General features: G+C 56.2%; 60 protein-coding genes (2 of these 60 only partly in view). 11 read left to right on the top strand and 49 right to left on the bottom strand.

What is annotated here, in order from left to right; all coding sequences use genetic code 11:
* The 14 genes from H6973_09620 to H6973_09685 all read right to left on the bottom strand — a co-directional run.
* Positions 1 to 109: the 5' end (the start) of a TIGR00645 family protein gene (locus H6973_09620; protein ID MCP5125872.1), read on the bottom strand. 422 nt of this gene lie to the left of the window's left edge; 109 of the gene's 531 nt are visible here — the first part of the coding sequence; its start codon is at positions 107 to 109; its stop codon lies beyond the left edge, outside the window.
* Positions 110 to 272: 163 nt separating this feature from the next.
* Positions 273 to 1,247, bottom strand: a complete 975-nt coding sequence (locus H6973_09625) for an adenylate/guanylate cyclase domain-containing protein (protein MCP5125873.1) — start codon at positions 1,245 to 1,247, stop codon at positions 273 to 275.
* A gap of 32 nt (positions 1,248 to 1,279) precedes the next feature.
* Positions 1,280 to 2,092 carry a hypothetical protein gene (locus H6973_09630; protein ID MCP5125874.1) on the bottom strand — a complete coding sequence of 271 codons (813 nt, stop codon included), beginning with the start codon at positions 2,090 to 2,092 and terminating at the stop codon, positions 1,280 to 1,282.
* Positions 2,053 to 2,880: an NAD(+) diphosphatase gene (gene nudC, locus H6973_09635; protein MCP5125875.1), complete on the bottom strand. Its 828-nt coding sequence runs from the start codon at positions 2,878 to 2,880 to the stop codon at positions 2,053 to 2,055. Before nudC ends, H6973_09630 begins: the two co-directional genes overlap by 40 nt.
* Before the next feature lie 164 nt (positions 2,881 to 3,044).
* Positions 3,045 to 4,256 carry a type II secretion system inner membrane protein GspF gene (gene gspF / locus H6973_09640; GenBank protein ID MCP5125876.1) on the bottom strand — a complete coding sequence of 404 codons (1,212 nt, stop codon included), beginning with the start codon at positions 4,254 to 4,256 and terminating at the stop codon, positions 3,045 to 3,047.
* Positions 4,257 to 4,435: 179 nt separating this feature from the next.
* Complete coding sequence (locus H6973_09645) at positions 4,436 to 4,924, bottom strand: chromate resistance protein (protein ID MCP5125877.1); 489 nt, start codon at positions 4,922 to 4,924, stop codon at positions 4,436 to 4,438.
* Positions 4,903 to 5,622: an ABC transporter ATP-binding protein gene (locus H6973_09650; GenBank protein MCP5125878.1), complete on the bottom strand. Its 720-nt coding sequence runs from the start codon at positions 5,620 to 5,622 to the stop codon at positions 4,903 to 4,905. Before H6973_09650 ends, H6973_09645 begins: the two co-directional genes overlap by 22 nt.
* Positions 5,619 to 7,214, bottom strand: a complete 1,596-nt coding sequence (locus H6973_09655; GenBank protein ID MCP5125879.1) for an iron ABC transporter permease — start codon at positions 7,212 to 7,214, stop codon at positions 5,619 to 5,621. Before H6973_09655 ends, H6973_09650 begins: the two co-directional genes overlap by 4 nt.
* 3 nt (positions 7,215 to 7,217) lie before the next feature.
* Complete coding sequence (locus H6973_09660) at positions 7,218 to 8,210, bottom strand: extracellular solute-binding protein (GenBank protein MCP5125880.1); 993 nt, start codon at positions 8,208 to 8,210, stop codon at positions 7,218 to 7,220.
* A gap of 28 nt (positions 8,211 to 8,238) precedes the next feature.
* The gene (locus H6973_09665) at positions 8,239 to 9,366 is read right to left on the bottom strand and encodes a hypothetical protein (protein MCP5125881.1); all 1,128 of its coding nucleotides are present in this window, start codon (positions 9,364 to 9,366) and stop codon (positions 8,239 to 8,241) included.
* Complete coding sequence (locus H6973_09670) at positions 9,363 to 10,292, bottom strand: PD40 domain-containing protein (protein MCP5125882.1); 930 nt, start codon at positions 10,290 to 10,292, stop codon at positions 9,363 to 9,365. Before H6973_09670 ends, H6973_09665 begins: the two co-directional genes overlap by 4 nt.
* A 129-nt stretch (positions 10,293 to 10,421) precedes the next feature.
* Positions 10,422 to 10,637: a type II toxin-antitoxin system HicB family antitoxin gene (locus H6973_09675; protein ID MCP5125883.1), complete on the bottom strand. Its 216-nt coding sequence runs from the start codon at positions 10,635 to 10,637 to the stop codon at positions 10,422 to 10,424.
* A gap of 268 nt (positions 10,638 to 10,905) precedes the next feature.
* Positions 10,906 to 11,151, bottom strand: a complete 246-nt coding sequence (locus tag H6973_09680) for a DUF4926 domain-containing protein (protein ID MCP5125884.1) — start codon at positions 11,149 to 11,151, stop codon at positions 10,906 to 10,908.
* A 4-nt stretch (positions 11,152 to 11,155) separates the two neighbouring features.
* Positions 11,156 to 11,488 (bottom strand): hypothetical protein, encoded by a 333-nt coding sequence (locus tag H6973_09685; GenBank protein ID MCP5125885.1) that lies wholly within the window; start codon positions 11,486 to 11,488, stop codon positions 11,156 to 11,158.
* Between the two features lie 185 nt (positions 11,489 to 11,673).
* Here H6973_09685 and H6973_09690 point away from each other — a divergent pair, with 185 nt between their 5' ends.
* From H6973_09690 to H6973_09700, 3 genes are all read left to right on the top strand, one after another.
* Entirely contained in the window at positions 11,674 to 11,856 is a 183-nt protein-coding gene (locus H6973_09690) for a type II toxin-antitoxin system HicA family toxin (protein MCP5125886.1), read from the top strand.
* 16 nt (positions 11,857 to 11,872) lie between these two features.
* A complete protein-coding gene (locus H6973_09695) occupies positions 11,873 to 12,268 on the top strand; it encodes a type II toxin-antitoxin system HicB family antitoxin (GenBank protein MCP5125887.1) in 396 nt (131 codons plus the stop codon).
* Between the two features lie 241 nt (positions 12,269 to 12,509).
* Positions 12,510 to 13,343: an IS110 family transposase gene (locus H6973_09700; GenBank protein MCP5125888.1), complete on the top strand. Its 834-nt coding sequence runs from the start codon at positions 12,510 to 12,512 to the stop codon at positions 13,341 to 13,343.
* 22 nt (positions 13,344 to 13,365) lie between these two features.
* On the opposite strand, the gene H6973_09705 is transcribed toward H6973_09700, so the two are convergent.
* From H6973_09705 to H6973_09800, 20 genes are all read right to left on the bottom strand, one after another.
* Complete coding sequence (locus tag H6973_09705; GenBank protein ID MCP5125889.1) at positions 13,366 to 13,650, bottom strand: hypothetical protein; 285 nt, start codon at positions 13,648 to 13,650, stop codon at positions 13,366 to 13,368.
* Positions 13,637 to 13,933, bottom strand: a complete 297-nt coding sequence (locus H6973_09710; GenBank protein MCP5125890.1) for a BrnT family toxin — start codon at positions 13,931 to 13,933, stop codon at positions 13,637 to 13,639. Before H6973_09710 ends, H6973_09705 begins: the two co-directional genes overlap by 14 nt.
* Positions 13,934 to 14,087: 154 nt before the next feature.
* The gene (locus H6973_09715) at positions 14,088 to 14,288 is read right to left on the bottom strand and encodes a hypothetical protein (protein MCP5125891.1); all 201 of its coding nucleotides are present in this window, start codon (positions 14,286 to 14,288) and stop codon (positions 14,088 to 14,090) included.
* A 1-nt stretch (position 14,289) separates the two neighbouring features.
* Positions 14,290 to 14,532 carry a BrnT family toxin gene (locus H6973_09720; protein ID MCP5125892.1) on the bottom strand — a complete coding sequence of 81 codons (243 nt, stop codon included), beginning with the start codon at positions 14,530 to 14,532 and terminating at the stop codon, positions 14,290 to 14,292.
* 209 nt (positions 14,533 to 14,741) lie between these two features.
* A complete protein-coding gene (locus H6973_09725) occupies positions 14,742 to 15,023 on the bottom strand; it encodes a DUF2442 domain-containing protein (GenBank protein MCP5125893.1) in 282 nt (93 codons plus the stop codon).
* A 54-nt stretch (positions 15,024 to 15,077) separates the two neighbouring features.
* Positions 15,078 to 15,416 carry a DUF4160 domain-containing protein gene (locus H6973_09730; protein MCP5125894.1) on the bottom strand — a complete coding sequence of 113 codons (339 nt, stop codon included), beginning with the start codon at positions 15,414 to 15,416 and terminating at the stop codon, positions 15,078 to 15,080.
* Positions 15,417 to 15,633: 217 nt separating this feature from the next.
* Positions 15,634 to 16,044 carry a hypothetical protein gene (locus H6973_09735; protein ID MCP5125895.1) on the bottom strand — a complete coding sequence of 137 codons (411 nt, stop codon included), beginning with the start codon at positions 16,042 to 16,044 and terminating at the stop codon, positions 15,634 to 15,636.
* Between the two features lie 396 nt (positions 16,045 to 16,440).
* On the bottom strand, positions 16,441 to 16,668 hold the full coding sequence (locus H6973_09740) for a DUF4160 domain-containing protein (protein ID MCP5125896.1): 228 nt from the start codon (positions 16,666 to 16,668) through the stop codon (positions 16,441 to 16,443).
* A 112-nt stretch (positions 16,669 to 16,780) separates the two neighbouring features.
* Positions 16,781 to 17,029 (bottom strand): DUF4926 domain-containing protein, encoded by a 249-nt coding sequence (locus H6973_09745; protein MCP5125897.1) that lies wholly within the window; start codon positions 17,027 to 17,029, stop codon positions 16,781 to 16,783.
* Positions 17,030 to 17,039: 10 nt separating this feature from the next.
* Positions 17,040 to 17,372 (bottom strand): hypothetical protein, encoded by a 333-nt coding sequence (locus H6973_09750; GenBank protein ID MCP5125898.1) that lies wholly within the window; start codon positions 17,370 to 17,372, stop codon positions 17,040 to 17,042.
* A 186-nt stretch (positions 17,373 to 17,558) separates the two neighbouring features.
* The gene (locus tag H6973_09755; protein MCP5125899.1) at positions 17,559 to 18,089 is read right to left on the bottom strand and encodes a hypothetical protein; all 531 of its coding nucleotides are present in this window, start codon (positions 18,087 to 18,089) and stop codon (positions 17,559 to 17,561) included.
* A gap of 7 nt (positions 18,090 to 18,096) precedes the next feature.
* The gene (locus H6973_09760; protein MCP5125900.1) at positions 18,097 to 22,203 is read right to left on the bottom strand and encodes an RHS repeat protein; all 4,107 of its coding nucleotides are present in this window, start codon (positions 22,201 to 22,203) and stop codon (positions 18,097 to 18,099) included.
* Positions 22,200 to 22,604, bottom strand: a complete 405-nt coding sequence (locus H6973_09765) for a hypothetical protein (GenBank protein ID MCP5125901.1) — start codon at positions 22,602 to 22,604, stop codon at positions 22,200 to 22,202. Before H6973_09765 ends, H6973_09760 begins: the two co-directional genes overlap by 4 nt.
* A complete protein-coding gene (locus H6973_09770; protein MCP5125902.1) occupies positions 22,604 to 26,926 on the bottom strand; it encodes a DUF4214 domain-containing protein in 4,323 nt (1,440 codons plus the stop codon). The genes H6973_09765 and H6973_09770 overlap by 1 nt, the downstream gene beginning before the upstream one ends.
* 239 nt (positions 26,927 to 27,165) lie before the next feature.
* Positions 27,166 to 28,959: an AAA family ATPase gene (locus H6973_09775; protein ID MCP5125903.1), complete on the bottom strand. Its 1,794-nt coding sequence runs from the start codon at positions 28,957 to 28,959 to the stop codon at positions 27,166 to 27,168.
* 186 nt (positions 28,960 to 29,145) lie between these two features.
* A complete protein-coding gene (gene gspE / locus H6973_09780) occupies positions 29,146 to 30,669 on the bottom strand; it encodes a type II secretion system ATPase GspE (protein ID MCP5125904.1) in 1,524 nt (507 codons plus the stop codon).
* Positions 30,670 to 30,671: 2 nt separating this feature from the next.
* A complete protein-coding gene (gene gspD / locus H6973_09785) occupies positions 30,672 to 32,807 on the bottom strand; it encodes a type II secretion system secretin GspD (GenBank protein MCP5125905.1) in 2,136 nt (711 codons plus the stop codon).
* A gap of 65 nt (positions 32,808 to 32,872) precedes the next feature.
* A complete protein-coding gene (gene gspC / locus H6973_09790; protein MCP5125906.1) occupies positions 32,873 to 33,856 on the bottom strand; it encodes a type II secretion system protein GspC in 984 nt (327 codons plus the stop codon).
* Between the two features lie 77 nt (positions 33,857 to 33,933).
* A complete protein-coding gene (locus H6973_09795) occupies positions 33,934 to 34,476 on the bottom strand; it encodes a thioesterase family protein (GenBank protein ID MCP5125907.1) in 543 nt (180 codons plus the stop codon).
* 54 nt (positions 34,477 to 34,530) lie between these two features.
* Positions 34,531 to 34,791 carry a hypothetical protein gene (locus H6973_09800; GenBank protein ID MCP5125908.1) on the bottom strand — a complete coding sequence of 87 codons (261 nt, stop codon included), beginning with the start codon at positions 34,789 to 34,791 and terminating at the stop codon, positions 34,531 to 34,533.
* A gap of 40 nt (positions 34,792 to 34,831) precedes the next feature.
* On the opposite strand from H6973_09800, the gene H6973_09805 reads away from it, so the two are divergent.
* Positions 34,832 to 35,656, top strand: coding sequence for a sulfurtransferase (locus tag H6973_09805; protein ID MCP5125909.1), 825 nt, complete (start codon positions 34,832 to 34,834; stop codon positions 35,654 to 35,656).
* Between the two features lie 7 nt (positions 35,657 to 35,663).
* Here H6973_09805 and orn read toward each other — a convergent pair whose 3' ends face one another.
* The 4 genes from orn to H6973_09825 form a co-directional block, all read right to left on the bottom strand.
* Complete coding sequence (gene orn / locus H6973_09810) at positions 35,664 to 36,218, bottom strand: oligoribonuclease (GenBank protein MCP5125910.1); 555 nt, start codon at positions 36,216 to 36,218, stop codon at positions 35,664 to 35,666.
* A gap of 51 nt (positions 36,219 to 36,269) precedes the next feature.
* The gene (locus H6973_09815) at positions 36,270 to 37,010 is read right to left on the bottom strand and encodes a carbohydrate ABC transporter permease (protein MCP5125911.1); all 741 of its coding nucleotides are present in this window, start codon (positions 37,008 to 37,010) and stop codon (positions 36,270 to 36,272) included.
* An 86-nt stretch (positions 37,011 to 37,096) separates the two neighbouring features.
* The gene (locus H6973_09820) at positions 37,097 to 37,987 is read right to left on the bottom strand and encodes a sugar ABC transporter permease (protein MCP5125912.1); all 891 of its coding nucleotides are present in this window, start codon (positions 37,985 to 37,987) and stop codon (positions 37,097 to 37,099) included.
* The gene (locus tag H6973_09825; protein MCP5125913.1) at positions 37,984 to 39,141 is read right to left on the bottom strand and encodes a sugar ABC transporter substrate-binding protein; all 1,158 of its coding nucleotides are present in this window, start codon (positions 39,139 to 39,141) and stop codon (positions 37,984 to 37,986) included. The genes H6973_09820 and H6973_09825 overlap by 4 nt, the downstream gene beginning before the upstream one ends.
* Positions 39,142 to 39,866: 725 nt before the next feature.
* Between H6973_09825 and H6973_09830 the strand changes: the two genes are divergently transcribed.
* Both H6973_09830 and H6973_09835 read left to right on the top strand, forming a co-directional pair.
* Positions 39,867 to 40,379, top strand: coding sequence for a DUF2887 domain-containing protein (locus tag H6973_09830; protein MCP5125914.1), 513 nt, complete (start codon positions 39,867 to 39,869; stop codon positions 40,377 to 40,379).
* Positions 40,380 to 40,424: 45 nt separating this feature from the next.
* Positions 40,425 to 40,790 carry a DUF4351 domain-containing protein gene (locus tag H6973_09835; GenBank protein MCP5125915.1) on the top strand — a complete coding sequence of 122 codons (366 nt, stop codon included), beginning with the start codon at positions 40,425 to 40,427 and terminating at the stop codon, positions 40,788 to 40,790.
* Positions 40,791 to 40,859: 69 nt separating this feature from the next.
* Here the strand turns inward: H6973_09835 and recB are convergent, their stop codons facing one another.
* Both recB and psd read right to left on the bottom strand, forming a co-directional pair.
* Positions 40,860 to 44,444, bottom strand: a complete 3,585-nt coding sequence (gene recB, locus H6973_09840) for an exodeoxyribonuclease V subunit beta (protein ID MCP5125916.1) — start codon at positions 44,442 to 44,444, stop codon at positions 40,860 to 40,862.
* A gap of 142 nt (positions 44,445 to 44,586) precedes the next feature.
* Entirely contained in the window at positions 44,587 to 45,483 is an 897-nt protein-coding gene (gene psd, locus H6973_09845) for a phosphatidylserine decarboxylase (GenBank protein MCP5125917.1), read from the bottom strand.
* Between the two features lie 141 nt (positions 45,484 to 45,624).
* On the opposite strand from psd, the gene prmB reads away from it, so the two are divergent.
* Positions 45,625 to 46,530, top strand: coding sequence for a 50S ribosomal protein L3 N(5)-glutamine methyltransferase (gene prmB, locus H6973_09850; protein MCP5125918.1), 906 nt, complete (start codon positions 45,625 to 45,627; stop codon positions 46,528 to 46,530).
* A gap of 18 nt (positions 46,531 to 46,548) precedes the next feature.
* The gene (gene hemN, locus H6973_09855; protein ID MCP5125919.1) at positions 46,549 to 47,931 is read left to right on the top strand and encodes an oxygen-independent coproporphyrinogen III oxidase; all 1,383 of its coding nucleotides are present in this window, start codon (positions 46,549 to 46,551) and stop codon (positions 47,929 to 47,931) included.
* 14 nt (positions 47,932 to 47,945) lie between these two features.
* On the opposite strand, the gene alr is transcribed toward hemN, so the two are convergent.
* The 7 genes from alr to rpsF form a co-directional block, all read right to left on the bottom strand.
* Positions 47,946 to 49,022 (bottom strand): alanine racemase, encoded by a 1,077-nt coding sequence (gene alr / locus H6973_09860; GenBank protein ID MCP5125920.1) that lies wholly within the window; start codon positions 49,020 to 49,022, stop codon positions 47,946 to 47,948.
* Entirely contained in the window at positions 48,919 to 50,412 is a 1,494-nt protein-coding gene (dnaB, locus tag H6973_09865) for a replicative DNA helicase (protein MCP5125921.1), read from the bottom strand. The genes alr and dnaB overlap by 104 nt, the downstream gene beginning before the upstream one ends.
* 185 nt (positions 50,413 to 50,597) lie before the next feature.
* Positions 50,598 to 51,047 carry a 50S ribosomal protein L9 gene (rplI, locus tag H6973_09870; GenBank protein MCP5125922.1) on the bottom strand — a complete coding sequence of 150 codons (450 nt, stop codon included), beginning with the start codon at positions 51,045 to 51,047 and terminating at the stop codon, positions 50,598 to 50,600.
* A 59-nt stretch (positions 51,048 to 51,106) separates the two neighbouring features.
* Positions 51,107 to 52,024 carry a hypothetical protein gene (locus tag H6973_09875; protein MCP5125923.1) on the bottom strand — a complete coding sequence of 306 codons (918 nt, stop codon included), beginning with the start codon at positions 52,022 to 52,024 and terminating at the stop codon, positions 51,107 to 51,109.
* Between the two features lie 33 nt (positions 52,025 to 52,057).
* Positions 52,058 to 52,282: a 30S ribosomal protein S18 gene (locus H6973_09880; protein ID MCP5125924.1), complete on the bottom strand. Its 225-nt coding sequence runs from the start codon at positions 52,280 to 52,282 to the stop codon at positions 52,058 to 52,060.
* Positions 52,283 to 52,286: 4 nt separating this feature from the next.
* Positions 52,287 to 52,628: a primosomal replication protein N gene (gene priB / locus H6973_09885; GenBank protein ID MCP5125925.1), complete on the bottom strand. Its 342-nt coding sequence runs from the start codon at positions 52,626 to 52,628 to the stop codon at positions 52,287 to 52,289.
* 33 nt (positions 52,629 to 52,661) lie between these two features.
* Positions 52,662 to 53,126 (bottom strand): 30S ribosomal protein S6, encoded by a 465-nt coding sequence (gene rpsF / locus H6973_09890; protein MCP5125926.1) that lies wholly within the window; start codon positions 53,124 to 53,126, stop codon positions 52,662 to 52,664.
* Positions 53,127 to 53,373: 247 nt separating this feature from the next.
* Here rpsF and cysE point away from each other — a divergent pair, with 247 nt between their 5' ends.
* From cysE to H6973_09905, 3 genes are read left to right on the top strand one after another with little or no spacing between them, the layout of a single operon-like run.
* Positions 53,374 to 54,210 carry a serine O-acetyltransferase gene (gene cysE, locus H6973_09895; GenBank protein ID MCP5125927.1) on the top strand — a complete coding sequence of 279 codons (837 nt, stop codon included), beginning with the start codon at positions 53,374 to 53,376 and terminating at the stop codon, positions 54,208 to 54,210.
* A gap of 9 nt (positions 54,211 to 54,219) precedes the next feature.
* Complete coding sequence (locus tag H6973_09900) at positions 54,220 to 54,639, top strand: iron-sulfur cluster assembly scaffold protein (protein ID MCP5125928.1); 420 nt, start codon at positions 54,220 to 54,222, stop codon at positions 54,637 to 54,639.
* A 30-nt stretch (positions 54,640 to 54,669) separates the two neighbouring features.
* Entirely contained in the window at positions 54,670 to 54,993 is a 324-nt protein-coding gene (locus tag H6973_09905) for an iron-sulfur cluster assembly accessory protein (GenBank protein ID MCP5125929.1), read from the top strand.
* Here H6973_09905 and H6973_09910 read toward each other — a convergent pair.
* Positions 54,983 to 56,143: a putative C-S lyase gene (locus H6973_09910; GenBank protein MCP5125930.1), complete on the bottom strand. Its 1,161-nt coding sequence runs from the start codon at positions 56,141 to 56,143 to the stop codon at positions 54,983 to 54,985. The genes H6973_09905 and H6973_09910 overlap by 11 nt on opposite strands.
* A gap of 227 nt (positions 56,144 to 56,370) precedes the next feature.
* A protein-coding gene (locus H6973_09915; GenBank protein MCP5125931.1) for a hypothetical protein crosses the window boundary here: on the bottom strand, positions 56,371 to 56,584 show its end. Its footprint extends 395 nt past the window's final position; only the last 214 of its 609 coding nucleotides appear in the window; its start codon lies off the right edge, out of view — the gene reads right to left on this strand; it ends in the stop codon at positions 56,371 to 56,373.

Consider the following 56,584-nt stretch of genomic DNA (forward strand, 5'->3'; position numbering starts at 1 on the left):
CTTTGACCGTGAACAGGACCAGTACGGCGATTAGCGCCAGATAGAGCGGCGCCAGCAGCCAGCGACTGAGCAGGATGGTGCGTTCGAGAAGCATTTCAACGAGTTTCATAATCGATAGTCATGTTTGAATGTTGGATGTGCTGAATACATTGTTCCTGCGATGGAGGTTCAGGCACCAGGTTTCAGGTTTCAGGAACGGAAACAGAAAGTTGCTCCTGAATTTGTCTGGTTTTCATGCAGAGAGGCTAAAAAAATCGGCTTGGGAGAGGCATTCAAGCGGCATATCTGCATTCATAGTGGATAATATCGGGATTCTGTTCAAAAGCGGCCTGTCCCAGGCAAATTATCCCTCGGTCGTGCAGGGTTATTTCTTCGCGCTGCACGAAAAACCGCGATCCATTTTCCAGCATCAGATATGTTCCATTCGTGCTGTGGTCCGCTAGGATAAATTTGCCCTGCCGGAACTCAATAGCCGCATGACTGCGGGAGACCTGCTCCCGATCGACGACTAGCCTGTTCTTCGGGCCGCGTCCGATAGTAAAGGCTTCGCTGGAAGGTGCCAACTCTTGATTATGTCCCTGATAATTGAGGACTAAACGCGCATTGAGCAGGTTGCGCAGCGCCTTTTGAGACTCTTCGCTGGACATCTGAGTCAGTGCGGACATCTGGGTCAGACTGGTGGATTCATACCAGATGACCTCGACGATTTCCATTTCATCCTGCTTGCCTCGCACCCAGGAACGGCCAAGACTCCGGGTCATTTGCTGAAGTTCAGGCGACAGACAGTCCACCGTCTCCCGAGTCGTAATGATTTGATCGGCCTTGGCCAGCGCCACCATTCGCGCCGCAACATTAACCGCATCGCCGAATACATCATTCTTCTCGACCAGCACCAGGCCATGGTGCAGGCCAATCCGAATCGCTATATTCAAATCCGCCAATACTGGATCATTCTTGATCCCTTGTTGCATACCACTTGCAGCCTGCACACCCGAGGCCGCGACGGGAAAGCGGCTCATGATTTCATCGCCTATCGTTTTGATCACCGCACCCTGATGAGCAATGGTCTGTTCCGCCAGCAGGTCGAGCACCCGGCTCTCGATCTGCCGGGCGCGCACATCGCCATATTTTTCAAACAGGCGAGTGCTCCCGCTAATATCGGCAAACAGGATGGTCGTCGGTTCCTGATGGCTTGATCCCGATGGGGCGCCTAGCATGGACGCCAGGTTGCTCAGCTTAAATTTCATCTCCCTGATCCCCGAGGGCGAAATAACCGGATTCAGTAATAACCACGCATGCGCAGGTCCATAATAAGCCGTTCAATATTTTCGCGCGCCGTTCGTTCATAGCGTTTCTGGAAGAAAGCGGTGAAAAAGAAGGTCGGACGTTCCCGCAACGCCTGTAAAAACCGGACATGGCCCGGATAATACTCGTCATCACTCATATCAGCGCATTCGGCGCGAATCCGGCGCCCGTCACTTTCAAACTGGTCCCAGGGTAGTCCGAAACTGGATAAATCGATATCAACGATGAATTGTTCATCGCGCTGGCTTGGCGGTTCACGGTGAGTCGTGATCATGATTAAATCATGAATATGCTGCTGTAAAATAGCGTTCGTACATCCACTGGCATTTGAGCATTTCTGGAATAATTCGGCGCTGCGCTGCTCATTATCTTTCGCCCCAGGTTCATAAATAGCATCATGGAACCAGATCGCCATCTCCACAGCGCCGGGGTCATCCATCAAGGTCGCTGCTCGATCAAACTCGCGCAAACAGTGCCGGATATGCTCCAGGGTATGGTAGTGACGATGCGACTGGTTGTAGAAATCGATCAGCCGGTCATGAATCGCTTCTGCAACCGCCGGTTTATCCGCATTGACACGGCGCATCCAGAGCGCCGCAAAACGTATTTTCAATTCATTCTGCTTATCAAACCGAGTAGTGGAACCGCAGGGTAAGTTAGATTGTTGAAACATCCCTCGCCTCCCGGGGCAGTCTTCGCGTAACGGCTCTCGCCCTTGCTTACTGCTTGGCTGGCGCCAAAACAAAATTAATGGTGATCGGCCAGGTAATCCTGGATCAACCGCCAAGCCATGCTCATGGGGCTGGGTAAGCCTGGCATCTGATTGGGGACAAACCAGCGGGCCTCCAGGATTTCCCGGCCATCAACCTGTAACTGACCGCTGGCATAATCAGCGGTAAAGGCGATCATTAACGAATGTGGAAATGGCCAGGACTGGCTGGCAAAATAGCGTAAGTTACAAACTTGAATACCGACTTCTTCAGCGACCTCGCGATGGATAGTCTGCTCCAGAGTCTCGCCGGCCTCCACAAATCCGGCCAGCACACTATACATTCCAGGCGCAAAGCGCGGCGCCCGCGCCAGCAAAATTTTGTCATTGTATGTCACTCGCACCATAACAACAGGCGAGAGTCGCGGATAAGCAGCGAGTTGACATGCATGGCAGTAGCGGGCGCGTTCCTCGGCGCGGCGCTCGGTAGGCGTTCCGCACTGGCCGCAGAATTGGTGGTTGCGATCCCATTCAATCAGCTGCAAAGCATGTCCCGCTACCCCGAGCAGGGTTTCGTCCAATCGCGTCCATAAACCGCGCAAGTTCTCAAACGCCCATCCCGGCGGTGGTTCGGCGTTTACCGCTTCGGCAGCGTGACAGGGGCGACCCTGCAAGGTTCCCAGATACAATCGCCGCGTGGGCGGCCATTTGGCAAAGGGCCAAACCGAAGCCAACGGCAGCTCCAGTCCCTGGTCGGCGGAACGCGCCAGCAATTGGCCATGAGCAAATATAAACCACCAAGCCGGTTGTTCGATGTCCGCAGGCGGCAGAATGGCAGGCTGAAAGTTGTCCGGCAAGATCAACATGAGTCAGTCTTTCTGTTCAGGTGAGTTGGATATTCAAACAACGCCCATTATGCTCCGAACAGCTATGGGAAACCACGGCGTGCTATTAACTTATTAATCATAAAAATAAAATTATACTGAATCCATACCTCAACGCCAACATCCCAAGTATTTATTCATGCGCTTCAACGCACAAGTTGATTGAGGTCGAAGATCGGCAATAGAATTGCTAATACGATCACCAGCACCACCCCGCCCATTACCAGAATCAGCACCGGTTCAAAAATCCCTAACAGAGCGGCGATTAAGGTCTCGGTCTCGCGTTCCTGCTGCACCGCCGCCCGCTCCAGCATATTCTCGAGCCGGCCGCTGGCCTCGCCGCTAGCAATCAACTGCACGGTCATGGGCGGAAAATAGCCGCTGTTGCTGATCGCCTTTTGCAAACTGGCCCCTTCCTTCACTCGCGCCGCCGCCTGCTCAACCGCTTCCCGCATCGGTAAATTACTTAACACCTGCGCCGAGATGCGCATCGCTTCCAGCACTGGTACGCCACTGGCCATGAGAATACTGAAGGTGCGGGCGAAGCGGGCGGTATTGGCGCCGCGGGTCAACCGTGCAATCAAGGGTAATTTCAGCAGGGCTTGATGAACCCGTCGTTTGAAACCGATCCGGCGCAGGGCGTAAATCCAACTCACTGCGCCTCCTGCCAGTATTCCCAACACTAGCCAGCCGTATTCGCGCAGGAAATCGCTGAGGGCGATCAATCCCCGGGTCAGCGCCGGCAGCTGCTGGTTAAGACTGCTGAAAACCTGCACAACCTGTGGCACCACGTAGGTCAACAAACCGGCTACGATCAGGACCGCAACCCCGGTTAACAACAACGGATAGAACAACGCCAGTCCGACCTTTTGGCGCATCTGCTGGCGAGCCTCGGTGTAATCAGCCAGCCGTTCGAACACGACGTCTAGATGACCGGATTGCTCCCCAGCGGCGACCGTTGCCCGGTACAGTTCCGGGAACACTTGGGGAAAATCGCCTAGCGCAGTAGCTAAAGCATGTCCTTCCAGCACCCGGGCGCGCACCGCGAGCAACAGGCCGTTCAACCGCGCCCGCTCAGCCTGCCGCGCCACTGCGCCCAAGGCTTCCTCCAGGGGCAGGCCGGAGCCGACCAGAGTCGCCAGTTGCCGCGTAATCAGCGCCAGATCAGTGGGACTGATGCGGGGTTGAAATAACCGCAGACGCCCCGCGCGCTCCTGACTGGCGACTTCTTCAACCCCCAAGGGGTTGAGATTGCGCTCACGCAATAGCTGGCGCGCCATGCGCGGGGTATCGGCCTCGATCAGGCCCTTGCGCTGGCGACCTTTCTGATCAAGCGCGGCGTATTGGAAAGCAGGCATAAAAACGGGAATCCAGTGGGAATTGAAAAATGTCTTTGTGAAATCGGTATAAATTTAAAAAAATAAAAATTCGGCTCACGGGATACTACTACGAATATAAAAAAACTATGTCTGGAACACTACCGGGAAATTACGTTTCCCTTTCGATAAGTTGACAATACCTTTTTGCAACACAACTGCTAAAACCGTGTATCGAAATACGATACACACGTTTGAATTATTCTTTCATGATCATTTAAATTTAAATCTTTCCTAAGCTGGTTTATTTCATTCATAACTTCTATAGTTTTCGAAAGCGCTTTTTTCTCCCAAATATTAATCTCGATATCATGAACGATGTTTCCAATATCAATGGCTTTTTTATCCGTGATCTTATAGTGCTCCAGGAAAGTTTCAAAGGTAGATTTATTATGATATCGTCGGAACTCGGAATCAGGGGTATCAAACGACACACCTTCAGTCAATAATTCCCCTTTCGGGTAAAAACGGATTTTCGCATTTGGCGCGACGAAACGTTGGATCAACCAAATGGAAGCGCATTTATCTGCTTCGAAATTTTCCCATGTGGTAAAAAGCGCTATTTCCTCTGATCTACTCGTACTTGCTATAAGAACAGAACATACTAAAACGACTTTAAAAAAGAGCTTCAAAACGCTTCGACGCACCATGCTAAAAGCTCCTCCGTCGAAAATTGACCAAAAAAATTCCTATCAGCCACGCGCACTATATTTCCTCGATGCATTAAAGTGATATGATCAGCAAGTTTTAACGCCTCCTCTAGATGATGCGTCACATAACATATCGACAGAGATGATTTTTGCTGGGTCTTCATGAGTAACTCCATCATGCTTTGTTTCAGCATGGGATCCAAGCTGCCAAACGGCTCATCCATCAGAAGATAAGCAGGTTCAGCCGCGATGGCTCTAGCCAGAGCGAGCCGTTGTTTTTCTCCACCTGATAGATGTTGTGGAAAACGGTTCTTGTTCTCCAACAAGGATACGGTATACAGCGCTTCATCAACTTTTTGGCGAATCTCCACACGATTGATCTTTTTTCCTTTCAAACCAAAAGCGACATTCTCATATGCCGTCATGTGTGGCCATAGCGCCAAATCTTGGAAAATCATTCCAATTTGCCGTTGATTAGGCAAAACCATCCGATGGTTGGAGCTTACAGTTCGACCCTTGATCCGAATCTCCCCAGAAGTAGGTTGCTCAAAACCCGCTATCAGTCTTAGCAACGTAGTCTTGCCACAGCCTGAAGGGCCTAAGACAACTTCAATAGCATTCGATGGCACGATCATATTGATATGATCCAGTGCTTTTTTAACACCGTAATCCTTGGAAAGATGCTTGATTTCAATCATGTCATTTTCTTGTCAAGCCAAGCAGAAAAACCCAAGAGACTTAGGGAGAACAGCCATTGTAGCACCAGCAAAATCAAGCATAATGCGGCGACGGTCGCTTCAGCGCCATAGTGCATATAGTTGTAGATTTTGATAGGGATCGTCGCCATCCCTGGCGGAAGGACCAGGAGCGTGACGCCTAGTTCGCCCATAGCCAAGACAAAAGAAATAAAAAAACCTGTCAATAGCCCATGGCGAACGAGCGGTAAAATGATTTGCATGATGACCCGATAAGGTCTTGCGCTCATCAGCCACCCCATTTCTTCCAGACTTGGATGGACTTGTTGTAAACTGGCATAGACGGCGCGAAGAGTGAAAGGCACAAAATGAGCTAGATAGGCTAGAAGAATAATTAGGCCACTGCTGTACAGCCAAGTGGTCTCTGGTCTATTCCAAATCTTGATAAGACCCAGTCCTAGCATCATGGGAGGCACAGCAAAAGGTATCTGCGTTAAATATTCCAACCCCACTCTAATTTTTTTTGAGCTTCTCATCATTGCATGGGCAATGAAAAACGCCAAAATCGTCATTGCGCCGGCGCTGACTATCGCCATGAGATAACTGAAGCCGATTTGCTTCCAGGATGTGCTCAGGCTTTGCTGATAGGTTGTCAGTGGGCCGGCCATGTTTAACAGAGCGCCTACCGGCATTAGGACCGATAGACTCATGATCGACAGGCAAACGATTAATGACGGTATCTGTGTTTTCCCTAATCGATAATAATACGCACCACTGAAACCATCCGCGAGGTTGATGTAAGATCGTCCGCGCATGATCCAGACTTGCAGTGTCATCAAAACCATCGTGACGAATAACAAAGGCAGCCCTAGAATGATTGCGGCTCGATGATCGTAAAAAGCACTGAGCTGGATGAAGATTTCAATGGAATAAACTCTAACGCGCAGAATATCCGGTACTCCGAAGTCAATGATTGCAAACACAAAGACGAACAGGGTTCCGGCGATGATATGGGGTAACAGTAGAGGCAAGGTAATAGAGACCAAGGTGCGCCAAGTTCCCTGTTGCAAAAGTGCGGCTTCCTCATAACGGCGCTCCATGCTCTTGAAGCCACTGATGGTTAAGAGGGTGATGAAGGGAGAGTAAGCCAGGCCGAGCACAAAGGAGGCGCCCGGCAGGCCATAAGCGCTGAAGGGGGCTGTTTGCCATCCCAGCACGTTCATGAAGAAGGCGTTGATGACGTTTTCAGGCGCCAGTAAATGACTCCAAACGATGGCTTGTATGTAGGGTGGAATCAGTAGCGGACTCAGATAGGCCAAGCTGAAAAGGGATCGTCCCCAGAGATCGGTTTTCTGGATGAAAAAGGCCAGGGGAACGCCCAAGATCAGCGCGATGCCGCTGGCGCCTCCCGCCAGGAGCAAGCTGTTTTGGAGCAACTGCCATTGCCTTTGCGTCAACAGCAGTTCGCGAAACGGGTTCAGATCCCAGTGGCCATCAACCCTTGTCGCTTCCCAAACCAGTTGACCCAGCGGTAGTAAAACCGCCAGCGCAAAAATCAGCCATGCCAGCCCGGTCACCCAGCGTGGCAGCCGCATGGTTTAGCGGATAAACAAGCTGCGACTGAAACGAGCAGCGCGTTCGAGTTGATCAGCAATCGCCTCGTAATCGACTGACATTGCGTGAATGCGTCTATAAGACGGTACATGAGCCGGTGTTTTTACGTCGGCGCGCACAGGGATTTGCATGGAATCGGCGAACGCCAGTTGGCTTTCCACGTCGCGCGACAATAAATAATCGATCAATTGCTGACCTTCCTTGGGGTGGGGGGCGCCTTCGATCAGCGCTACCGTATTAGGAATCAGCAGCGTACCGATGCCCTCTTGATCGGGAAACGCCATGTCAACGGGTTGGCCAGCTTGGAGAGCGACATAAGCATCGTCGGTATCGGTGAAACCGATGGGGACTTCGCCGCGTACGACGACGTCGCGGGATACTGAATTACCATCGACGATCAGGACATCATTGTCCTTCAAAGCGCGTAAATACTCTTCGGTTTTTTCCGGTCCAAGCGTTGCGTAGAGCGCCGCGACCTGCGTGGCCGTCGTACCGAAGAGCGGATAGGCCAAGGCGACCTTGCCTTTCCATTGTGGCTGAGTCAAGGCAAAGATGGATTGAGGAACCTCTTCTAGTTTGAGGAGCTTGGTGTTGTAGATCAGGACGCGCGCGCGCGCGGCGAAACCGGTCCAATAACCGTCTCGATCTTTGAACTGCGCGGGAATATCGACAGCGGCGGGCGATGAATAGGGCGCTAACACGCCTTTGTCTTTGAGTATCAGGGTGCGGCCTACTTCGGAGTTCCAGAAGACATCGGCTTGAGGGTGATCCTTTTCGGCGATCAACCGGTTGACCAGTCCCGTGGTTTTCGAGGCTTCGACATCGTAAACGGCTTTCACTTGGATACCGGTTCGTTGTTCGAAGGCTTGCAGGATCGGTTCGGAAAACACCTGGTCGAGTGAGGTGTAGATCACCACTTCCGCCGCACCAGCCCAGTGGCTCAGGAGGAAGAGCCATAAACCAAAAGCCTGTTTCATTAGTGAATTCCTGAATTTTTTGTTGAAATCAAGGGGTGGTGGGTTGAACGACCTGCACTTTCCGGCTGGCGACGCCGACCTGTCCCTTGAAGCTGGAAATATTGACGGTGAGTACATGCTCGCCCGGCGGTATCTGTTGCAATTCCCAGCGCCAGTTGAGAGGCAGATAGCCGCGCTCGGCTTCGGCGAAAAAAACCTGGTCGACAAAAAAGATGATCTCGAACTGATCGTTCAGCAGTCGATCCCGGTCCGTCGGGTCTACGTCAACGCGCACGGCAACTGCCTCCTGTATCGCTGGAACAGCGTCCTCTACGGTTTCGCCGAGTTCAGGAAAACTCATGCGGACTTGGGGCGCTCGCGCCCAAGCCGGAGGAACGAGGTTCTCTGGGCGGAGTTGCACGTTGGGGTCCTGTTGGCGGGGGCGGTCAGGTTTTTGCGGGTGGTCTTTGGCGCGGCCCAGCTTGTAATCCCGATAGCTTTCCTGCGTGTTGCCGTAGGCAATGACGGTAAGTTCCGGCAAAGCGACTGTGGTGATGAGCGCGGCAAAGTCTTTCTGTGCATGAAGCTTGATGAGGTGGTCCACGTCATATCCGTCCCAGGATTCGGTGATCGTTCCGGCGGTGCGCGGTTTCCAATCCACCAGCGTTTTCAACAGCGGGCCGTTATGGATGCCCAGCCGCATCAGCACGCGCGACGCGGCGGGTAATCGGTAAAGCACCGTACCATCGTTGTTGAACTGGGCGTTGGTGATGTCGCCGACCGCGCCACCGGAGAAGGTGGTTGGATCGTAAATCGCGCCGGAAGCGGTTTCCAGGGTGAAGGTGTAGGCTTCGTCGGGTACGGGTTGTTGCTGTTCGTCGCGGCCATCCCAGAGAAGTTCGTGCGATCCAGCGGGCTGCTCGACGGCGTCCAGCAGGGTGTGCGCCAAGCCGCCATCCGGGTCGTACACGCGAACCGTTATTTTGTCGGGTTGGGCCAGTTGGTAGGTGAGCTTGACGGGTTGCCCGCGCGTGGGATCAAAGGCGGTGGCGTCCAAGGCAACAGCGCTGAACGTCGGCGCTTCAGTGGAGGCCCAAAGCGGGATGATGATGCTAAGCCATGCGATCAGGCTTACGCCAGATAGCCGAAGAAGCCTTTTGAGGAGCGTTGTATTCATCGCCAGTCTGCATCTCTGAGTTCTTTGTTGCTGCCAGGGCCGAAGGGTTGGTAACGGCGGGGATTGGAGCCGTCAGCATCGATCATCCACAGTTGATGCCGTCCGTCTTCCAGGTGGGTATAGAGGATCGTTTGCCCATCAGGCGACCACGTTGGCCACATTTTACCGTTTGGCCCTGAAGTCAAAAGTTGGGGATGGGCGCCTTCTGCATCGGTGATCCAAATCTCGAATTGACCACTGCGATTGGAGGCAAACGCCAGGGACTGGCCGTTCGGCGACCAGGCCGGGTGGAGGTCTTGCGCATCGCTGAGCAACAGTTGCCGCGCTTTGCCGGTACTCAAGTCCATACGCCACAGGCTTTGCGTGACCTGGACGCCGCCCCGGCGCAAGCCGACGGTGCCTGAAACGGTATAGGCCAGATAGCGACGGTTGGGACTGAGATCGGGGTAATCCAGGCTGCCGGTCTGGGTGATCAGTGGAGTGACGATTTGGCGCGCTGGGTCAATGAGGTAGAGTTCTGAGTCTTCGCCGTTGGCGTCGGTGCGGTAGTGGGCGTAGGCGATCTGGCCGGTGTTGTCCCACCAGGTAGGGCGAGCGCCGTCACCGGCGGGGAGTGGGAGTTTGGCGCAATCCTGATCGGTTTGCACAGGGCAGGTATACAGGCCAGCGCTTTGTATTTCGAAGACGATGGTTTGGTTATCGGGGCTGAGGCTGGGGGCGCTGGCGTCGCCTTGAATGGGTTTAGGGATTGGTCGCGGTGGGGCATCCGGCGTGTCTTGGTAGTAAACCGTCCAAGTCTGATCTTGATCCAGGGCGACAAACGCGATGCCAGCTTGGGCGGGGGACGCAACAACCAAGAGTGTTGCCGCAGCGAATAACCAAGCTAGGCGAATCTTGGCGCGGGGGTTTTCTAGGTTTTGGGGCATCGTTTACGTTGCTTTTTGTTCTGATCGGTGATTGGGTTCATCACAACAAAAAGTGGAAGTACCGCAAGGCGATTAAATCGGCTCATTCATCCGGTTAGACAGGTTACGTTCGGCTAATCATCCTTGTTTCTACATGCTAGCCCAATCTGGTTCAGGAACATCCAGCTTCTCCATTGAAAAGCCAGGTTCGAAAGGGATATCGGTTTCCAGCATTTCCTTGGCTCCAATTTTTAGTGACGCAAGCAACGCCTCACGAGTTTTTTCCTGAGCGTTAACGCCTGGCACGTCGACCAGCCAGCCAATCCACCAGCCTTCCGTTTGTTTGATCACCGCTCTAAATTGCATTGTTCACCTCACAAAAGGAATCCCCAGATCTTTGCAGATCTTTCGAGCCAATTCATCGACAATTTCAGTATGTCGGGGTACCTGCGTTTTATTGCGCCCTAACTGATAAATACTATGACCACTACCCTCACGAAGCAGAAACGCCCCATGAGCGTTCAAGTGTTTGATCAGTTGATTTCTTTTCATAATTCAGGTTATTAGAGCATCGAACGGGCGGCGGGTTACGCTGCGCTAGCCCGCCCTACGTACTATGCACTCTGAATGATGATCAGGCCATCGCGTATTCTGGCACATCCCGTAACCGCATCAACCGACTGGCTGGGACGGGGAGCAGGGCATAAGTTCGCCCATCAGGATCGGCAAACTCGACTTCAAAAGCGTTTTCGTCGTAGGTCATCACGATGGTGCCGATCTGACCGCGACGGAGCAGTAACGGCTGATCGGTTTCAAAGTGCTTGGCCGGTAAATCTTCAAGCAAAGCAACGACATCATGCAGATGAAGTTTTTTATTCATAAAATTAAACGATATAACAAGTCATTAACCGGGGAAAGTCCTCGCCGTGGCGGATGATCCAGGCTGACAACACGGTTGCCGCGCCTTTTGTCGTAGCGAGTGGGAATCGAAGAACATAGATCATTCCAAAGCCATTGTCGCCTTTTGACTCGACGCAGTCGGAGGAGGCTGCCGCATCGAGCAGGGCGTTTCGAAGGATTTGCGCATTGGCTTCGGTGATGCCAAGAACCGATGCAAACACATGGGCCTTATGCTGGCCTTCGCGATGCAGTGGATTCAGCACGTAGTCTTCGAGTTTGACGCCAAGATCGGCTCGTTCGCCGTTGGGAAGCTTCATGCCCGTCATTTTGCCTTATTTACCGCCCGATCAAAAGGCAAATCGTAGGTCAGGTAAAAGCGCAGCGTTATCCGACCGGTTCATGGGGTTGAAGGGCGCATCTCGGGCACGTCCATGCTCGACCTACCTGGCTGCTCAGGGGTAATGGCATTGATGATGCCTTGACAGTGGTTATAATAACCATCATGAAAAGTGCGGACCTCATCAATGAACTGGAAAAAGCCGGCTGGACGTTGCGAGCAGTCAAAGGTTCACATCACATCTACATTCATCCGACGCGCGGCGGACACCTCAGTGTGCCGCACCCGAAAAAGGACTTGGGTGCTGGATTCACGCGCAAGTTGCGCAAACAGGCTGGTTTGATTTGAAAGGCAGGAACGGGTTATGAAATTTATCATCGCTATCGAACCGGGTGACGATACGCACGCTTTTGGCGTGGTCGTCCCCGATTTGCCGGGTTGCTTTTCGGCAGGCGATACGCTGGACGAGGCGGTTGATCAGGCTAGGGAAGCCATCGATTTTCACTGCCAGGCTTTGATCGAGGATGGCGGGACCATCCCGACGGCGCATAACTTGACCGAGCATCAAGCGGATCCCGAGTTCGCCGGCTGGATTTGGGCCGTCGTCGAAGTGCCGGTCGAGCGGTATTTCGGTCCGGCCGAAAAAATCAACATCACATTGCCTCGCTTGCTGCTGGCCAGGATCGACGACCATGTCCGCGCTCGGGGCGAAACCCGCTCCGGCTTTTTGGCGGAAGCGGCGCGAGCGGCAATGCGCTAGATTTAGCTCATTGTAGGGCGGGTTAGGGCGTCCGCCCGTAACCCGCCATTGGGTGGGACGGCCAAGCGGGTTACGCCACGCTAACCCGCCCTTGTATTGTGTTTTGCGGGGGATCGTTCATGTTGGGACGGTCCCCCGGAAGACCGGATGCCGTACCCGCCCTGGAGCGATCGATCTCGCGCAGTAGATGATGCACCGGTCTTCACTCTAGGATGCCGGCTTTGCCGAACTCCAGGCGTGGTTGGTTCCTCACGACAAGACCACCCTGCATGTTTGCATGGAAGCCACGGGTATTGATTGGGAAGCCGTGGCCGAAACGCTGACCGATACCGGCTACCCGGTGAGCGTGGGCAATCCGGCCCGGATCAAGGCCTGTGGTGCCGCCCGGCAGGTGCGCACTAAAACGGACGCCGTGGACGCTCGACTGATCGCCGATTTCTGTGCCCGCCAACACCCACCCGCCTGGACCCCACCGCCCCTGGCCCCGCGCGAACTGCGGGCCTTGGTCGCTCGCCGCGAGGCGTTGGTCGTCATGCGCACCCAAGAACAAAACCGGCTGCCAGCGGCCCACCCCAGCGTGCGCCCGGGCATCGAGGCCATGATCGCGCATCTGGATCAGGCCATCGCCGAGGTCGAGGCCGCCATCCGCCGACGGATCGACGATGATCCGACGATCCAGCACCCGCGTGACCTGCTCGACTCCATCCCCGGCTTGGGGGACAAAACCATCCCGGTTCTCCTGTCGTTCTACGGCGGGCCAGAGCGGTTCGACCACGCCCGCCAAGCCGCCGCCTTCGCCGGCCTCGACCCGCGCCAGCACGAATCGGGGAGCAGCGTGCGCGGCAAACCCCGCCTCTCGAAAATGGGACACGCTGGCCTGCGCAAGGCGCTGTACGTGCCCGCACTGGTCACCTTGCACAAGACCGCTTGGGGTCGGGCCTTCCGGGATCGCCTCGCCGCCGTCGGCAAGGCCCCCATGGTCATCATCGGCGCCATGATGCGCAAACTCGTTCATGTCGCCTTCGGCGTCCTCAAATCAGGACAACCCTTCAATCCAGCTCTTCATGGTGCTTGACCGCGATAACAGTATCTACGGGTTATCCGGTTGATAAATCGGCTAACGCTTTGGTGAGCGTTTCCTCGGATACACCCTGCGCCTTCAGGTTTTCCAACAGGCGGGTCATGGGGGCATCTTCCAGGCGGGCCAGATCGGTGCGCAACCCTTGGCCGATATAAGCGCGGATCAAAGGCTGGTAGCCGGAATAACCCAAGAGAGGCGCAACGCGCTTGAGATCGTCGATCACGTCTTCTGGCATACGCAGGGTAACGGTCGTCATCGGACGATCTTTACGTAGTCGTTGTTTCAGATCAGCCATTTTCATAGAGCCGGTGCTCCTCACGGGTTGCTCTGCGAGCGGAAATCAAGCGGATGCACTCGTCTTCAAACAGCAGATGAACGACGAATAGAAGACGTCCGGTGTCATCGCAACCGATCAGTGCGTCGCGAGTCTCGTCTTGTCGACTGGCGTCAATGATTTTCAGGAACGGATCGAAGAAGGCTTCCGCCGCTTGCTCGAAGGACACGCCATGCTTACGCGGGTTGTTTCGCGCCTTGTCACGGTTGGCGACAAAACGAATACCGTGCCGCATGAATTCAATGTCCATGCAAAAAGCTTAACGAAGCATATTGACGTTATCAATACGCTCTTAAGGATCGGTAAAGGAAGAAGCGTAGGTCGGGCAAAAGCGCCGCGTTGCCCGACAGGTTCATGGAGTTGGCAGGCGCATGTCGGGCACGCCTGGTGCCTGACATGCCAGGCTACCGAGCCACAACCTCGATCAATTCAATGTCTTTTTTAAGCATGTCATTAACCATCTCATCGAGCGGTAATCCTTTCGCCGCCGCTCGCGCTTCAAGATAGGCCAGCACATCGGCGCGCAGAGTGACGGCAACCGCCCTCCGTCCTGCAAAGCGATTGGGTTGCGCTTGCGAATAATCGAAGTCGTACTCCGGCAACAGATCATCTGGCGTTTCGTTCATAGTCTCGTTGCTCTTTCGGTGTCGCTACGCGGGCGCTGATGATGCGTAGGCGATCTTCGCCAATTTCAGTAAAAACGACCAAACACAACCGACGATCTCGCAAATATCCAATGATGATTTCGCGCGACTCATCTTCCGAGTGCCAAGTATCCGGGAAAATTTTGGCCAACGGATCGTCGAAAACGGCAATGGGTACGCATCGCGTACTGGCTATCCAAAGCAAAGTAGGTCGGGCAAAAGCGGAGCGTTGCCCGACAGATTCATGGAGTTGACAGGTGCATGTCGGGCACGTCCTGTGCCCGACCTACCTGGCTTGATTGATTCTCGTTCGGGATACATACCCCGCAGCTTGCTGCGTAGTATCGTCTTTTAATACCCCGCAGCTTGCTGCGGGGTCGTTTATTCTCTACTTGTCTTCATCAGCGGTTATCATCAGGCAGCGGCTTCCTGATGAGAGTGATGTTCCAGTTGATTCCAGTACAAGTCGATGATTGGAAAGCAAAGATCATAGTCACCCCAAACCAGGTCACCGTATTCGATACGAAAAGTGGAAAACTGGGCTGGATCGAGATAGCTCCGAAGATCAGGATGGTGGGCATGGGTCAAAAAGGGTTTGAAATCGACCGTCTGTTCCATGCCATCATCGAATAGGAGGCGCAGGCGGTAATCACTGACCGATTCAGCGGCAACGATGTTAATGGAGGGCTGGCTCATGGGAGTCTCCCGGTAATGCGTTCTGGTTTAATGGACTTGTGCAGGACAAAGAAATCAATCCACTTTTGAACGATGTCGTTGGCTCGTGCGCTCACCAGTTCCTGAAAATCCAGCATTTCGGTTGAAATTGAGTCCTAATTCTTGGATGGAGGCTCTTCTGGTCAAAATGCCAGATTCAATTTTATCCGAAACGCTGGAATACTTCATTTCACGAACCTCCAACAGCGCTCGTCCGGCGACTGCCGAGTAACGAATCTCGGTGACTATGCCATTCACGACAATGATCTCCGCTTTGGATTCGCGCCCCTGACACTTTCCATGAACATGGACCGGCTCGTGTTCATTGGCGTAGAACATTACAATGAGACCAAAGTACTCGTACAGTTTGGGCATGAAGAAGATTGATTGGAGAAAAATGTCGTTTCCAACGTGGGGTGCGCACCACGTATTGGCTAGCCACGCCCGTAACTCAGAATCATAACGACATGCAACGCCGATAGCGGCAACCGTAGGGTACGCAATGCGTACCTACCTGGCTCATTGTAGGGCGGGTTAGGGCGTTAGCCCGTAACCCGCCTCGCCTTGTGGGAGGTCCCACGGAAGCGGCGGGTTACGCTGCGCTAACCTGCCCTACGCGCTTCAAATCGACCCGGCTGACCTTGATCAGGCGATGACCCACCATATCAACCGCCGCCTGCGCCTGTTCTAAAGGAATGTAACCGACCAACGGTTCGTAAGCGCCATCTTCGGGTTGCATATCAATGAATAATACCTCGGTTAAAATCGGACGGAAGCGCGCCATACGCAACAACACTGGACCACAGATTAGCCCTTGAATGACGCTTTGGTTGGCTGTTTCGACTTCAACAGTGTCGAGTTCAGTGAGCCTTCCAAGCCGATCACGCCAAGCATTCGGCAATGTCAGGTAGGCGGCGCCTGTATCGACCAAGGCGTCGCAATGAATGGTGTGGCTAGGATCCAGCGCATTTTCAAGAGTCGTTTCAACGACGATTCGGCCCATACTGACAACTCCCCCGCAAGATATTGTCAGGAAGTGTACCATGAGGCGGTAGGGCTGGTTAGGGCGTTAGCCCGTAACCCGCCTTGGGGGAAGTGCGACGGAATCGGCGGGTTACGCTTCGCTAACCCGCCCTACGTGCTACGTGCTACATGCTAATCCGTCGTATCGAGGTAACCCGCCGTACCGTGGTACGGGCTGATAATTTTTCCCGTTTTGTCATGAGTACCGATGGCAAGATGAGGGTTAACTATATGATGACTCGCCATTTCAGCGGTGTCGGATGATGGAAAAGGTGGGCGATGCTCACTCTATCTGGCTCGTTGTAGCTCATTGTAGGGCGGGTTAGGGCGTCAGCCCGTAACCCGCCTTTAGGGGAAGTTCCACAGAATCGGCGGGTTACGCTGCGCTAACCCGCCCTACGCGCTGAAAATACTTCATTTCACGAACCTCCAACAGCGCTCGTCCAGCGGCTGCCGAGTAGCGAATCTCGGTGACTATGCCATTCACGGCAATAATCTCCGCTTTGGATTCGCGTCCCTGACACTTTCCATGCACATGGACCGGCTCATGTTCATTAGCGTAGAACATCACAATGAGACCAAAGTACTCGTACAGTTTGGGCATGAAGAAGATTGATTGCAGAAGAATGACGTTTCCAGCGTAGGGTACGCACCGCGTACCAGCCAACGGCCACATCCGAATAAGGTACGCCATGCGAACCCTACCGGGTTATGGGTCATGCGAGTTCCACCATTGGCTGGGCGGATGGCGGTGCAGGCTCAAAGTGCAACACTATCAGTTGATCCGCACGTAATCCGATGGATTCGTAGGTGCGCCCTTCACGGTCACAGAATTCAACCTCGAAGGCTTGTCCGTTGGCTAGGAGGTCGACCACGGTGCCCACTTGGCCGCGATGCAGGCCATATTCTGGGATGCTGGCGGTCAGCGCGACCACGTCCAGCAGTTGAATGACATCGCTCATCATCGTGCTCCTTTCAACGTGGATAACAGGTGGTGAGACGGGGGATGGTTGACCCGTGCTCGATGATCCATCCGCTTCGCAAGATAGTCCGGCGATCACGCCAATCGAATACGAAATCGATTTGATAGCGTTGTCCATAGGCATCGCATCGTCTGACGATTGCGTCGTGGGACTTGACCACTTGCAGCAAGGCGTCGCGCAGCGGTTCGGCATCCACGTCCGTCATGCCGAGCGCCGCCGCGAATAACCGCGCCTTGTGTTTACCTTCAGGATGCAGTGGGTTCATGCAGTAGTCACGCAGCTTGCGAATATCAATCATCGCGTTCTCTGCATAAGGGATGCGCATAAGAACCCTTGCGAATACAAAATGGTTAGTACGACTTCAGGGTATTTGCGCGTAATCAGCAGATTACGCTCCGTTAACCCGCCCTACAGGCTACCATGCTGTTCACCCGTAGGGTACGCATCGCGCACCGGCCAATGGCCGCGCCCTGGAATAAGGTACGCCATGCGTACCCTACCTGGCTGCTGGCTAAACCCCCATCAGTACATCCCAAAACGAAATATTCCGTTCGCTATAATCTTTTTTGAATTCCATCTTTACTGGAATTGGCAAGCCGATCAATCTACATTGATTTTCAAACGAATAAAAGAACTCTAGCTGATGATCTGCGTACTCAATATCTAAATTTTTGTAGCTTATGCTAGCAATAAAAGTACCATCTGACTTCTGTCGAAAAGAAGCATGACCAGTTTTAGGAACAGGGACAAACTTATCCGCCTCTAAGTTATTCAGTGTGATCGAATTTAGACTAAGCGTACAACCTATTATATTTTCTGCATCCTCAATGGAAAACCATATTAACATTTCATAAGGCGCATGATTAACACTAGTATTTTTATTTAAATTATCCATAGTTCCGCGCAATTTTGCATGGATCACACCGGCATCAAAGCGAAACTCGGGTGATGTAAATGCGAAATCTTTATGATTTTTCATGCCACACCCTGAATGTACTAATATTGTACTGATTAAAAAAATCAGTACTCTGAGTTTCATCATTACAATCTCACTTTGTTAGATGATCATATGTGGTAGTAAATCTTTGTGGATTAAACATATCAAAAGGTGATGTACCAAATATGTAGTATGGTATAACGTCAGTTATCGCATGTGGAACACCACCCAAAAATCTTGGCCCAAAGTAATTGTATGTTCCTGCATTAGCTGGATCAGTCACCAAATTATTGTTACAGTCAAAAACAGCTTCGCTGCGTCCATCTGGTGAGACAAACTTTCGGTTGCTCTCATTACCAGGACCCATTCTATGATAAATGGATTCGTCAGGTGTTAATTCTGTCCAGTCATTTACATCATGGATATCCTTAACAGGTTCATTCCAATAATTCCTTGTCCAATTGACTATCGCAGTAGCACTGCCCACAAAAATTATTCCAACACATACACCGCCACAGACAATAAGTCCCTGTGAGTCCGTGTATATTAGCGGGTTGCCGCCCACATAGGTGTAGGTATTAATGCCCCCAACCAATCCAATCGGATCACTCTGCACATACCGTCCTAGCGCCGGATCGTAGTCGCGGAAATAGTTGTAATGCCGCTCGGTCTCGGCGTCGAAATACTGTCCCGGAAAGCGCAGATTAAAGGCAAAGAAAACGCCATCGCCATCCGGATTCTCGTTCGGCATCGCTTCGCCGAACGGGTCACTCGTCCAGCGCCAGATCACAGTTTGGTTCTGATCGCTGACCAGCCGTGGAGTGCCTAGATGATCGGTATGGACGTAGTAAAGAGTGCTCTCGCGAACGGTGGCGACGGGCATCATGTTGAAATAGACAATCTCCTCAATCGCTGCCCCAGTCGCGCCATCGTAGACGCCCAGCAGTTGACCATCGCGCCCATAGACAAAGTGGTGGGTCTGTCCTCCCGTGGTCTTAGCGACCCGCTGACCCTCGGCGTTGTAAAAGTAACGGGCGACCGTGGTTCCACCTTGTCGAACTTCGGCGAGACGATTAGCCTGGTTATACAGGTACGTATACCGGCCATCCTGGATCAGGTTGCCAGCGGCATCGTAGCTGAACGTATCGGCTTCAACGCCCGTGGTGCTTTGAAGGCGGTGGCTGTCAATGGCGTAGGCATAGGACGTTAGAGCGACATCGACCGTCTTGGACAGCCGGTTGCCGACTGGATCGTAGCTAAACGCTATATCGCCGTAGGAACTCTCGGCGTCAGTCAGGCGATCAAGGGCGTCATAGCCGAAACGCTGGGTGCGTGAGCCTTCAAGGACATCAGTCCAGTCGGTGATATTGTTCGCGGCATCATAGAGGTAGCCCACATCCTGAAGAGCGCCGACGGTGATGCCGGTTGGACGATAATCGGTATCAAAGGTTTTGGCGTGGCTGAGTCCTGAACCGTCAGTCCAGGTCGTGGCCGGACCCAACGGCAGGTAAGCGATGCTGCTCGCCACCGATTGACCACGGGCTGTGATGTCCTGCACCCGGCCTTGGCTATCGTAGCCGTAAGCAACATTCAGTCCGCCCGGATAGGTCAAGGCGGTTGGACGGTCAGCGCCATCATAGCCGTAGCTTAGGGTGTAAGTGCGGCCCTGAATGTTGCGCGTTTCAGCCAGGAGATTGCCCCGCGTATCGTAGGTAAAGCGGGTTGAACCGCTCTCATCGTCGTAGCCGGTCAGTCGGCCAACGCCATTGCTGCCTTGATCGTAGAGATAGGCGCGATTCTCGCCAGAGGTAGGGAACGTGGTTGCCGTGCGCCGGTCGAGGGCGTCGTAGACATGGGTGGCGGTGACGCCGCGACTGTCGGTGCGCTGGATCAGGTTGCCGTTGGCGTCATAGACCGCATCGGCAGCGCCAGTGTCAGGACTATCAACCTGATCCTGGCGGTTGAGCGCGTCATAACGATAGCCGGTGACGAGACCCTTGGGATCGGTCAGGGCGGCTAGATTGCCAACGCGATCATAGGCGTATTGGGTGACGCCATTGGCGGCGTCGGTGAGTTGAGCAGTGCGGTCCAAAGGATCGTAAGCACGGCTGGTAATCCGGCCGAGTGGATCCGTGACCGTACTGAGATTGCCGCTGGCGTCGTAGCTCAGACGAGTGGTCTGGCCCATACCCGCGACGTGCTGGATCAGTTGCGAGAGCGCGTCATAGGCGCGGGTCTCGGTGTAGAAAACCTGATCCGCCCCATTCTTGCGCTGCGTGGCCGTCCGGTTGCCTCGCCTATCATAAGCATAGGTCTCCTGATCACCATTGTCGTACACGTTAGCGGTGAGGCGATCAACGGCATCGAAGGTCCGGGCCATCCGGACGCCCGTAGGATCAACGACCGCGGTCTGATTGCCCGCAGCGTCGTATTCATAGCGATATTGCGCGCTGCCCGGACGGGTTTCAGTGAGGCGCTGGTCGGCGTTATCGTAGGCATACGTGGTGGTGTTGCCCGCCACGGTGCGCAGCGACGTCAGATTGTCGTTGCGGTCGTAGGCGCGTTGCTCGACTTGGCCCAACGCATTGGTCATGCTCGTCAGACGATTTCGATTGTCATAACTGTATGTAGTAGTTTCGCCACGCGGATTGGTAACAGCCGTGACATTGTTATTGGGATCGTAGGTAATCGTTGTCACGCCGCCTGCTGCATCAATCGCCTTGGTGCGGCGATTCAGTGCGTCATACTCGAAGCGCGTGGTGCGCCCCTCGGCATCGGTGATAGCCGTCAGATTGCCGACCGCATCGTAAGTCATTTGGGCGGCATTACCGGCGGCGTCGGTGACCCGGATCAGATTGCCAGCGGCATCGAAGTCGTAACGGGTCGTGTTGTTGCGCGGATCGGTAGCCGACGTGAGCCGGCCCTGGGCATCGTAGGTCAGTACCGCCTGGTTGCCGTTGGCGTCAATGATCTTGGTCAAATTGCCGTTCGCATCGTGCTCGAAGCGCGTGACATGACCCTCGGCATCGGTCTCGCTGGCAACCTGGTTGAAGGTCGGCTCGAAGGTATAGGCCATCACCTGCCCCAGCGCATCGGTCTGCTGGGTCAGGTTGCCGTTAGCATCATAGGCATAGGTCGTCGTGTGGCCATTGCCATCGATACGACTCAGGCGGTTGTAATTAGCATCCCACGTCGAATGGGTTATACGTCCGAGGGGGTCCTGAATCTCGATCGGCTGCCCGGTGCTATTGAAGGTGTAGAGCGTTTGCAAGCTACGCGGATTCGTCACCCGCGTCTGGGTATCGCTGAGATAGTTGAACCGATAGGTGGCCCCATCCGCGAGCACTTCTGTGAGAACGCGATCCTGGTCATCGTAAGTCAAGGTGATCGCCGTATTGCCACGGGCATCGACGACAGTACTGAGATTGTCGTTATCGTCATAGGTGTAGCGCGTCTCACCACCCACGGGGTCTACAACCCGGCTCACACGGCCCTGGTCATCGTAAAAATACTGGAAGCGGCGACCGAGCGGATCGGCAACGCTGGCAATGCGCCCATCCGCGCCTTTGGTGAAGGTCAGCGTGCGGCCACTGGCGGCCGTAGCAGTGGCGATAACGCCCTGAGCGTCATAGGTCAGGGTCAGCGCGTTGGCGTTCCGGTCCTGAATGCGCGTCAGGCGACCCGAAGAATCAAAGGAACGGACCGCGCCATCCTTATCGCGCAATTGGGCGCTGCTGTCGGCAGCGACGGTCAGCGTTTGAAAAGTACCGGCGGCGCTGGCCCAACTCCCATCCAGTTGTTGCACGAATCGCTTACGCTTGCCATCGCCCTGGACGACGATGGCGGTGTTCGTTGCTCCATCGTTAGCCAAGACCAACCGCTCGGTCAGGTTGCTATGCCACCCGAAACCGAAAGGACCATTGGACAAATCCTGCGAATGGTAAGACCGTATCAATGCCAGTTGCGGCCCGAATCCAGGGAGGATGAAATCGACGCTGCTCTCGATTTTGTCGCCCGCGCCAATATCGACCGGGTGAGGCGTGTTACAGCGATTGTCCTCATAGGGACACTGCGGTTTATCGGTAGGCTGGTTTGGTTTGAAAGTATCATGCCCCTGATCCCAGGGGAAATGAAACGCCCACACGGGTTCCCAACTTTGTAGAAAAACACACAAAAGCGCGCCCAGTAGCGCCGTCCAAAAACCCTTCATTTTATTCATGGCTGCTGCCCCCTTGCAGTCCCTGTGCTGGCGTCCATCCGCTGAATGGAGGATTTGATGTCCGAACTCAGTTGCTCAATTTTGGCATTGATCTCGGGATTCGCCGCCAGGTAATCGTGAAGGGCTTGCTGATGCCGGCTTGCGAATGCGAGATACTCTTCTTCGGTCACCCCATACTGCTTCATCAGCGGCGCTAAATCTTCCGCCCCAGGCGGCTTGATTTGGCTATTGGTCGCTCTCGTTACTTGTCGCGCCCAAACATCCCTGACGATTTGCAGACGGCCCAAGGTCAGCGCCAGGTAGGTCTGGAGCGTCAGTTCTTCCGCATGCGCCTGTTGTTGCATAGGCGGCAGCCACGCGCTGGCCAAGATGGCTAAAATCGCAATGATCGAGCGTTTCATTAGTAAAAGACCTTCATCAGGGCATAACGGGTCATTGAGGCGCTGCCTGTGGAATCAACCGCGCTCAACGCCAATCGATAGTCTCCAGCGTCGGCAAGCAAACCGTTTTCGGCTCGACCATCCCAAACGATGGTCTTGCCTGCGCCTGGCGCGACGTTGAGTTGCTGGATGCGGCGCAGCACCTTTCCCGTGGTAAGGTTGGTTACCGTAAGCTCAACATCGGCGGTCTTGTCGAGGTCGTATGTCAAGGTTGCTGTTGCTGGATGGCCTGACGTCGAAGGATCGAAGAAATTCGGATCGACCCGAACATTGGAGACCACCGGAGCCGCCTTGAGAAACAGTCCATTGTCCGGCAAGGTGTAACCAAAAATTCCGAACAAGAACGAATCTCCAGGAGGGGGTACGGCAAAAGAACCATCCGGGTTGAGGCCGTCCCAATAAATCGTGTGCGCGCCCGCCCCAAGCGGCGTCTGCTCCAGGAGCGTAATAACGCGCGTATCCGTATTATACAAACCGACAAACGCCAATATCTCCGAGGCTCCTCTACTCTCTGGAATCGTAAAGGTGATCCTGAGTGGATCGTTCTCAAAGGGTCTGAATGTATTCGGAAAGGAGTTCCGAGAGGGGTTATAGCGAACGCCACCCGTAGTATCGGTCAAGTCGAACGCCCGCGTTCCACCGCCGAAATCATATTCCAAAACCGCGTAATACGGGCCTTCGGGCAGCAGATTACCGGCACCATCGCGACCATCCCAAGTATCCGTATAACTCCCCGCTGTTCTGAGGCCCTCCGCCAATTGACGCACGACAACGCCATCGCGATTTTTCAACAACAGGCGAACCGGGAGCGTCACGTTAAGCGTGGTATGGATCGCAACCGATTCGCCAAGAGATGGCTCGAAGGTGTCATCCGGGATCGACAACCCAACATTGACGCCGACCACGATCTCAATGTTATCGATGCCTATTTTCCCGTCATTATCGGTCGCCCGTAACGTAGCGCCAAAAACACCAGCTTGATCATAAGTAAGGCTTGTGGAGGGTGACGTCGCCGAGGTGAAGTCGTAAACCCCATTGCCGTCAAAATCCCACTCCCACCTGACGATAGCGCCGTCGTCGGTGGCTGCGCCATTCAGCGCAACCGTCAATGGTCCATCGCCACTCGTCGGCGAAGCGCTGGCCAACACGCTGGGGGATCCCGGTTCCCCCGGTCGAATGACCGTCATTGTTGTGCGGGCCAAGCCGGTCAAACCTTCGTTGTCCGTTACCCGGCACAAAGCCGTAAATTGACCCACCTGACTGTAAATTTGCCTGGCGCTGCCGGTGGTGGGGGAACTGAAATCAAATGTGCCGTCACCGTCGAAGTCCCACTCATATAAAACGATGGCTCCATCTGAATCATTACCCGAGCAAGTGAAATTCACCGTTAATGGAATCGGGCCATTGGAAGGACTCGCGTTGGCCATTGCGGTCGGCGGACTGTTATCGACCTGGAGGGTGCAGGTATCCGTTGCGGTGTCGCCCAGATTATTCGTGACCTGCAATACCGGACTAAAAGCGCCGGCCTCGGTAAAAGTCCGCGTATAGTCGTTTGGCACCGCATCGCTGGTGTCGAACGTCCCGTCTCCCTCAAAATCCCATCGGTACCTCACGATACTACCGCCAGAGAATACTCCTTGACTGCGAAACCGGACTGTCAGTGGCGAGGGGCCACCGGTAGGCGCGCAGTCCGCAATCGCCTGAAAGATTGGGCCTCCTGAATTCACCGTGACGGTGACTTCGTCTGTCGCTGTTAACGCGCCATCATTCGCCGTCAGACGCAAAACGTAAGTTCCCGCGCCGGGGAACGTCGCAGTCGTACTGGCCACTGCGGCGTTGGCAAACGTCACGCCCGCCAGACCGCTGATTTGGCTCCAACCCACCGTCACCGCGCCGGGAGGATTGGGCAGTCCATCATCGGTGACCGTACCGCTGAGGGTCACGGTGTTGGTCGGTAGAATGAGGGTTTGGTCCGCTCCGGCATTGACTTGTGGGGCCTGGTTGACGGGAGCGCCACCGCCACCGCCACCACCGCCACCGCCACCATCGCTACCGGCGTTCACGATGACGGTGACGTCGTCGGTAGCGGTTACCGCGCCATCCTCGGCGGTCAGACGCAAGACATAGGCGCCCGCTGTGGAGAATGTGGCGGTGGTCGTCGCATTAGCCGCATTGGAAAAGGTCACCGTGCCAGGACCGCTCACTTTCGTCCAGGTCACCGTGACCGTGCCCGGCGGTTTCGGTAATCCGTCATCGGTGACTGTCCCCTGAAGCGTCGCCGTCGCGGGCAACGTGATCGTTTGATCTGCTCCCGCGCTGACCGTAGGTGGTTGATTCACAGCGGCCTGGACGGTGATCGTGACCTCGTCGTGGGCGCTCTGTTCGCTATCGTCAGCGGCTAGGCGCAGGATATAGGTCCCGGTTGCGGAGAACGTGGCGGTGGTCGTCGCGGCTGTGGCCTCGGCAAAGGTGACTGTGCCGGGACCGCTGATTTTCGTCCAGGTCACCGTGACCGCGCCCGGCGGTTCCGGTAATCCGTCATCAGTGATCGTCCCTTGGAGCGTTACGGTTGCGGGGAGCGTGATCGTCTGATCCGCACCGGCGTCGACCACCGGCGGTTGATTGACGCAGGGCGGTGTCGGAACGTCCGGCCCGGCATAAACGCTCGAGTTCAACAAAGCGTTGATCAGCGCTTCCAACGGCTGATTGCGCCCGGCCTGAAGCTCAGCGGGCGTAGGTGGCCGACCGATCAGCCCTTCATAGAGCAGGGTGACTTGAATTTCAGCCGCGGTCTTAGCGCGATTTTCCGGCGACTCTGAAAAACCCAGCAACACTTGTCCCCGAGTCATGCGGCCCGCGGTCAGCGCCGCCACCCAAAAGGCTCGGCCTTGGGCATCCGCTACCCGGCCCAGGACATTCTGATACAACACGTCGACAAACGCAGCCTCGCTTAAGCCTGCGCCGTAACGATTCACAAATTCCACCGATTCGACAAAAAAGGCGGCAATCGCCGTGAGACTCGAACCCGCGCGATTCCGACGCACCCAGAAATCCAGTCCTGCGCCATCGGGTATACGGTTAAAGGCTGCAAAATACAGCCGCGCCGTCGGCGCCACCACCTCGGCAAACTCCGCCGCCTGGAAGAAGTCCATCACCACTGCGGCTGGGGTGAGGGCGCAGGCGTCGATTTGATCGGCCCAGAACGCAATGCCTTCAGCATCCCCATCTCGGCCATAAAATTGCGTGTAAAGCGCGCTCGCGAACGCGGTGCTGGCCGCACTACTGGCCACAGCAAGACGTGTGGTAATAGAACGGGTTTGCAGCGCCTCCACCATCGTCACCGCCGCTGGCAAAGGCAACCAATGCCGGGTCGGATCGGCGGGGTCTTCCGCCGCCCACACCACGCGCTGCCACTGCCCGGCGGTATCCTGCGCCTCGCCAAGAATCCGGCCCTCGGTGGTGATCGTCCACGCCCGGCTGGCCGCGCCGCCCAGCGTCCCCAAGTCGCGCAAGCCCGTCGCCCGCTCCCACAGGAAGGCATGCGCCGCCGCACCGGTGTGCGCTTCGCCCACCACTTGACCGATGTCATTCAGATCGGAAGCCCAGCTCTGGCGTCCGCCGAGCGTTCCCAAATCGTGCAGACCAGGCACCGGCTCCCACAGGAAGGCATGCCACGCGCCTTCGGCGGTTTGCGCTTCACCGGCGATTTGACCCGCAGCATTGATTGCCAGCGCCCGGCTGGCCTCGCCGCCGAGCGTCCCCAAGTTGTACAGGCCCTTCACGTCCCACAACACCGCGCGCCACGCACCTTCAGTGGTCTGCGCCTCCCCCACGATCTGCCCGGCGGCGTTGATCGCCAGCGCCCGGCTGCTCTGACCGCCGAGGGTCGCCAACTCCTCCATGCCGGTCGTGTGTGTCCAACGGAAGCCACGCCAAATTCCCTCAGCGGTTTGCGCCACCCCGACGACTTCGCCGACGTCATTCAGCGCCAAGGCTTCGCTCTCCGCACCACCCAGGGTTCCGAGCAAGGTCAACGCGCCGTCAGCATCCCAAAACGCGGCTTGGCGTTGACCCGTCGTGGAGAGCAGGTGACCGGCCTGTTGACCGTGGACATTCGTCGCCGCGATCCGGGGAATGCCGGCAATGAGAGAGGATCCTGTTAAAGCGCCATCACTCCAGGCCCGCTCGGGAACCGCGCCACTCGATACGAACAACATCATCACAACGCTGAGTGTCCAACCGATACGGGTTATGTGTCCAACCAGACTTTGCGAGGCGCTCATGTTATTGTCTCTTCAATCTTTATAGGGTCTAATTCTCCGCAGCTTGCTGCGCGATGTTTCATGTTACTATTTAAAATTCTAATGCTCTACACTGCCCATGCGATTGCGAAGAACACCCTAAAGCTTATCGAAGGATCGTTTCTTTTACAATGGAGAATGTAAAAGAAAATGTAGCATGAGACAGTATTGTTGTAAGGAGTCCTCGATTTTCGTCAGTCAGTGGATGAAAAAGTAGGTTTTTAATCCGCGGGCGTGGGAGGATCCAGGCGCAGGGACACCGTCTGCCAGACCACCCGCTCCAGGCCGACACCGACGACCGCATACAAGCGCAGGTCAACCAAGTCGTAGCGCTCCGTCAACGCCGCCCCATAGCGCCGAGCTTGCTTGGCCGCCGCTCGTAATTCTGTTTTCACCGCTGGCAGCGCCGCCAATTCCGCCATCGACTTCGCCTGCACCTGCTCCCCGGTCAATTTCAGATCCTTGAGACTGACGTATTTGAACTCCAGCAGCAGATCAAGGGCCTGATAACGCCGCATGTCCAGGCGCACGATCAGGCTCAAATCAACATAGCCATGGTCGATCTCGGTTTCCGAGACCATCATGTATAACCGGTCGTCGAACAGCAGAGTTAAAAAGGCGATTTTGACCATCAACTCGTTGTTCCAGCGATAATCCCGATTCGACAGGATCGGGAAGTAATGCTGTTCGATGAATGCGACTAGCGGCGCCAAATCGCCAGTCTGACAGAAATGTTTGCGCACTTGGGGAATGCGGGTCTTGTCCTCATACGTCTCCAGCCACCTTTCTTGCAGGCGCTCCACATACAGCGACCGGGCGATCAGATTGGGAATGTTCAGGATCAGTTCCAGAAAGTCGGTCTGGCCGGTTAGGGTCAGGATACCGAAATAGTAGAGTAAAGACGCCATGAACGGCTGATCCTTGACGGCGGTCAGCACGTCGGCCACGCTAAAGCGCTTGGCCAGGCGGGGAATGAAGAGACCGGCCTCGCCATTGAGCGCCTGGGCCAACACATCCTCCCCGTGCGGCAACTCGGCGATATAGCGCAGTTTGCTCCGGTCCATCGCCAGATTCTCATCGAGCATCTCTTCTGGATAGGCTCCCTCGGTTTGGAGCGCTTTCAGAAAATACAGGCTCAGGGTCGGATTGTAGAGCCGCTCGCGGGCTTTCGTAGCGAAGCAGTAGCCATTATAGAAGGTGCGCATCAGCTCTAAGGCTTCCGCCGGCGACCAAGAGCCGCCTTCCTGAGCCAGCCGCTCCAGCACGGTGGCGATGTCCGTCTCGGTGAAGCCGCATAGATCGTTGAAGGCGGCTTTCAAATAAATATCCTCGCCGACGTTGTAGCCGCTGGTCATATCGCTCAACACAATCGGCGAAACCCCGGTGATGAAGACCCGGTCGATGCCCCGGACGCTGCCTTTCACGGCCTTGAACAAGGTCTTGAGCACCCCTTCGCCATACAGCAACCCTTCGTAAAATTCCTGTCGGCGTCCAGTCATCAAGACCTCGTTGGCGAAGTTGTCGTATTCGTCAATCAACAGGTAAAGAGGGTGCGGCGTTTCGGCGAGGGCAGTGATTGCCGATTCCAAGGACGACACGGCGTTGGTGGGATGAATGGCAATCGGGGCGTTCATATGGTCGGCGTAAGCGCGCTGAAAGCGGATGATCCGGTCATTGACATGTTGATACAGCGCCCTTTCGATGTCTCTCAGATCACCTTGGGCTTTCACCAACGAGAAGTCCCATTTCATGATAAGGTACTGATTGTGCAACGGCGTGGGATTTTGGCCGATGGCCAGGTGGCCGAACAGGGTATTGAATTGGTCGGCGCGGTTCACGTCGTAGTAATGCTCCAGCATAGAGAGCAGCAGGCTTTTGCCGAAGCGGCGCGGGCGGATGAAAATCAGTTGCCGTCCGGCGTCCTCCAGTTGCGGAATGCGATCGGTGCGGTCCTGATAGAAATAACCTTCGCGGATTAGTGTGCCGAAGTCGTTTAAGGCATAGGGAAATTTCATGACAGTAGACTTTCACGGAAACGCTCAGAATGCCCCGCTGGTAACCGTTCAGTCCCCCCCTTTGGCAAAGGGGGGCTAGGGGGGATTCTGGCCCCAGCGACCATGCGAAATTTCCCCCGACCCCCCTTTTTCAAAGGGGGGAGGTGAATGCTTACCCCCGCTGCTTGCGACGGGGTTCTTTACTCATCAATCTTCCCGCGTGACCCGCACCAGTTCCGCCAACGCGGTATCGCCGGCCAGCACCCGGCGGCAGCCATCGTCACGAATGCTGCGGCTGGACAAGCGGGCATGACGCTCCATCTCCTGCTCGCCCTTGCCTTCGTGAATCAGGGTTTGCATCGCTTCATCCACCGTCACCAGCTCGAAAATTCCGGTGCGGCCCCGATAGCCGGATTGATTGCAGCGTTCGCAGCCAGCGGGAAGAGAAAGCGTGGGCGGCGAGGCGGTCGGAGCGATGTCCAGCGTTTGGAGATCGGAGGCCGTAGCGAGATGCGGTTGCTTGCAATGCGGGCAGAGCCTGCGCACCAGTCGTTGCGCCAACACCCCGATCAATGAAGAAGATAACAGGAATGGCTCCACGCCCATGTCGCGCAGTCGAGTAATAGCGCCCACTGCGCTGTTAGTGTGCAGGGTCGACAGCACCAGATGACCGGTCAGTGAAGCCTGCACAGCAATTTCAGCCGTTTCCAGATCGCGGATTTCACCGACCATCACCACATCCGGGTCCTGGCGCAGAATGGCGCGCAACCCTCGGGCAAAGGTCATTTCCACTTTCGTATTGACCTGGGTCTGGCTGATTCCGTCCAGGTAATACTCGATGGGATCCTCAACCGTCATGATATTGCGCTTGCGGTCATTCAGTTGAATGAGTCCCGCGTACAGCGTCGTGGTTTTACCGGAACCGGTGGGGCCGGTCACCAGCAGAATGCCGTGCGGGCGATGGATCAACCGCAACAGGCGCGTCTCATCGCCCGGCTCCATGCCCAGATGTTGTAGATCCAGCCGCCCTTCCCGCTTGTCTAACAGACGCAATACCACCCGCTCGCCGTGACCGGTCGGCAGGGTCGATACCCGCACATCCACCGGTCGCCCGGCGACTTTCAGGGAAATCCGCCCATCCTGCGGCAAGCGCTTCTCGGCGATGTCCAGATGCGCCATGACCTTGACGCGGGACACCAGCAGCGGTCCCAGGGCGCGCGGCGGTTGCAATGCCTCGCGCAACACCCCGTCTACCCGGAACCGCACCAGCAAGCGGTTCTCAAAGGACTCGATATGAATGTCCGAAGCATTCTCCTTGATCGCTTCAGTCAGCAAGGCATTGATTAAACGAATGATCGGCGCGTCATCGGCGCTTTCCAGCAGATCCTCCGGCTCCGGCAAACTCAGCGCGACCTGATTGAGGTCAATATCCTCGCCAAAATCTTCCATCATTCGCGCCGCGCCATTGCTGTCACCCTCGTAGGCGTCCTGCAGCAGGCGTTCGAATTGCTCCGCCGGAACCGGGACTGGACGGAGCGGCGCGTTCAAATGACGTCGCAACTCAGCCAGACTGCGGATGCTCACGCCGGGACGGCAGGCAATGCCGACGCCGCCTTCACGCGCATCAAGTACGAGTACGCCATGCCGCTTGGCAAAGGCATAAGGCAGGCGTTGATGGGAAACGCGGGATGACTCGCTGCTCGGGGTAACCGGCACGGGTTCAACACTCATGGTCACTTGTTGCCAAATCCAAATTCCGCTGGCGGCTCCACCGGTGGGGGAGGCGGGGGAGGCGAGGGAGGCATCTCGGCGGGCGTCATATTGAGAATGGTTCCCTGCTGTTTGACCTCTTCCGGGGGCTTCAACAGCGGCGGTTGCACATCGGGCAATAGGTAATCGGTTTTCTCTCGGGCGGCCAATTGCTGTTCACGGATATAGCTATACTTGTCACTGGTGTACAAGGTTCCTTGGGCTGGATCCCGTAAAATGATCGGATGCAGGAACACCATCAAATTGCGTTTCAGCTTATTCGTATCCCGATAGCGAAACAGATTCCCCAGGAGTGGCACATCGCCGAGCAAGGGCACTTTCTGCGCGCTTTCGGTTAATTGATCGTCGATCAGTCCGCCCAGCACCAGAATCTGGTTGTTCTCGACCATCACAATGGTCTTAATCGATCGCTTGTTGGTCGTCGGCCCCTGAGTCGCGGCATTGGCCGAAGGCACCACGCTGGAAACTTCCTGCGAAATTTCTAGCTTAACCGCATTGCCTTCATTGATCTGCGGTTTCACCTTGAGCTTGATGCCGACATCATCGCGCTGAATGGTCTGAAAGGGATTGCCGACCTGGGTGCTGGTGCTGCTGCCCGAAGAAGTCGTCGTCGTGTAACTGCCGGTCACGAAGGGCACATTCTGACCCACAATAATCTCCGCCTCTTCATTATCCATGGTCACCACCGTGGGGGTGGACAGCACGTTGGTGTCGGCGTCCTTGGCCAGAGCGCTGATCAATGCGCCGAACCGGTTGGTTCCCGTGAAATCGCCAACCCCCAATTGAATGCCCTGTGGAACCTGCGAAGCCTGAATCGACGAAGTACTGCCTTCATCAATCTGCGCAGCCAGACTGACCATATTGGCGAGACTGGAAGCGCCAGCGTCGAAATTGGTAAAACCCACCAAGCCCTGTTCGCTGGAATCGACGGCCCATTGCACCCCCAGTTGCGCGGTCTTTTCCGCGGAAATCTCGGCAATAACCGCCTCGACCAGCACCTGCGCCCGGCGAATATCCAGTTGAGCGATGACCGAACGCAGCGAACGGATGATATCGGGCGGCGCGGTCACGACCAGGGCATTGGTCGCTTCATCGGCCTGGATATCGACCAGATTGCTCCCGCTGCTGCTGCTGACGCTACCGCCGGGGGCGCCGCCCGGTTGTCCGGGAATCGGGGCATTACGGGCGACTTCATTGCTTAAATTCTTGCTAACGCCCTGGAGTACAGTCACCAAATCCTTAGCCTTGGCGTAGCGCAGATAAATGACCTGGGTATTGCCGCCGGCATCCACCGGGGTGTCCAGATGAGCAATCAGGGTCCGTAGCCGCACCCGCGAGGTCTGATCGCCGCTCAGCAGAATACTGTTGGTGCGTTCATCCGCCACCATGCGCGTGGGCGCCCCCACGCCGGCAGTCGGATCGGTTCGCGCTTTCCCCTGTTCCAGCGCGGTCAGCACCCGCACGATGTCGGTGGCCGACGCATGCTGCAAAGCCACGATTTCGACTTCCTCGTTACTGGCCAGATCGATGCGGCTGATAATGCTGGCGATGCGCTCGACATTGGATGCATTGTCGGAAATGATCAGTACATTAGTCGGCGTGTACGCAGCTAAATGGCCCTGTGGAGGAATCAGGGGACGCAGAATCGGCACAATTTGTGCAGCAGACACGTTCTGAACCTGGATCACCCGGGTCACCACTTGATCCGGCGCAATCCCGCGTGTCTGGTCCACCGTAGGTACGCTTTCCTGCTTGGCACCCGCCGCTGGGACGATTTTAATCACCTTGTCACCTGGCACCGCCGCGAAGCCATGTACACCCAGCACCGCCAGGAATACTTCGTAAAGTTCCTTCTCGTCCATCGGTTTGGACGAGATAATCGTCACCCGGCCCTTGACGCGGGGATCAACAATGAAATTCTTGCCGGTGAGCACAGACATGCTTTCAACCAGCGCATTGATGTCGGCATCCTTGAGATTCAGGGTCACCGGCGCGGCCAGCGCTGGCAATGCCAGGAACCCGCCCAGCAATGCCGCCAGGATTTGGCGGCGCAAGGCATACCATTGGGAAGTCAGCCGTTTGTTAAGCCAATGAGTCATGGTTATCTTCAAAAAAATCAGTAGACACGGTAGCCAGTGCAACCGTTCCCCAGCGAGGTCCCCGGTTACGAGCCATCCAGGGTAAAGGTCAGAGGAACTTCGGCGCCATTGCGCAACACCCGAACGTCAATTTGGCTGGCGTTTATCAATTCTTGCAGGAGCGCCAGGCCCTGGGCCGGGCTGCTCAGGCGCATCCCGTTGATCTCGGTCAGTACGTCGCCGCCGTTTAAACCGAGTTGCTGGAAAATGCGCCGGTCGCGGCCTGGACGCAACCGGAAGCCAACAAACCGGCCATTTTGCACATAAGGACTGGCAAAGGCGATATCCTCCAACGCCTGGGACCGACTTGACGCTTCGCCACGCAATCGTCCAGCAATGTCACTGGCGTCAATCGCCTGGGGCGCATTAAACGTCGTCGGCCCCGGTTCTTCCACCGGCATCGGTGGTTCCGGTGGTTCGGGCGCGACTACCGGACGATTGGGATCATCCAGCTTCGGTAGCTTGATCAGTTCCTCCCGACCATTGCGGGACACCACGACCTGGTCGCGCTCAATCCGTTCCAGCCTTGCGCCTCCGGGCAAGGGATCGCCAATTCGATAACCCCGCTCCAGACTGTTGCCATCGGCAATGAGCGCCAGCGCTGAACCCTGGTTGCGTTCGGTGAAAAAAACGCCTACCAGGCGCAGATTCAGTGGCGTGACCGGCACAACAACCGGCGGCGGAGCTACTGGCCGATGGGTTTCAACCTTGCCGAAGAGATGCCACGCGCGGATAGCGGCGACATCCGCCGGTTGCTGGGAAGTAGAGCCTTCGCCGGTCGCCAATCCCGCTGCTGGCTCTGTTGTAATCTGAATCGGGGATGACGATTGGCCGGTCAGCATCGCCAAAGTCAACCTGGCCAGCGTGTGCGCCAGGGCGATCACCAGTAGCATGTTGACAGCAATCACGGCCGCCCGCGACCCGGTTTCGGAACGGGGCAGTATTCGCGGCAGGAATTGCGCGATTATCCGCAGTATGTGCGGCGTGGCCTTCACAAGAGACAACTTCATGGGAGGATCACAACATCATGCTCCCAGCATAACAAAAAAACGATCTCGATTGGCCCCGACTTTCCATGATCGGACAGTCAACGCTGGCCTCGGGACAATGCCAGGGAAGGCGTAATTGCTGTAACTCCAGCAACTGCGGGTTTAGCGCGCACGCCGATGACCCGACCTGACTGTAGAGGTCGCGGCAACTGAAGGTGTTGAGTCATCAGGTCGCCCAGCCGGTTGAGTACAGGCAGGGGCATCGTCGCGCTATGCCGTTCAGCCAGGTCTACATGAATCACGATGAGTTCTGTGGTCGCTGACAGGAATCCGCGCGTGGCATGGTAGAGACGGTGAAAATAGTGAATGCGCTTGCTGTCGAAACCCAGCAATTGCGTGGTGATGCGCATGGGATCGCCCGCAACGAGTTCGCGTTGATAGTTGACATGGCTTTCCACCACGAAAGCGGAGCATTGCTGGCTTTCACGGTAGTCCTGACCCATGCCCAAATAATCCATGAGGGCATCGGTCGCATGGTCAAAGGCCAGAACGTAATAAGCTACGTTCATGTGGCCATTATAATCGATCCATTCGGGAGGTACGATGCCGGTGTACAAGCTCAGGGGGGATTCGATCCGCATGTTTATAATCGTCATATTCCGTGAAAGCGCGGTACGCTACCTGCTTTTGCCACATTACGCAATGGCTTGGATTCTTGCAGCCGCCAGCAGATTCTGAAACCAGGATTTCAGCAACCAATCGGATAGCATCGGCAAGTCGTCGTGAATCGTGTTGGAAAGCGCTCGCGCCCAGAGTAACCCGATGCGGGCCAACTGGCGTAAGACCAATCCGAAAACCAGCCAGATGAGCCAAATCGGAATGACCGTCAGAATGCCAGTGACCAGATACCGTTGCGTGCGCGGTGGCAACTTGTGATGATGTGGGTTATTCGCCATATTGAAAGTCTCGATAAGCCTTTTCAGGAGTATGCCTGTTATGTCCTCTGCAACCTGCTTGCCCGCGTTGATTGAGCCGGAGTCGTTGCAAACCCATCTGGCCGATCCGGCGGTTTTAATCGTTGATCTCTGCGATCCGGCCAGTTACGCCGCCGGCCATATTCCGGGCGCGGTTCACCTGGCGTACTCGGAGCTGATTCGGATCAAACCGCCGGCAATGGGTCTATTGCCCGCGGAGAGTGACTTGAGCCAAGTGTTCTCACGGCTTGGGTTGATTCCGGAGCAGCAGGTGGTTGCTTATGACGAGGAGGGCAACGGCCGCGCGGGCCGGTTGCTGTGGACGCTGGCGGCGCTGGGGCACGAGCGGCTGTCCATGCTCAACGGCGGCATTCATGCCTGGGACGCCGTCGGCGGGGCGCTGGAAGCCCAGTTTCGCCATCCAGAACGCCGCACGTATCAAGCCCAGTTCGTAAACCCAGAGGCCGTTGCCGACCGTGATTATATTCTATCGCGACTGGGCCAAGCGGATGTGGCGTTGCTGGATACCCGCACCGCCGCTGAATACGCCGGGGCGGATGTGCGGGCGGTCCGCGGCGGCCACATCCCCGGCGCGGTGAATCTGAACTGGACCGACGCCATGGATTCGCAACGGCAATTACGTTTCCAACCCGATCCGGTTTTGCGTGAAATGCTGGAAATTCGCGGCGTCACTCCGGACAAAGAAGTGATTGTGTATTGTCAAACGCATCACCGTTCGGCGCATACCTACTGGGTGTTGCGTCACCTGGGTTATTCACGGCTGCGCGGCTATCCGGGCGCTTGGTCGGAATGGGGCAACGATCCGGCTTTGCCGATCGAAACCTGAGATTGCTTCAGCTTCCGTCTGGCGCTGCGACAAACAATCGTTCCCGATAAAATCTGAGTTCTTCAATCGAATCGCGAACATCCTGGAGCGCCAAATGGGTCGAGGACTTGTTAAAGCCCTTGATCCGTTCGGGATACCAGCGCCGCCCCAACTCCTTCACCGTGCTCACATCCAGATTGCGGTAATGGAACCAGGCTTCCAGTTCCGGCATCCAGCGCGCCAGAAAGCGCCGGTCCTGACAAATGCTGTTGCCGCACATCGGCGATTTATCGCGGGGAACGAGCGGGCGCAAAAATTCCAGAGTGCGCAATTCAGCCTCGCGCTCGTCAATGCGGCTGGCGCGGACCCGGGCAATCAACCCGGATTCGCCATGCTGTTTCTGATTCCAGTCATCCATTGCTGCCAGCACGGCATCGCTTTGATGGATCGCCAGCACCGGCCCCTCGGCGAGAATATTGAGTTGGCTGTCGGTCACGATGGTGGCGATTTCGATAATGTAGTCTGTCTGGGGCGCCAGGCCGGTCATTTCCAAATCGATCCAGATCAGGTTTTCGGGAGACATGAATTGGGTTCTCTTCACTTTTTCCAGGTTTGGCCATCAGGTCTCAGGTTCTTATCCCTTGATCCCGCCCAGCATGATTCCGGCGATGTAGTAGCGTTGCAAGACCACGAACAATAACATGACCGGCAACACGGTCAGCACCGAACCGGCCATCATCAATTCGGTATCCTGCACATGCTCGCCCAGCAGATTGGCTAACGCAACCGGCAGAGTCTGCATTGCGCTGTCGGTCAGCACGATCAGCGGCCACATAAAATCATTCCACGTCCCCATGAAAGTAAAAATCCCTAGCGTGACCAGGATCGGTCGGCACAACGGCAGCACCAGCGACCAGTAGATGCGAAATTCGCTGGCGCCATCCATGCGCGCTGCATCCAGCAGGCTATCGGGAATCGCCAGTAAATATTGGCGGATCAGAAAGATGCCGAAAATGCTGGCCATGCCGGGAATAATCACCCCCCCGTAAGTATTAATTAATCCGAACTGCTTGAGCAGCAAGAACAGCGGCAGCATCGCTACCTGGGCGGGAATGACCAGCGCCGCCAGCAAACTCTGAAACAACCGGTCGCGGCCCCGGAAGCGGAACTTGGCGAAAGCGTAACCGGCCATGGAGTTAATGAGCAGTGAAATTAGAGTCACTGCGCTGGCCAGCAGCGTACTGTTCAACAGATACCGGGCGAGATCAAGGCGCGTGAACAGCGCTCTGTAATGTTCAAAAGTCATCGCGCTCGGCCACAGGCGCGGCGGATAGCTGGTCGCTTCGCCGGGCGGCATCAGCGACGCCGCGATCATCCACCACAACGGGGTCAGCGTCAGTAACAAGCCCAGCGCTAGCAGGCTGTACCACAAAGCCGGCAGCAAACGATTGATCAATCGATTCACGAGGGTTCTCTCTGCCGCAGCTTCAATTGCAGCAGCGTTCCAGCCAGAATCAGCGCGAACAATACAAACGCCACTGCCGAAGCGTAACCCATGTTCCACCAGCGGAAGCCCTCTTCATACATCAGCAGCACCACGCTCAAGGTGCGATTCGCCGGTCCGCCCTGGGTCATCACATAAGGTTCCGCAAACACCTGAAAATAGCCGATCATGGTCATTAAGGCCACGAACAGAAAGGTCGGTCCTAACAACGGCAGGGTGATGTAGCGAAACTGCCGCCAAGCGCCTGCGCCATCAATGCGCGCCGCCTCGTAAAGTTGCGTCGGAATATTCTGCAAACCGGCGATAAAGATAATCATGTTGAAACCGAAATTCTTCCAGACCGCCATCAGGATGATCGCCGGCATCGCCCAATCCGGGTCACCCAGCCAATCGATGGGATCGACACCTGCCAGACTCAGCAGATAATTCAGCAATCCATAGCGGGGATGGTAGAGATAACGCCAAACCACCGCCACCGCCACCAGCGTAGTGACTACCGGCAGGAAGAACGCGGCGCGGAAGAAGCCGGGAAAGCGGGTTAGCGGCGCATTCACCAGCAGCGCCGCACCCAGGGAAACCGCCACTGACAGTGGTCCGCCAACAATGACAAAATAAAAGGTATTGCCGAGCGCCGTCCAGAACAGCGGACTTTGCAGAAGTTGCAGATAGTTGCTAAAGCCGATAAAGCGCAAGCGGTCGAGATCGCCCAGCGCATAAATGTCGAAATCGGTAAAACTCAACAATAATGCCGCAAATATGGGCAGAAAGAAGAACACGGCAATCAATAACAAGGCCGGCGCTAGAAAAGCCCAGGCGCTGGAAATGCGTAAATGCGGGTGATAAATCATGGCGTTAGACCCTGCTCCAGCAACCACCGGCGCTTCTCAAGAATTTGGTCGACATCTCGATCCAGCGCGGTTAGCGCTTCATCGACCGACATTTCCTGACGCACCGCCAATTCGGCGTAATAGGCAATGCGATTGGCGATGCGCTCCCATTCCGGAATCGGCGGCGTGGGTTGAACCTGCTGCAATTGCTGGCGGAAGGCTTGGGCGTAGCGGTTGCTCGCCAACACCGGAGCGCTCCAAGCCGACTGTCGGGCCGGCAGATCGCCGGTCAATTGGTAAAATCGCGCTTGTTGTTCGGGCTGCGCGAGATACTCCAGCAGTTTCCATGCAGCCTCCTGACGTGGCGACGTTCGGCTCAGCGCCAGGCTGGCGCCGCCGGCCAGCGATGCGCCCGGCAACGCCGCTGTTATCCACTTCCCTTGCATCGCCACGGGCAACCGCCGTCCAAACTCGCCGATATTCCACGGCCCGCTGACATAAACGGCGAAAGCGCCATTAGCGAATTCCTGATAGATGTTGGTCATCTGGCTATGGCTGACCGGCGGCGCCAGCCCCTCGTCAAACAGACTGAGATAAAAGGTAAACGCCTCACGGAAGCGGGGATCTTGAAAATGGCCGTACTGGTTTCGGTCGCGCAGCAAGTCCGCGCCGTGTTGCAGGGCGAGAATGACTGGCAACTGCCATTCATTAATCGGCAGCAGGATCGCGTAGCGTTCGGCGCCACTCAGGGTTTTAAGCCGGGCCATGGCTTGCAGCCAGTCATCCCAAGTCGCCGGTGGTTCGTTGAAACCCACTTCTGCGAGTAAATCGGTTCGATAAAAAAACAACCGGGTATCGACGTACCAGGGCAAAGCCCAGGTCTGATTGTCCAAGCGGTTAGTGGCGAGAATGCCGGGGAAATAATCGGCCAGTGCGGCATCCGGCCAGGTTTTCAGTCGCTCGTCCAACGGCGCAACGGCGCGCAGGGCCACAAATTCGGGAATCCAGGTATTGCCCAGTTGGAACAAGTCGGGCATCGCGTCACCGGCGTAAGCGGTCAACAGTTTTTCATGCGCTGCGCTCCAGGGAATTTGTTGCACCCGCACCCGGATGTCGGGATAACGACGTTCAAATCCGGGCAATAACGCCTTGACTTGTTCGCCTTCCTGACCCATCGCCCAGAATTCCACCACGACCGGTCGGTCAACAGCGGAGCCACAGCCGATTAGCCACAGGGTGACGAACAGGAGCAGGGATAACCTGGACAATATCAATATCCTCGCTAACTTCGAGATCTTCCAGGGTGGGCAGAAAAAACAGCCAGCGCTGGAACAGCTTGATCAGAAATCCGGGACTACCGGTCTCGAACCAGTCATTGCGGTAGACACGACCCTTGTCAATGAACAGCAGGATGTCGAAAGAGTTGTAGACCAGTTCCCCAGGAAAGTCGTAGTCGTTGTACCAGCGTTTCAGCTTATCCTGTTTTCGATGATGCTTTACAGACTGCAGATGCCAATCAGCAAGGGCGCGTGTGGGTCGGTCATGATGTGGAATCAGTCGGGTTGGTCAATAGTGTAAGTGTAGTGTCTGCATCAATTCAATTGATTTATCATGTTTTCTGGCAACCGACGCTGAAGCTGTCCGAATACCCAAATGAACCCTAATTCTCATGAAAACCGATTCCTCGATTTACGAATTTCTGGCGACGGGCGCTGAGGCGTTCCGGGTGCTGACCGGTGGCATGACCCTGACCGGGGCCTACCGCTTTAATGCGAATTAAGAGCTTCATCCTCAACTCGTTGAAAACCCGATTTCTGGATTTTCGTCAGCAATTCGATGAGTAACGTAACGTATTTATATTTAAGGATATTAGTTAGCTCTTAATTCGCATTTTACCTCACTGACCCTGAAAGGCATCGAACGGCGGCTAGACGGCATCTACGAACCGGATGGGCATGACGGACCCGTCTATGTCATCGAATTCCAGGGGCAAGCCTGGGCACCGGCCCGGTATAACCTGCTGGCCAAAATCGGACTCTACGGCGAGTTGCACCCGGAGCGGGATGTGCGCGGGCTGTTGATTTTTCTCCACAAGGGCGACGATGCCGGCGCGCCGCCCGTCGCGGTTGAATCGTTGTTCACCGTCGCCTATCTAGACGAGATTCTGCCGGCGTGGCGGGCGCGGGAACCGGACAATCCCTTTGTCGCGGTTTTTACACCGCTCCTGGTCAAAGCGGATGATGAGCTGTGGACCTGCGCACCCCACGCCTGGCAAACCATTCAGACCGCGCCCCTGAAACCCGCGACACGCATCACCCTGGAGCGGATTCTGGAATTCTGGTTGTTTGAACGATTTCCTTTCTTGACGATGAAGGAGTTGCGAACCATGTTGAGCGTACTATTGTCCTGCTAATAGAGAAATTCACTAAAATATTCGTCATATAATTGATTTTTATAAATTATTAAAAAATACATCCCTTGGAATGTAGGGATCACTGCTAGCGAGACTATAACACCGCTTGAACAAACCGTGATCTATAAAGAGATTTTTGCCGAGGGCGAGGCCAAGGGCAAAGCCGAGGGCGAGGCCAGGGGCGAGGCCAGAGGCGAGGCCAGAGGCGAGGTCAAGGGTAAAGCCGAGGGTCTGAAACGGTTGCTGACCCGGCGGTTTGGCCGGGTGCCCCGCTGGGCGATCCAGCGCTTGGACACGGCGGCGATGGAACAACTGGATGCCTGGTTGGAGGGGATTTTCGACGCCCGCAGTCTGGAGGAGCTAATCGGCCCTAAACCGAAGAAGAGTGTGAAGCCGTCTGCTGACGTATAAATTTTGAATCATGAATTCCCCCTTTAGCAAAGGGGGAGGTAAACAAACATCCTATTCCAGAATCTTGATCTACCCGCCTCGCCCCATCGACGCATCCAGCGCCGTGACCAATGCAGAGGCCGGTCGGTCATGAAACACCCCGCACTCTGCGCCGCGCGCTGGGTCCATGCCGCGCAGGAACAGATAAAACACCCCGCCGAAATGCCGCTCATAGTCGTAATCCAGCACCCGCAACCCTAAATAACGGTGCAACGCCACGGTATAAATCAAGTATTGCAACACATACGCCTCGCGGGCCATGGCCTCTGCCAACCGCTCCGGCTGATACGCCGCCGGTTCCGGGCCAAGCCAGTTGGATTTGTAATCCACCAGATAAAACCGCCCTTCCGCTTCAAACACCAGGTCAATAAAGCCTTTCATGTAACCGCGCAGGGGACTGAACTCCAGATTTTCGATCATTTCCGCAAACGGACCCGCCGCGTACCCATGCCGTTCCAGCACCCGTCGCAACGCCTCGGGACGCAGGTGCGCCAGCGGGTAATAAAACTCCAGTTCGTTCAACCGTCGATCCAGCGTTACCGCCTCCAAGCGCAATTCACTGCCATCCAGCGGCGTCGCCAGCACCCGTTCCACCCAGTTGGCAACGACCGGCGTCCATTCCTCCGCTTCCAGACCATGCCCGGTCAAGGTGCGCTCCACCAGTTTCTCCAATCGCTCCCGATCCTGTTGACTGAAATCCAGCCGCTCAAAAATGGCGTGCAAACAAGTTCCTGCCCGTGCGCCGCGTGGGAAGCTGAAGAGGTCCAGACGTGGCGTGGCTAACCACTCGGGTTCGGCCATCGGCGCAACGGTGGTCATGTCATAGTCCGGCATTTCCGCCGACAGCCCCACCGTGAGCGAGGTAAAACTGCCCACGCGCCAAAACTCAGCCAGCGAGCCGGTGAACGTGCGCGCCCGTAACACCGGTTCTTCTACCGTCGGCGGTTGATAACGGCTGCCGGTTTCCTCGGGCAAGGGCGTGATCGCCACCGTGTCCCCCGCTGGGGCAAAGGCGCTCTGCAAGTCACCGAGAAAGGCAGCGGGCGTGAGGCTGTCAAACCGCTGTCGGGTGACATCCAGCGCATCCTGCGTAGGCCCGACGGCTGCGGGATGATGCAACAACCAAGCAGGCGGCGCGGTGTCCGCCTCTTTAATCTTGCCCCAAACCAGGTAGCAACGCTGCTTGGCGCGGGTCAACGCAACGTAGAACAAGCGCAGACTCTCGGCCATTTCCTCCCGCCGGGCCAGTCGAATTGCCGGGTCATCGTCCTCAACGCCAATCGCCAGAACAGAACGGCGCAAATCCGCCGGGTCGTGATACAGCACTCGATCCTCTTCGCCAGTGCGCAACCGACCATCCCACAGGAACGGACAGAACACGATTTCATATTCCAGTCCCTTGCTCTTGTGGACGGTGACAATCCGCACCAGATTTTCATCGCTTTCCAGGCGCAATTGCTGCTCTTCGTCCTTATTCGCCGGCAGGCGGCGGCTGTCGCCCAGCCATTTGAGTAATCCGGCCATGCCCGGATGGGCGCGACTGGCGATGTGCAGCAATTCCGCCAGATGCAGCACATTGGTCAAACGCCGCTCGCCGTCGCGGAAGGCCAGCAGGCGTTGCGGCACGCCTTCGTGGATCAGCCAGACGCGGAAGAAACGCATGAAGCTGTGCTCCTGCCACAATTGCCGGTAATCCTGGAATTTCTCCAACCAACGCGCCCAAGTCTGCTCCTCTTCATGCAACTGATGCAGGGTTTCGCCGCTTAACCCGAACAGCGCGGACGCCAGCGCAGTGCGCACCCGGCCCTCATGACCGGGTTCAGCAATCGCCGCCAGCAACCATTCCAGTTGTCGCGCTTCGTCGGAGAGAAACACGCTGTCATCAGCGTGCTGGACGCTGGGCACGTTCAGTTGCAACAACTGTCGGCGGATTAGGCGTCCCTGCCAATGGCTGCGCACCAACACCGCAATATCGCCGCCGGCCAGCGGTCGTTCGCCGATGTGCGCCTGATGGCGCGCACCCAGATTCAGCAACCGGGCGATTTCCGCCGCAGTGGCTTGAGCCGCTTGCTTGCCCGCTACGCCCTTGTTGATCGGCTTGCCGGAGGCGTCGGATTCGACCTGCCAGAGATGCAAGGGCGGCTCCAACTGGCCCTGAATACGCAAGGGGGGGTGTTGCTTGCGCTCTGCGGGAATCGCCGGATGGAAGGGAATACCCTCGAACAGAAAGGGCTGATCCTTGACCGCGCCGAACACCGCGTTCAACGCCGTCAACAGACGCGGATCGGAGCGCCAATTTACATCGAGAGTATGCTGTTGCTGCGTGTCGCTACGAGCGGTCAGGTAGGCAAAAATGTCCGCGCCACGAAAGCTGTAGATGGCCTGTTTCGGATCGCCGACCAGGAACACCGGCTTGCCGGTTCCGACATAGATACGCCGAAAAATCTCGTACTGCACCGGATCGGTGTCCTGAAATTCGTCAATCAGCGCCGCCGCATAGCGGTTACGTAAGGTTTCAATCAGCGCCGCGCCCCGGTGGGCGTCGTGCAGGGCGCTATGCAAATCTAACAGCAAGTCGTCGTAGGACTGTAGTTGTTGCCGCCGCTTGCGCAGCGCCAGTTCCCGGTTGCAGTATTCCAGCAATTGCACCGGAATTTGGTAACGACAGTAATCCGCCAGCGCCTCACAGGCGGTGTTCAGCGCGTCGCAGGCGTCGAAAAAAATATGGTGCGGCGCGGTTTGGCCTTTCTTCAGCGAAACATGCAGTTTGGACATCGTAAACTGTTCAAACTTATTGAACAACATCAGTTTTGGCGGATCGGCGCTGAGATAGGCATCCATCGTCTCCAGCCAGCCGGGAATGGATTTCAGGTTATATTTCTGCCGGTTCAAAGCCGGCGAATTGAGTAGCAAATCCTCGATGGCGGCCCGATCCTGTCGCCATACATCACGCGCTTTTTGAAAGGCGGCGATGAACGCCTGCTCCAGCGCCGCGCCGTTGGCATCGCCGTTCGGCGTCATGATATGCAGATACGGTTTGCCAAGATGCGGTTCGACCTGTTTCAGCAAGGTTTGCGGGCTGTCGCCCCGATCCAGGAAATATTGCACCACTAGGGGCGAACCGGGATAGAACTGCCGACGCCAGAAATCTTCAACAATCTCTTGCAACAACTCACGGGTATCGGCCATCAGTTCGGTATCGAACGACAGACCGCTCTCAAACGCATTGTCGCCCAGCACCCGTTTGCAAAACCCGTGAATGGTGAAAATGGCGGCTTCATCGAAACCACGCAAGGCGTTGCTCAGGCGGCGAATCGCCAGTTCCCGATCCGGGGCCAAATCCAGTAAGCGCATCCCCAGTTCATCCTCATCATCCGCGCGGCCCCGGAGAAAGGCGTGGCGGATTTGCGCCAAGCGGCCTCGAATGCGGTCGCGCAGTTCCTTGGTGGCGGCGTTGGTGTAGGTCACTACCAGAATGCGGTTCACCGGAATATGCCCCTCAACCACCAGGCGCACATAGAGCGCGGTGATGGTGTAGGTCTTGCCGGTGCCGGCGCTGGCTTCGATCAGGTTGAAGCCGCTCAGAGGCGTGTAGAGCGGGTCGAGACGTTGCATGGTGCTGAATCTGCTGCGTTGAGAAGGTAGCGTTGAAGGCGTTCCCCATGGTCAAGACCAAAATCCTATGAAACTTAATGAGCCCTGTTCAAATTTGAGTTTAGCCGGATGCGCCAAAAAATATCATGCAGGCGCACAGTCTTCAGCCAGTCAGCTTTGCCAACGGCTCCCCCATGCGCACAATGGCGTCGCGCTGCATTTCACGCTCCCAACGAACTTTCTGTGGGCTGAACAACAGGATGACGGTGGAACCCATGTTGAAACGGCCCATTTCTGCCCCCTGATCCAACTGCACCGCGCCGTCGCCCTGCAATGGATAGCTCCAGTGGCGGATCGTTGTTCCCAAGGGCGGGGTTATCGCCCCGGCCCACACGGTTTCGATGGACGCCACATTGATCGCCCCAACCAGCACCAGCGCCATCGGTCCCGCCGCCGTATCGAATAATGTGACCACCCGTTCGTTGCGTGCGAACAGATTCGGGATCATCCGGGTGGTCAACGGCGAGACACTGAACAGCTTGCCGGGAATGTGCGTCATCTCGCGTAGCTGGCCTGCCAGCGGGATATGAATGCGATGATAATCGCGCGGCGACAGATACAAGGTCGCAAACGCGCCATTCTGAAAGAGTCTAGCCCGTTCCGCATCGCCCAGCAGTTCGGCGAGCGAAAAAGATCGTCCCTTGGCTTGCAGCAGAGTGTCTTCATGCGCCATGCCGATCTGACTGATCGCGCCATCTACCGGGCAGCATACGATTCGGTCGCCATGGGCGATGGGTCGCGCGCCGGGCTGGAGCGCCCGGGTAAAAAAGGTATTAAAATCTGGATAGGCGCGAGGATCAGTCTCCAGCGCTTCAGCCAGATTCACCCGGAAATGTCGCGCGAATTGGTGGATCAGCCAATTTTTAAACCAGGGCGTCCGCCTCCGCGTCGCCCAATAGGTTAACCGGGTTAGCCACCGTTGCGGCCACAGGTGTTGCGGGAAATTACGGAGATGATCGCTCAACGTTGCGGATATTGGAGAGTCTTGCAGGTTGGACATGGCTAGGCCAATTCGGTCAGTGTGGAGTCTTAAAGTAAGACCAGCATATCGGGCGGGCGGTTAAAACGATAGAATTCACTGGCCATTTGTTGGCTTCGCCGCGTCCGCCCACTCTCCATCGTATTGCACGCTAACCCCATGATGATCAACCACGATGATGTTCTCTCCTCCCTTCATACCCTCCGCGACTTTATTCGCTGGGGCGCCAGCCAGATGAATGAAGCCGGTTTGCATTTCGGTCACGGCACTGACAATGCGCTGGATGAAGCGGCAGCGCTGGTGTTGCACGCGCTGCACCTGCCCCCTGATTTGCATACGGAATATTTACAATCATCCTTGACCTTCTTGGAGAAGCAGGCGGTCTTGCGCCTGCTGGAACGGCGTCTTGTCGAACGCAAGCCGGCGGCTTATTTAACCCAGCGCGCCTGGTTCATGGGCCTGCCGTTTTATGTCGATGAACGGGTGCTGATCCCCCGTTCGCCTCTGGCCGAGTTGATTGAACGGCAGTTCGCGCCCTGGTTGCCGGATAGCCGCGAAATGGAGCATATCCTGGATTTGGGAACCGGCAGTGGTTGCCTGGGCATCGCTTGCGCCTATGCTTTCCCCGATGCGCAAGTGGATCTGGCCGATGTCTCCGCCGATGCGCTGGACGTTGCGCGGCGCAATGTCGCCGAGCATGGCCTGGAAGACCAGGTCGAAGTGATCCAGTCCGATTTGTTCTCAGCGCTGAAGGGTCGCCGGTACGATTTGATCATTAGCAATCCGCCTTATGTGGCGCTGGAAGAACTGGACGCCTTACCAGCTGAATATCACCATGAACCGCGTCTGGGTCTGGCTGCTGGTGTGGCAGGACTGGACGTGGTGTTGGAAATTTTGCAACAGGCTGCGGATTTTCTGAAACGCGACGGTTTACTGGTGGTCGAGGTGGGTAATGCCCAGTACGCTTTGTGCGAAGCCTTGCCTGATGTACCGTTCACCTGGCTGGAATTCGAGCGCGGCGGCCAAGGCGTGTTTTTATTGAACGCCGCGCAAGTTCGCCGTTTGTGACACGGTGCGGAGCCTCTTATGGATACCACGCTGATTTTCGATCCGACCCTGATTGGCAAATACGACAAAGCCGGTCCCCGCTATACTTCCTACCCGACCGCCGTGCAGTTCCACGAAGATTTTGGCGAGGCGGAATACCGTGAGCAAGCGTTGGCCAGCAATGCCAGCAGTCAGCCTCTGTCGCTGTACCTTCATATTCCCTTCTGCGACACGGTTTGCTTCTACTGCGCCTGCAATAAGATCGTCACCAAAAACCGCCGACACACCGCGCCCTATCTCGACCATCTCTACCGGGAGATCGCCTTGCAAGGCGCGTTGTTCGACCACTCTCGCCCGGTGACACAACTGCATTGGGGCGGCGGCACCCCGACCTTTATTAGCGCCGATGAGATGCGCGAACTGATGCGGGTCACCGGCGAATATTTCCAGTTGCTCACCGATGATCGCGGCGAGTATTCCATCGAAGTCGACCCGCGCGAGACCGATGACGGCACGATCGCCCGGTTGCGGGAACTGGGGTTCAACCGCTTGAGTCTGGGCGTGCAGGATTTCGATCCCCAGGTGCAGCAGGCAGTCAACCGCATTCAGTCCTGCGAGATGACGCTAAAGGTGATGGACGCCGCGCGCCGTGAGGGCTTTCACTCCATCAGCGTGGACTTGATGTATGGGTTGCCTTTGCAGAGCGTAGCCAGTTTTAGGCGCACGGTGGATGAGATCATCGCCCAGAACCCGGATCGCATCTCGGTCTTCAACTATGCGCACTTGCCGGACTTGTTCAAGACCCAGCGGCAGATCGATCCCAGCGCCCTGCCATCGCCGGCGGTCAAGCTGGAAATTCTGCAAACGGTCATCGACCGGTTGACCGCAGCGGGTTATATCTATATCGGCATGGATCATTTTGCGAAACCGGAGGATGAGCTGGCGCGGGCGCAACAGGCCGGGACGCTGTATCGCAATTTCCAGGGCTATAGCACCCACGCCAATTGTGACCTGATCGGTCTCGGCGCCACCTCGATTGGCATGGTCGGCGAGAGTTATAGCCAAAATCTGAAAGGATTGGAGGCGTATTACGCACGGATTGACGAGGGCCGGTTAGGGGTATTCCGGGGCGTGCGCCTGAATGCTGATGATCGGTTGCGACGGTCGGTGATCACCGCGCTGATTTGTCACTTCGAGCTGGAGTTCGCCGCTATCGAGCGTCAGTACGGTATTGCTTTCAGCGACTACTTCGCGGTGGAATTGGCGGAATTGGCCGGGATGGAGGCGGATGGCCTGCTGGCGCTATTCACAACGGGAATCCGGGTTCTGCCCCCGGGCCGGTTGCTGATCCGTAATATCTGCATGACGTTCGACCGGTATTTGCGGGCGCAAAAGCAACAGCGCTTTTCCAGGGTGATTTGAATGCCTGGTGGGAACTACCCAACCGCTTCCCACCGCACCCGCGCCTTCACCCCGCATAATAAGGTGTAGGCGATCGTACCTGCTGCTTCGGCGATGCGCTCCACCGGCAAGCCCTCGCCCCACAGCACCACTGGATCGCCGATACGCGCTTCGGGATGCTGGCGTAAATCCAGCGTGATCATATCCATCGATACCCGGCCCACCAACGGCGCCTCCTGGCCATTGACCAGCACCGGCGTCCCGGACGGCGCATGGCGCGGATAACCATCGCCATAACCCACCGCCGCAACCCCCACATCCATGTCTTCAGGGCAAATCCAGGTTCCGCCATAGCCGATCGGCTCCCCCCGACGCAGGCGCTTGATGGAAATCAGCCGGGTGTGAAAAGTCATGACGGGCTGCAAACTTTCGTCAGAGGCGAGACTGTCCACGAACGGCGACACGCCATACAGCATGATGCCAGGCCGCACCCAGTCAAAATGGGTCTGTGGCCAACCGAGGACACCCGCGGAATTCGCCAGGGAGCGCTCGCCGGGCAAGCCGTTGGTAGCGGTCTCAAAAACGTTGAGTTGCCGGAGCGTATCCTTGCAATCCCGCTCATCGGCCCGCGCCAAATGGCTCATTAGGCCCATGTCCAGGACCACTGCCGGACAGTCACTCAGACGCTGGAACATCGCCGGAACCGTTTCCGGCTCCAGCCCTAGCCGATGCATCCCGGTATCAATTTTCAACCAGACCCGGAGCGGTCGCTTCAGCCGGGCGATTTCCAGCATACGGACTTGTTCGGGATGATGGATGGCGATTTCCAAACCGTGATGAGCGCACAGCGGTAATTCCGCCGCTGCAAATACGCCTTCCAAAAGCAGAATTGGCCGGCTGACACCTGCCTCGCGCAGGATCAGCGCCTCCTCGATACAGGCCACGGCAAATGCATCGGCATTTAGCGTACGGGCGACCCACAGTAGGCCATGACCGTAGCCATCAGCTTTAACGGCGGCCGCCACCCGACGGCCCGGAGCGACTGCCCGGACCCGTTGCAGATTGTGAACCAGCGCCCCCGGATCGAGGCGCACTGTGGTTGCTCGACTCATAATTTGATGAATAGGATTGAGAAGCGTGACTCTCAAAACGGGTGAATTGCCCCAGGAAAGTCAGGCGAACTGTACCAATGGGACCATTGCGCTGCTTACCGATGATGATTTCAGCAACGCCCTTTTCGGGACTCTCGGGATTGTAAACTTCATCGCGGTAAATGAAGCAAATCAGATCCGCATCCTGTTCTATGGCGCCTGATTCACGCAAATCTGACATAATGGGTCGTTTCTCGCCGCGTTGCTCCAGCGTGCGATTCAACTGCGACAACGCCACCACTGGCACCGACAATTCCTTGGCCAGCGCCTTGAGCGAACGCGAAATCTCCGAAACTTCGGTCGCTCGGTTCTCATTACTGCCCGGCACCTGCATCAACTGGAGATAGTCGACCACGATCAGGCCCAACTGCCCCTCCTGACGGTGCAACCGCCGCGCCCGTGCCCGCAATTCATTCGGACTCAGGTTGGAGCTGTCATCAATAAACAAACGCGCACCCGACAGCAGCGCCACTGCCGACGTCACGCGCGGCCAATCATCTTCCTCCAGCTGCCCCGTGCGAATGCGATGCTGATCAATCCGCCCCAGCGATGATATCAACCGCATGAGCAGACTCTCGCAGGGCATTTCCATGCTGAAAACCGCTACCGCGCACTTCAGTTGAATCGCCGCGTATTCAACGATGTTCATCGCCAGGCTGGTCTTGCCCATCGATGGCCGGCCTGCAATTACAATCAGTTCGCCCGGCTGCAACCCCGCCGTTTTCTCATCAAAATCCGGCCAGCCCGTCGCCAGGCCGGTAATCGCATTATCACTTTGGAACAGCAGGTCGATCCGCTCCACCGTGCGCGCCAGCATGTCCTTGATATTGAAAAATCCTTCGCGGGTGCGCAGACCTCGTTCAGCGATGGCGAAAATTCTTTTTTCGGCATCGTCCAACAGATCCTTGCTATTCAAACCCTTGGGATCGTAAGCGCTGTCGGCAATCTCCGCTGCAATGCGCACCAAGCCGCGCCGGATCGCCCGCTCCCGGATAATATCGGCATAAGCGCGGACATTCGCAGCGCTCGGCGTATCGTTGGCCAGCGCTAATAGATAAGGAAGACCACCGGCTTCCTCCAACTGATTATTATCATCGAGTTCGTCAGAGAGCGTGACCGGATCAAAAGGCTTGCCCTCTTCCGCCAGATGGCGAATGGCGCGAAAAATCAACTGGTGATCATGCCGATAAAAATCACTGTCGCTCAGCCGGTCGGCAATCTGATCCCAAGTCGTGTTGGCAATAATCAGCCCACCCAACACCGCCTGTTCCGCTTCCAGCGAATGCGGCGGTATCCGCAACGACTCGGCAGCGACATCCTTACGATGGGGAAACGGGGAGACAGGCTGCATGGCGGATAGGCGGCAGGTGGTTTGATACGGCAGGTATCAGCGATCGGGCGTCAGGATTCCAGTATAGACGACGCGTAGTTAAGCCGGTACCAATTTGGGCTGCCGTCATTTTGACGGCCCAACCGAAATCAACTCCAGCGCCATGATTAATTCTAGTTCAACTCGCCGATCATAGCGACCGCCACTCAAGCCTCGGCAATGACGTTGACTCGAATCTGCGTCTTGATCTCCGGATGCAAATGCAGATCTACATCATATTCGCCAATCTGGCGAATCGAACCATCGGTCAACCGGACTTCCTGCTTCTGCAACTCGATGCCGGCGGCGGAAACCGCATTGGCAATATCAGCGGAACCGACCGAACCGAACAACCGCCCTTCACTGCCGCTTTTCACCGACAAGGTCACAATCAGCTCAGCCAATTGCTCGGCGCGCGCCTTGGCCTTGGCCAGTGCCCCGGCGGCGATCCGCTCCAGTTCAGCGCGGCGCGCTTCGAAGCGCGCAATATTCTTTGGGGTCGCTTCGGTAGCCTTCCCTTTGGGAATGAGAAAATTGCGCGCATAGCCTGATTTCACCTTGACTCGGTCACCCAGTACGCCCAAGTCAGCAACTCTTTCCAACAGAATGATTTCCATCGTTAGACTCCAAATACTCACTTATTCAATAGACAAAATCACGATAGACAGGAGAATGTTCAGCGCGGGTCCGACCGCGACCGGATGCGGTTCCGAAAATCGGCCCAGGCATCGATCACTCCCAACGCCATTACCATCTGCGACAGAAATGGAATCAATAGCAGGTAGAACAGCACCAGCCAGGCTGGAGATAATCGCCGCTTGAACACCATCGCATGGACCAAAGCGACCCCTTGCACCGTGTACGGCATACCCAACGCCAGTAACCCATTCGCTAATGGCGGCCAGCCCAATAACAACGTCGAGCCGAACAACGCCAGAGTAAACGCCGCCAGCGGTTGGCCCAGCCGCAACTCGTGAAATTCGGGACGAAAGCCACCGGGATTGAACAGCAACGCCTGCTGCCAGCGCCCCAGCAACAACGCCAGCAGTACGACCATCAGTACTGCGCTCACCACTTGTCCTGGCAACCAGGGCGCCCACGCCTTGAGTAGCTCTAGCCATTGCCCCAACAGCGCTTGGTCACCCGCCGGTACGGATGACGCCAACGCAGCCAATTCCCGTTGAAAATGATCCAGTACGGCGCTCCACCAGATCGCTGGGTCGCCTAACGCCAGGTAAAAACCGGCGACGCCCAACAAACTCAACAGAGCTGCCGCCTGCAGGGTCCGTGACAGCGAAATAGTAGCGCGCAACGCCAGAGCCAACAGCCAAACTGGCAACCAGGTTGCCAGCAGGACATCCAGCATGGGCTGCGGATCGCCTAAAACCGGCCAAATCAAGCCAGCGGCGGCTATCCCCGCCAGCGCCATGATCAACGCGCCTTCAACACCGCCTCGGCGCAGAGTAACCAGCGCCACCACCGCCCCGGACAGGATCAACAGAGGCGGGAACAGCCAGAAAGACGCGGCAGCGACCGATGCGATCAACGCCGCCGACCATCGGCTGCGCATGATGAAAGCGGCGAGCGATTTCACGCCGGACGCGCCAATCGTGTCCGCGCCTGTGTTTTAATGACGGTCGCAGTACGGCAACAGAGCCAGGAACCGGGCGCGCTTGATTGCTACCGACAACTGCCGCTGGTAACGGGCCTTGGTTCCGGTGATCCGACTAGGCACAATCTTACCGGTCTCGGTAATGTAGTTCTTCAGAACAGTAATGTCCTTATAATCGATTTCCTTGACGCCTTCGGCGGTGAAACGGCAAAATTTCTTACGGCGGAAAAATCGCGACATGGAATTAGTCCTCGAATGATTCAGTATTCAAAACGTCAATATGCGCGGCGTGCAGCACTAAGCGGTACTCGCCCTCGCGGGAGTTGGCGCGACTGATGAAGCCTTGCACGCGCACGGGCATGCCTGGCAATAGTCGCCGCGCCGCGTCAGCCAGTGACTCGCCACAAGCGATCACCGGAATTCGGCAACGCGCCTCGCGTGGAAAGCCCGCTTCGATTTGTCCAGAGTGATGGTCCAGCAAAAAGCGGCCAATCAATACGCCAGCGGGCGAAGCGCGTACTTCGCCCGCTCCGACCGCCTGACCGGCAATGGTCAACCAATTGTCGGCGGGAGCAACCGCGCTCATGACCGATGTAGTCAAATGTGCCGTCAACGTAGATCAGGGAGTCTCGTCGTCCGCATCAATCTCGTCATCGGACGCCCCATGATCGGCATCATCGCCCCGATCTTCACGGTCTTCCCGATCATCGTGATCCTCTTCCTGGTCATCGACATCATCCCGATCGTCACGCTCGGCGCGTTCGTCGCGCGATTTGACCAGCGGCGAGGGTTCGGTCTCTGGGCTATCCCGCTGGATAATGAGATTGCGAATCACGGCGTCGTTGAAGCGAAACGCTCTCTGGATCTCATCGAGCACCGTTTGGCTGCATTCGATGTTCATCAACACATAATGCGCCTTGTGAATTTTATTAATGGGATAGGCCAACTGGCGCCGACCCCAGTCTTCGAGACGATGAATCTGACCGCCATCTTCGGCTATCAAGGTGCGATAACGCTCAATCATGGCGGGAACTTGTTCACTCTGGTCAGGATGGACCATGAACACGATTTCGTAATGTCGCATACTGGCTCCTTACGGATCAGGACAGCCTCCCGTAAAAGGGTGAGGCAAGGAGTCGCGGCCCGGGTGGGTCGCAGGGGGAAGGTATCTTAGAGACAAAACCCGAGATGCGCAACGATTCCTCAGCGCCGATTCAACGCCAGTTTGCCTAAAGGAGAGCGAAACGTCAGGTTGCGCTATACTCTTTCGCCCCTGCCGCCAGACCTTGAACGAGCGGCGATCTTGCGACAATAACCTGGACTGAAAGGCTATGGCGGTTTGGCAACGTCTGCGTGAAGACATTACCTGTGTGTTCGATCGTGACCCGGCGGCGCGCAGCGTCTTTGAAATTCTCACGGCGTATCCTGGCATTCACGCCGTCCTGTTGCACCGGATCAATCACGCCCTGTGGAAACTGGGCCTGAAATGGCTGGCGCGTTTCCTGTCTTCCACAACCCGGTTTCTGACCGGCATTGAAATCCACCCAGGGGCTGCAATTGGCCGGCGCTTCTTCATCGACCACGGCATGGGCATCGTCATTGGCGAAACCGCCGAGATCGGCGACGATTGCACCCTTTACCAAGGGGTCACCCTGGGCGGCACCAGTTGGAACCAGGGCAAGCGTCATCCGACTTTGGGCAATAATGTCGTGATTGGCGCTGGAGCGAAGGTGCTGGGGCCTTTCAAGGTCGGCGATCATGCGCGCATCGGTTCAAATTCGGTCGTGATCAAGGAAGTCCCCCCTGGCGCCACGGTGGTCGGCGTGCCGGGCCGGGTCGTGGAAGCCGGCAGTTCCAGTTCCACCGAGAGTGTGCGCCGGGAAATCGCCCGCAAACTGGGATTCGACGCCTACGGCGCTACGCCCGACCTGCCTGATCCCGAGGCCCACGCCATTAATCAGATGCTGGACCATATCCACAGTCTCGACCGCACGGTTCGCCAGTTGTGCCGGGCGCTTCAGAAAGCCGGGATTGAACCGGGCGAACTGTGCCTGCCCGATTTGCAAGGTTGCGAGTTACATTCGGCTGCCAGTCAGGAGGGTTGGGCCAAGCAAAACCGCCCAGATGCAGCTCGTCAAGAAGACCCGAATACCGAAACATCGGTTTGATCTACACTCATGCGCGAATTAAGCTTGGCGGCCTGGGAACACTTTAAACATCCCTGTCATGTCGGCAGTTTCGATTCTCAACAACCGGATGTAGCGGCGGCGTGCGTTGACAGTCCGGTCGGCGGAGAAATCCTGCAACTGCATTTGCGGATCGATGAGCAAGGCGTCATCAATGCGGTTCGGTTTAAAACCTATGGTTGCGGCTGGATGATCGCTTGCGGTTCGCTGCTGGCCGAGACCCTCATCGGGCAAACATTGATGGAGGCTGCACAATTTCGGCATCATCAACTGATCGAACAACTGGCGGCGCCGCCGGAGAAATTGCATTGCGCGGCGCTCACTGAAACTGCATTGAAAGTTGCGCTGCATAATTATGCAGCAAGGCGGAACTTTGCCGCCCTTCCTGTTTCTTCAAATAGAGAACCCTAGAACTCGACCTTTTCCAAAGGAGTGTATGACATGGCGATTACCTTGACTGAAAAAGCGGCTGACCGCGCCCGCGCCTATCTGGCTAAGAAGGAACAGGCGGAAGGTTTGCGGCTGGGCGTGCGCAACACCGGTTGTTCCGGCTATATGTATGTTGTGCAACTGGCTGAACAGATTGATCCTGATGATCAGGTCTTCGAGTCGCAAGGCGTCAAGGTCGTGGTGAGCGCCAGGAATCTGCCGTATCTGGATGGCATGGAGGTGGATTACGCCAAGTCAGGACTCAATGAAGGCTTCCGCTTCAACAATCCCAACGTCAAGGATGCCTGTGGCTGCGGCGAGAGCTTCAGCGTTTAAGCAACACTCCCCGCATCCGCTCCAGGCCCTCGGCTAGCCGGGCGCGGGGGCAAGCGAAATTCACTCGCACAAATCCTTCGCCGCCCGGCCCAAAGGTTGCGCCATCGTTTAGGGCCACGCCGGCCTGTTCAAGAAAGAAGCGCTGAGGATTGCCGGGAATACCTGCATCCCGGCAATCCAGCCAGGCCAGATAGGTCGCTTCTGGAACGGTCGCCTGGATGCCAGGCAGAGCGCGAATCACGGTATCCGCCAGATAATCCCGGTTAGCAGTCAGATACAGCAACAGTTCCCGCAACCAGTCACCGCCGTGTTGATAGGCAGCCAGCGCCGCGGTCAAGCCAAGAATATTCACATCTGGAACGATGCCGCGCAGCGCCTGTTTGAAACGCTGTCTGAGTTGCGGATTCTGGATAATGGCAAAACTGGCGCCCAGTCCTGGAATATTGAAGGTCTTGCTGGGCGCCATTAGCGTAATGCAGCGGCGGGCAATTTCCGGACTCAACGTCGCCAGTGGCGTATGCCGCCGCCCGTCCAGCAGCAGATCGCAGTGAATCTCGTCCGAGCAGACGGTCAGATCGTGGTGTTCGCAAAGATCCGCCAGCCGGGTCAGTTCTTCATTATTGAACGCCCGTCCGACCGGGTTATGCGGATGGCAGAGGATGAACAGCCGGGTGTGTGCGCTAATCGCCGCAGCAAGCACGGTGTCGTCAAAGGTGTAGTAAAGCCGCTTGCCGTCGGTTTCCAAAGTTAATTCGGCGGTGACCAGCCGTCGCTCCTGATAGCCTGGCGCGGCCAGGAACGGTGGATAGACCGGGGTTTGCACCAGCACTTCATCGCCCGGTTCGCCAACCGCCCGGCATACCACGTTCAAGCCGCACACTAGCCCCGGCAAATAGATGATTTGCTCGGGGGTAACCGTCCACTGATAGAGATCGGCCATCCGTGCGCACAGGGTTTCGGTCAATGCCTCCGGCGGCGCTCCGTAACCGAACACGCCGTGCGCGACTCGTTCGCGCAACGCTGCTAACACCGATTCGGGAGCGGGAAAATCCATGTCGGCGACCCACAGTGGCAAGGCATCGCCGTAACGCTGCCATTTCAGGCTGTCAGTTCCTTGCCGGCAAGGCGACTGGTCAAAATTGTGATGCATCATCATCGATCCCGTACGGAGGTCATCGGCGTAGCCCGCCTGCCGGGATCGCCAGCGCCAGCGTCCTGTCCGACATCGACCATCCCCCTGCTATTGTCCCGCTAATAGCTAAAATCGTTAAATATTTATCAAAAAGTTGATTTATATATATTTTATAAAAAACTTCTGGTTCTTCGAGGGGGCTTGCGGAACAACCCGACTGGAGATATTCATGCTGGGCGCGCCTGTCAAGCTTTTTGCTCCATCATTGATGACAATATCCCGATAACTCTGCCTGGATTATCCTCAATGCTATAATCTTTAAGATCAATGTAAACAGTATTATCTGCTAATTTTAGGAATTTCCAAAATATTCCAGTTGTAACCGCACCATAGGTTATGGGTATATTGTTACCTTCTTTTCCATTAAATATTTTAGCGGCTACCATTTCAGCAATGCAT

The organism is Gammaproteobacteria bacterium (assembly GCA_024235095.1).
GTDB lineage: Bacteria > Pseudomonadota > Gammaproteobacteria > Competibacterales > Competibacteraceae > UBA2383.

What these genes read in the sequence shown, in the direction of transcription:
- H6973_09645 (MCP5125877.1), bottom strand. Translation starts at nt 4,924, where the DNA reads ATGGTGCGTCGAAGCGTTTTGAAGCTCTTTTTTAAAGTCGTTTTAGTA.
- priB (MCP5125925.1), bottom strand. Translation starts at nt 52,628, where the DNA reads ATGAGCGCGGTTGCTCCCGCCGACAATTGGTTGACCATTGCCGGTCAG.
- psd (MCP5125917.1), bottom strand. Translation starts at nt 45,483, where the DNA reads ATGTCCAACCTGCAAGACTCTCCAATATCCGCAACGTTGAGCGATCAT.
- H6973_09800 (MCP5125908.1), bottom strand. Translation starts at nt 34,791, where the DNA reads ATGGCGAATAACCCACATCATCACAAGTTGCCACCGCGCACGCAACGG.
- rpsF (MCP5125926.1), bottom strand. Translation starts at nt 53,126, where the DNA reads ATGCGACATTACGAAATCGTGTTCATGGTCCATCCTGACCAGAGTGAA.
- H6973_09765 (MCP5125901.1), bottom strand. Translation starts at nt 22,604, where the DNA reads ATGAAACGCTCGATCATTGCGATTTTAGCCATCTTGGCCAGCGCGTGG.
- H6973_09775 (MCP5125903.1), bottom strand. Translation starts at nt 28,959, where the DNA reads ATGAAATTTCCCTATGCCTTAAACGACTTCGGCACACTAATCCGCGAA.
- H6973_09795 (MCP5125907.1), bottom strand. Translation starts at nt 34,476, where the DNA reads ATGCGGATCGAATCCCCCCTGAGCTTGTACACCGGCATCGTACCTCCC.
- cysE (MCP5125927.1), top strand. Translation starts at nt 53,374, where the DNA reads ATGGCGGTTTGGCAACGTCTGCGTGAAGACATTACCTGTGTGTTCGAT.
- rplI (MCP5125922.1), bottom strand. Translation starts at nt 51,047, where the DNA reads ATGGAAATCATTCTGTTGGAAAGAGTTGCTGACTTGGGCGTACTGGGT.
- H6973_09690 (MCP5125886.1), top strand. Translation starts at nt 11,674, where the DNA reads ATGAAAAGTGCGGACCTCATCAATGAACTGGAAAAAGCCGGCTGGACG.
- H6973_09670 (MCP5125882.1), bottom strand. Translation starts at nt 10,292, where the DNA reads ATGCCCCAAAACCTAGAAAACCCCCGCGCCAAGATTCGCCTAGCTTGG.
- alr (MCP5125920.1), bottom strand. Translation starts at nt 49,022, where the DNA reads ATGAGTCGAGCAACCACAGTGCGCCTCGATCCGGGGGCGCTGGTTCAC.
- H6973_09665 (MCP5125881.1), bottom strand. Translation starts at nt 9,366, where the DNA reads ATGAATACAACGCTCCTCAAAAGGCTTCTTCGGCTATCTGGCGTAAGC.
- H6973_09695 (MCP5125887.1), top strand. Translation starts at nt 11,873, where the DNA reads ATGAAATTTATCATCGCTATCGAACCGGGTGACGATACGCACGCTTTT.
- gspE (MCP5125904.1), bottom strand. Translation starts at nt 30,669, where the DNA reads ATGAGTGTTGAACCCGTGCCGGTTACCCCGAGCAGCGAGTCATCCCGC.
- H6973_09675 (MCP5125883.1), bottom strand. Translation starts at nt 10,637, where the DNA reads ATGCAATTTAGAGCGGTGATCAAACAAACGGAAGGCTGGTGGATTGGC.
- H6973_09750 (MCP5125898.1), bottom strand. Translation starts at nt 17,372, where the DNA reads ATGCGCATCCCTTATGCAGAGAACGCGATGATTGATATTCGCAAGCTG.
- H6973_09910 (MCP5125930.1), bottom strand. Translation starts at nt 56,143, where the DNA reads ATGCATCACAATTTTGACCAGTCGCCTTGCCGGCAAGGAACTGACAGC.
- H6973_09725 (MCP5125893.1), bottom strand. Translation starts at nt 15,023, where the DNA reads ATGAGCCAGCCCTCCATTAACATCGTTGCCGCTGAATCGGTCAGTGAT.
- H6973_09770 (MCP5125902.1), bottom strand. Translation starts at nt 26,926, where the DNA reads ATGAGCGCCTCGCAAAGTCTGGTTGGACACATAACCCGTATCGGTTGG.
- prmB (MCP5125918.1), top strand. Translation starts at nt 45,625, where the DNA reads ATGATCAACCACGATGATGTTCTCTCCTCCCTTCATACCCTCCGCGAC.
- H6973_09650 (MCP5125878.1), bottom strand. Translation starts at nt 5,622, where the DNA reads ATGATTGAAATCAAGCATCTTTCCAAGGATTACGGTGTTAAAAAAGCA.
- H6973_09685 (MCP5125885.1), bottom strand. Translation starts at nt 11,488, where the DNA reads ATGAAGCTTCCCAACGGCGAACGAGCCGATCTTGGCGTCAAACTCGAA.
- H6973_09755 (MCP5125899.1), bottom strand. Translation starts at nt 18,089, where the DNA reads ATGATGAAACTCAGAGTACTGATTTTTTTAATCAGTACAATATTAGTA.
- gspC (MCP5125906.1), bottom strand. Translation starts at nt 33,856, where the DNA reads ATGAAGTTGTCTCTTGTGAAGGCCACGCCGCACATACTGCGGATAATC.
- H6973_09900 (MCP5125928.1), top strand. Translation starts at nt 54,220, where the DNA reads ATGCGCGAATTAAGCTTGGCGGCCTGGGAACACTTTAAACATCCCTGT.
- nudC (MCP5125875.1), bottom strand. Translation starts at nt 2,880, where the DNA reads ATGTTGATCTTGCCGGACAACTTTCAGCCTGCCATTCTGCCGCCTGCG.
- H6973_09805 (MCP5125909.1), top strand. Translation starts at nt 34,832, where the DNA reads ATGTCCTCTGCAACCTGCTTGCCCGCGTTGATTGAGCCGGAGTCGTTG.
- recB (MCP5125916.1), bottom strand. Translation starts at nt 44,444, where the DNA reads ATGCAACGTCTCGACCCGCTCTACACGCCTCTGAGCGGCTTCAACCTG.
- H6973_09705 (MCP5125889.1), bottom strand. Translation starts at nt 13,650, where the DNA reads ATGAAAATGGCTGATCTGAAACAACGACTACGTAAAGATCGTCCGATG.
- H6973_09745 (MCP5125897.1), bottom strand. Translation starts at nt 17,029, where the DNA reads ATGATGAGCGATGTCATTCAACTGCTGGACGTGGTCGCGCTGACCGCC.
- H6973_09710 (MCP5125890.1), bottom strand. Translation starts at nt 13,933, where the DNA reads ATGGACATTGAATTCATGCGGCACGGTATTCGTTTTGTCGCCAACCGT.
- H6973_09825 (MCP5125913.1), bottom strand. Translation starts at nt 39,141, where the DNA reads ATGGGTCAGGAAGGCGAACAAGTCAAGGCGTTATTGCCCGGATTTGAA.
- H6973_09660 (MCP5125880.1), bottom strand. Translation starts at nt 8,210, where the DNA reads ATGAAACAGGCTTTTGGTTTATGGCTCTTCCTCCTGAGCCACTGGGCT.
- H6973_09820 (MCP5125912.1), bottom strand. Translation starts at nt 37,987, where the DNA reads ATGATTTATCACCCGCATTTACGCATTTCCAGCGCCTGGGCTTTTCTA.
- gspD (MCP5125905.1), bottom strand. Translation starts at nt 32,807, where the DNA reads ATGACTCATTGGCTTAACAAACGGCTGACTTCCCAATGGTATGCCTTG.
- H6973_09815 (MCP5125911.1), bottom strand. Translation starts at nt 37,010, where the DNA reads ATGATCGCGGCGTCGCTGATGCCGCCCGGCGAAGCGACCAGCTATCCG.
- hemN (MCP5125919.1), top strand. Translation starts at nt 46,549, where the DNA reads ATGGATACCACGCTGATTTTCGATCCGACCCTGATTGGCAAATACGAC.
- H6973_09735 (MCP5125895.1), bottom strand. Translation starts at nt 16,044, where the DNA reads ATGGGCCGAATCGTCGTTGAAACGACTCTTGAAAATGCGCTGGATCCT.
- H6973_09880 (MCP5125924.1), bottom strand. Translation starts at nt 52,282, where the DNA reads ATGTCGCGATTTTTCCGCCGTAAGAAATTTTGCCGTTTCACCGCCGAA.
- H6973_09655 (MCP5125879.1), bottom strand. Translation starts at nt 7,214, where the DNA reads ATGCGGCTGCCACGCTGGGTGACCGGGCTGGCATGGCTGATTTTTGCG.
- H6973_09760 (MCP5125900.1), bottom strand. Translation starts at nt 22,203, where the DNA reads ATGAATAAAATGAAGGGTTTTTGGACGGCGCTACTGGGCGCGCTTTTG.
- H6973_09730 (MCP5125894.1), bottom strand. Translation starts at nt 15,416, where the DNA reads ATGCCCAAACTGTACGAGTACTTTGGTCTCATTGTAATGTTCTACGCC.
- H6973_09680 (MCP5125884.1), bottom strand. Translation starts at nt 11,151, where the DNA reads ATGAATAAAAAACTTCATCTGCATGATGTCGTTGCTTTGCTTGAAGAT.
- orn (MCP5125910.1), bottom strand. Translation starts at nt 36,218, where the DNA reads ATGTCTCCCGAAAACCTGATCTGGATCGATTTGGAAATGACCGGCCTG.
- H6973_09905 (MCP5125929.1), top strand. Translation starts at nt 54,670, where the DNA reads ATGGCGATTACCTTGACTGAAAAAGCGGCTGACCGCGCCCGCGCCTAT.
- H6973_09740 (MCP5125896.1), bottom strand. Translation starts at nt 16,668, where the DNA reads ATGCCCAAACTGTACGAGTACTTTGGTCTCATTGTGATGTTCTACGCT.
- dnaB (MCP5125921.1), bottom strand. Translation starts at nt 50,412, where the DNA reads ATGCAGCCTGTCTCCCCGTTTCCCCATCGTAAGGATGTCGCTGCCGAG.
- H6973_09625 (MCP5125873.1), bottom strand. Translation starts at nt 1,247, where the DNA reads ATGAAATTTAAGCTGAGCAACCTGGCGTCCATGCTAGGCGCCCCATCG.
- gspF (MCP5125876.1), bottom strand. Translation starts at nt 4,256, where the DNA reads ATGCCTGCTTTCCAATACGCCGCGCTTGATCAGAAAGGTCGCCAGCGC.